Genomic DNA, 55,141 nt, shown 5'->3' on the forward strand with positions numbered 1-55,141 from the left:
ATGCTCGTTACGCGCGGCAGGACGGAAAGACCCCGGGACCTTTACTATAGCTTGACATTGGTATCCGAATTTAATTGTGTAGGATAGGTGGGAGCCGGTGAAGCTCGGACGCCAGTTCGGGTGGAGGCATTGTTGAAATACCACTCTGTTGGGTTTGGGTATCTAACTTGCGGCCCTGATCGGGTCGAGGGACAGTGTCTGGTGGGTAGTTTAACTGGGGCGGTTGCCTCCTAAAGGGTAACGGAGGCGCCCAAAGGTTCCCTCAGCCTGGTTGGCAATCAGGTGTTGAGTGTAAGTGCACAAGGGAGCTTGACTGTGAGACTGACGGGTCGAGCAGGGACGAAAGTCGGGACTAGTGATCCGGCACTTGCGTGTGGAAGCGGTGTCGCTCAACGGATAAAAGGTACCCCGGGGATAACAGGCTGATCTTCCCCAAGAGTCCATATCGACGGGATGGTTTGGCACCTCGATGTCGGCTCGTCGCATCCTGGGGCTGTAGCAGGTCCCAAGGGTTGGGCTGTTCGCCCATTAAAGCGGTACGCGAGCTGGGTTTAGAACGTCGTGAGACAGTTCGGTCCCTATCCGCCGTGCGCGTTGGATACTTGAGAAGGGCTGTCCCTAGTACGAGAGGACCGGGACGGACGAACCTCTGGTGTGCCAGTTGTTCCGCCAGGAGCATGGCTGGTTGGCTACGTTCGGAAGGGATAACCGCTGAAAGCATCTAAGCGGGAAGCCTGCTTCGAGATGAGGTATCCCACCACCTTGAGTGGGTAAGGCTCCCAGCTAGACTACTGGGTTGATAGGCCGGAGATGTAAGCACGGTAACGTGTTGAGTTGACCGGTACTAATAGGCCGAGGGCTTAACCACCCTATACATTGCGCTTGCGTCCACTGTGTGATTCACAGCAAACGAACAACCACCCTGAGGGAGAGATCCCGACGGTTGCTGGTTGGTTCTGCTGATGGCTGTTTCGGTGGTCATAGCGGAGGGGAAACGCCCGGTTACATTCCGAACCCGGTAGCTAAGCCCTTCAGCGCCGATGGTACTGCACTCGGGAGGGTGTGGGAGAGTAGGACGCCGCCGGACTCAACGTATGGAAAGGCCCACCCGGGTAACGGGTGGGCCTTTCTGCTTTCCCGGGGCATTTCGGTGCCGTGCCAGGCCGAATGCCGGCGGGCGGGTTACCTCGCTGGACGCGGAGCGGGCTGGGTGCCGGCGGGCGGGGTTTACTTTGCTGGGCGCGGGGCTGGCTGGGTGCCGGCGGTCGCGGCGCAGCCGGGAGCTGGGATCCTGCGGGTGGGGGAGGGGTGGCACGTACCCCGAAAAGAGGTTGTCCTCCTTGACAGGGATGGCTCCGGTTCGGCATAGAAGGGGGGTAACGCGGGGCCGACCGGTGCAGGATCAGTGCGAGGGAGGAAACGATGCGGATCAGCGACATTCTGCGGGTCAAGGGTGAGCAGGTGGTCACCGTGCGACCCGATACGAGTATCGAGCGGCTGTTGGCCGTCCTGGCGGAACACGGGATCGGCGCGGCTGTGGTGTCGCGCGACGGTTCCGTCGTGGACGGGATCGTCAGTGAGCGGGACGTCGTGCGGGCCCTCGCGGCGCGCGGGGCGGCGGTGCTGACCGAGCCGGTGAGCGAGATCGCGACCGCCCAGGTGCGGACGGTTCCACCGGAGGCGCAGCTCGAGGACGTCGAGCGGCTGATGACCGAGCGGAGGTTCCGGCACGTGCCGGTGGTGGTGGACGGGGCTCTGCGCGGGGTCGTCAGCATCGGTGACGTCGTGAAGAACCGGATCGGGGAACTCGAGGACGAGCGGAGCAACCTGGCCGGCTACATCACGGGCGAGCGGGTGTGACAAACGGCGCCACCACCTGAACCGGGTGGTGGCGCCGATCTCGGTCAGCGACAGGGTCAACGGTGGAGTAACGCGGCCAGGCGGTTGCGGCTGCGGGCCGTGGCCTTGGCGGAGCGGCGCCTGCTCAGGAGCACGGCGGCGGTCGCCGCGGCGGCCAAGACCAGGGTGGTCGCGGTCGCCGTCTTCCTGGGATTGCGGCGTACGGTCTCGGTCACGCGTCGGCGCCCGGTTGCGGACGTGCCGTCGATGTCGGTGGGAACCTCGCTGATCGTGGTCTGATTCGTGGTCATCGCTCACCTCTCCGGGGAGACTTGCAGGTCTTGGCGGCCGTATGCCCGTTGTGTGGCGGGATCCAACCCTGCGTCACGGTTCATTCACGCTCCAGAGCCGACGTTAATCGGACACCGCGGCAGACGGTGTCGGCGACCCGACAGGTGTGGCGGCCTCGGTGTCCGTCTCCTCCTCGGTGGCGGTGTCCTCCTCCGCCTTCGGGAGAGGGGTTCCGTAGATGACCGGGACGGCGACGGTCGCGGTACGGGCGTGGTAGTCGGCGAGCGGATCGGCCCGTACGGCGTCGATCTCCACGTAGGAGTGCGAGGTGACCGCGGGCGGGGCCACGTCGTCGGCGTCGGAGACGAGGCGGTCGCGGGTGAGCGCGGCCGTCGTGGGCGGCCGTCTGCGGCGGCGTGGGACCAGGGCGCCGGCGCTCTTCGGCACGTTCACCAGCACCGGGCGGACGTTGCCGTGCACCACCTCGGCCAGTTCGGCGAGGGCGCGGCGGACGGTCTCCCGGCGGGTGCGGGCGAAGTCGCCGACCAGCAGCACCTGGTCGCTGAGGGCGGCCAGGGCGATCGGGTCGGCGGCGCTGAGCACCGCCGGCGAGTCGAGGACGATCACGTCGGCGTGCTTCTGCACGGCCCGCAGGACCCGGGCCAGCTGTCCGCTGTCGAGCAGGTCGGCGTGTTCGCGGTCCTGGCTACCGGCCGGGATGAGCCGGTCCTGGGCGCCGGCCGGGATGAGCCGCAGGTGGGGCACGGGTGTCTCCTCCAGCACCTCGGAGACGGTGGCGTCGCCGTCGAGCAGCGTGGTGAGGCCGTGGTCGCCGTTCGTCTGGAACACGTGGTGCAGCTGCGGATTGCGGAGGTCGGCGTCGACGAGGACGACGGCGCGGCCGGTCCGGGCGAGCGTGACGGCCAGGTTGGCGGCGGTGGTGGTACGGCCCTGCCGCGGGCCGGGGCTGGTCACCAGGATCGTCGTCGTCCCGGTCGGGCGCAGCGACGGCTGGAGCCGGGACCGCAGGTAGCGGTACGCCTCGGCGGCAGGCGAGTCGGGTTCGCGCAGCACGATCGGCGCGCCGGCCCGCCGGTGCCGGGGCACGGTGGCCAGCACCGGCGCGCCGGTCAGCATCGCGAAGTCGTCCCGGTCGCGGACCGTGCGGCGGGTGCGGGAGCGCAGGTATGCCGTGCCGGCGCCGAGCAGCAGTCCCGCGGCGAGAGCGGCGGCCAGGTCGGGGACCAGCGGGCGGGCGGCCGGTTCGGTCGGCAGGTCCGGTTCGCTGAGCACCGACACCCCGGGACGATAGGCGGCGTACGACTCGACGAGCGCCCGCACCCGGGCACGGGCCGTGACCCCGTCGCCGGCGGTGTAGACGAACCGCAGCACGCCGGAGCCCGGCGCCGTCTCCACGGCCAGGCCGTCGAGGAGACGGGTGGTGTCCACGCCCACCCGGGCGGCGGCCGGAACCGAGACCACGTCGGAGAGGATGATCTGGCGTTCGGTGTCCGGGTCGGGGGCGCCGGTGGCGAACCGGGGCTCGACCAGGACGGTGGCCCGTGACTCGTAGCCGGCCGGTAGCGTCCGGTGCAGACCCCAGGTGGCGGTGACGGCCGCCGCGGTCACCGCCAGCGTCCAGAGGCCGTATCTTCGCAGCAGTCGCGCGCCCCGCCCGTAGGTGGTCATCGCTGATGGTCCTCCCCGTCGCCTGACTCTCCGGCCGGGAATTCTTCCATCGGTGGTGACTCTCCGCGTCGATCATTCCGGCGGTTCTGCGGCTCTCACCGGACCACGGTGAGCCCGCTCCGGCCGGGGGAGCGCCGCCGGCGAACCGTGTTGACGGTGAGCGGCGCGAGGACCAGCATGACCGCGTCACGGGCGACCGGCACGCCGAAGGAGGTCTCGGTGTCGATCACTCCCCAGATCACCGCCCCGGCGCCCGCGGTGAGCAGCGCGATCCCGGCCAGCGTGAGGACGGCGACGGCCGGCTGCCGGAAGCGGTCGCCGTGGGCCTGCCAGTAGCCGGGCAGCCGTCGCTCCAGCAGCACCGCGAAGAGCAGGGACGGCAGCACCGCCCACGCCGCGACGGTGAGCGACATCATCAGTCCGGCGCCCTGCACGGTGGCGCCCGCCGCGGTGGCCGTGGCCAGCATGATCACGTCGAAGCGGCGCAGCCCGTAGCGGGCCTGGGCGGTCAGCCAGACAGCGCCGACGACGAGGGGCGCGAGCGGGAGGAGCGGAATGAACGGGGCGATCAGGAACGCGGCCAGATACACCGTCACGAACACTGCCGAGCGCAGGGCGTAGCGCGGGTTGCTCACGGCGGCGACGTTCGGCAGGTCACGGCCGGGTCTGAGCGTTTCGGCAAGAGCACGGCAAAGTCCCGTTCCGGGCGGGGCGGCCGGGCGTTCGGCGTCTGCTTCCGCTTTCTTGCGGTTCGTGTCATCAGGGGTATCCGGGCGGCAGCGGTCGCATTCACGTGGCGCCTCGATCGTACGCATCATGACGCGCATCGATCGCCGCTACTTCGTGCTCGGCGGGGCCGCCGCCGCTGGATCGCTCGTCCTCGCCTCCTCGGCCTCGGCGGCTCCGCTGTATCCGTTCAAGCTCGGTGTCGCCTCCGGTGACCCGTACCCGACCAGCGTGGTTCTCTGGACACGGCTGGCGGTCCGGCCGCTCAACGGCGACGGGCACGGTGGGATGCCGCGCCGGCCGGTCGCGGTGCAGTGGCAGGTCGCCACGACCGCCCGGTTCAGCCGGATCGTCGCGTCGGGCACGGTGAACGCCCGCTGGGCCGACGGGCACTCCGTCCATGTCATCGCCCGCGGGCTGCAGCCGGGCGCGGTCTACTACTACCGGTTCCGGGCGTACGGGCAGATCTCGGCGGTCGGGCGCACCCGGACCGCCCCGGTGCCCGGCACGTTCGGCCCGGACCTGCGGATCGCCGTGGCGTCGTGCGCCAACTACGAGAACGGGTACTACACGGCGTACCGGCGGATCGCCGAGGAGAACCCGGGGCTGGTGCTGTTCCTGGGCGACTACATCTATGAGGACACCGGGGTGCCGGGGCGGGTGCGGTCACATGCCGGCGGCGAGGCCGTGACGCTTGCCGACTACCGGCGGCGGTACGCGCAGTACCGTACCGATCCGGATCTGCGAGCCGCGCACGCCGCCGCCCCGTGGCTGGTGGTGCCGGACGACCACGAGGTGGAGAACAACTACGCGAAGCTGGTACGGGGCAACACCCGCCCGTCGCTGACCACGGCGCAGTGGCGGGCCCGGCGCGCGGCGGCGTACCGGGCGTTCTACGAGAACATGCCGTTGCGTTCGGCGACGTTCTACCGGCGGGTGGGCTGGGGGCGGCTGGCCACCTTCCACATGCTCGACACCCGGCAGTTCCGCGACGACCAGCCGTGTGGTGACTACTGGAAGGTGTGCTCGGCCGCGGACGCCCCGAACCGTACGATCACCGGCGCCACGCAGGAGAAGTGGCTGCTCGACGGGCTGGCCCGGCATGACGGGACCTGGGACGTGCTCGGGCAGCAGGTGTTCTTCGCCCGGTGCGCGGACGAGTCGGGCGGGGCCAACATGGACGCTTGGGACGGGTACCGCGGCGCCCGTGACCGGCTGCAACGGGGCTGGGTGCAACGCGGGGTACGCAATCCGCTGGTGCTGACCGGGGACGTGCACGCGGCGTTCGCCAACGACCTGAAGCTCGACTACCGCGACCCCGGCTCGGCGACCATCGGCACCGAGCTCATCTGCACGTCGATCACCTCCAACGGGGATGGCACCGGATTGCGGGACGTGCCGTGGCCGGGGGTCAACCCGCACCTCAAGCACTACTCGGAGCGGCGCGGGTACACGATGGTCACGCTCGGACGCGACCAGATCCGTGCCGATTTCCGGGTGCTGCCGCGGGTGAGCCGGCCGGGCGCCGCGGTGTCCACGAACGCCTCCTTCGTGGTCGAGGCCGGTCGTCCCGGTCTGCACCGGGTGTGACTCCCCACCGGCCGGCGCCGGCCGGTGGGTCAGCGGGCGGCGCCGGCCCTGTCGGTCAGCGGGCGGCGCCGGCCCTGTCGGTCAGCGGGCGGCGCTGGTCAGGAATCGCAGGAGGGGGCGCAGTTCCGTCGGCACGCACGGCTCGGCCACGGTGCCGCGCCAGTGCCTCCCGCCGTATTCGACGGCCAGTTGGTATCGGGTCAGGTCGGCCTCGGAGGAAGCGCCGATCCCGGCGCCGACCCGGGTCAGGTCGATCTGCTCGACCAGCCGGGCCAGCTGGGCGGCCTGATCCTGGGGAAGGGTGTCGGAGTCCAGCACGATGCGCAGCGACCGGTCCCGAAATCCACCCGATCGACGCAGCTCGGCTCGTACGCGAGGGGTCACCCTTGCGACGGTGTCATCCGCCCGCCGGAAACGCTGTCAGATCACGGTCAGCACTCGGGACGACCCAGACGCCAGTAGCCCATGAACGCGACCGCGCGCCGGTCGACGCCGCACTCGGAGACCAGGTGGCGGCGCAGGGTCTTGATCACCGCGGCCTCGCCGGCCAGCCACGCGTAGAAGCCGTCCGGGGTGCCCGCGGACTCCTCCGGAACCTCCCAGAGGATGTCCCGATCGACGTCGACGTCCTCCAGGTCGGTCGCCGCCGGGCCGCGGCAGTCGCCGAGCAACTGCTGCGCGACCTCGCGGACCGCCGGGATCAGGCGGACGCCGTGTTCCGCGCCGTCGCGCGGGAGCCAGGTCACGGTGAACCCGGCCGGCTTGACGATGTCGAGGTGGTCCGCAGACTCGGGCACCTCCAGTAGCGCGTGACCGACCGCGTCCGGCGGCAGCAGCGACAGGATCGACGCGATCGCGGGCACCGCCGTCTCGTCACCGACCAGCAGGATCCGGCGGGTCGTGGCCGGCGGGTGGAAGTCGATGCCGCCGGAGACGCCGGCGAAGTCGGCATTCGGGCCCATGATGTGCATCCGGGAGCCGGGGCCGGCGGCCACCGCCCAGCGCGACGCGGGGCCGTTCACCCCGTGCAGCACCATGTCGACGTCGATCTCACGCTGCTCGGCGCGGACGTTGCGCACCGTGTACGTCCGGATCGGGTTGCGCTGCTCGGCCGGCAGTCGCTGCCATTGCCGGTACCAGTCGGCGCCGGTCGGCAGGTGGTCGTGGCCGGAGCCCTCCAGCGGGGGAATCAACTTGATCCGCTGGTCCCAGCCGTTGTCGGCGAAGCGGTCCAGGTCGTCGCCGGTGAACGTGACCCGCAGGAAGTTGGGGCTCAGCCGGACGATGCGGGCGACCTCGACCGGGAAGAACCGGAACGGGGACGTCTCGGTCGGCAGGACGGTCTGGCTCACGGTCGCCTCCTCGTTTAGGTAACCCTAACCTAACCGCTGCGCCCGCCGGTGTCATCACCGCCCCCGCCGCACCCGGATCGCAACCGTGCGGACCCTGCGGATTCGGCCGGCCGCGCCGATCAGAACGGTCCCGAACCTCGAAGGAGATGACATGCCGCAGTCCTCGTCCGCAACCACCACGGCACTGACGTTCAGCGACGCCGACGCCCTGCCGTGGCTCGCGGACGACTGGGCCGCGGCCCTGCAGCCGCCGACCGTCCTCATCGCCGACGACGACGGCGACGTCCGTGACCTGGTCGCCGTGAAGCTGCGCGCGGCCGGTTACCGCATCCTCGAGGCCGACAACGGGCGCACCGCCATGTCCCTCGCGGTGAACGAGCGGCCGTCGCTCGTGCTGTTGGACGTCTCCATGCCCGGTCTCGACGGCCTCGGCTTCTGCTACGAGCTGCATTCCTCCCCGCAGACCGCGCAGATCCCGGTGATCATCATCAGCGGCCGTGGGACCCCCGCCGACGTCACCCTCGGCGAGGTGGTCGGCGCCGAGGACTACCTGGTCAAACCCTTCAGCCCGGCGGAGCTCGTGCGCCGCGTCCAGCGCCTGGTTCCGACGCACCCCTGATCCCTGGTCACCGTTAGCCTGTCCGGCCCGCCTCCGCGGTGCTCCGGGCAGGCGATCGCCGGGGTCGTCCGCGTCAGACCCGGAAGCGCTGGACGACCTCGCGCAGCTCGCCGGCCACCTGGGTGAGCTCGCTGACCGAGGACTCGGCTTCGCCGAGGGCGGCCGTGGTGGCGTGTGCGGCGCTGGCCACGGCGTTGATGTTGCCGGCGATGACCGAGCTGCCGTTGGCCGCCTCGCCGATGCTGCGTGACATCTCGTTGGTGGTGGCGGTCTGCTCCTCGACGGCGGAGGCGATCGTCACCTGATAGTCGTTGATCTCGGAGATGATGCGGGAGATCTCCTGGATGGCGACGACGGCGCTCGACGTGTCGGCCTGGATGGCCTCGACGCGGCGGGCGATGTCCTCGGTGGCCTTCGCGGTCTCCTGCGCCAGATCCTTGACCTCGGTGGCGACCACGGCGAAGCCTTTGCCGAGCTCGCCGGCCCGTGCCGCCTCGATGGTGGCGTTGAGGGCCAGCAGGTTGGTCTGCTCGGCGATCGCGGTGATCACCTTGACCACGTTGCCGATCTCCTCCGACGACGTGCCGAGCTTGGCGACGGTGTCGTTGGTGGTCTGTGCCACGCCGACCGCGCTGGCGGCGACCTGGGCGGCGTTGTTGGCGTTCTCGGAGATCTCCCGGATCGAGGCGCCCATCTCGTCGGAGCCGGCGGCCACCGACTGGACGCTCGCCGACACCTCGCCGGCCGTGCCCGCGACCAGCCCGGCCTGCTCGGAGGCTTCGCGGGCCTCGGCGTCCAGGCGGGTGGTGATCGAGGTGAGGCGCCCGGTGACGTCGCTGAGCACCTCGGCGCCGTGGTTGAGCTGGCGGACGCTGGTGAGCAGGCCCTCCCGGGCGCGGTTGGTGGCCTCGGCCATCAGGCCCAGCTCGTCGCGGGAGCGGACCTCGGCCGGCACCGTGAGATCGCCGTCGGCGACCGCGGCCAGCGCGCGGGAGACCGTCGCCAGCTGCCGTTTGATGAGGCGCATCACGCCGATGCCGACGAACCCGGCGATCAGGAAGCCGACGGCCAGGCCGCCGAGAGTCATCCAGAGCGCACGATGGTAGGCGTCGTTGCCCTCCCTGGTCATGGCGTCGGCGTCGGCCTCTTCGGCGACCTGCAGCTCGTCCATGGCCTTGGTCATGCCGGCGTCGCTGGAGTTGAACGCGCCGAGGATCTCGGCCGGGGCGGGCACCTCGAAGCCGGCCGGCGGCGGCTGACCGAAGATGATCACCGTGCTGAGGCCGCGGTGATACTGCATGGCCTCCTCGAAGGCGTTGAGCTTCTCCAGCCGGTCGGTGGCCCCCGACGAGGTGGCGATCGCCCGGTAGACCTCGACCGCGGTGTCGATCTTCTCCTCGGCGGCGGTCTTGTCGTCCAGGCCGACCTTGGTGAGGTCGGCGTTCTTGGTGCTGACGCCGGCGTCGTACTTCAGCGCGCTACGGAAGAACTCGGTGAGCCCGTTCCGCATGTCGGCGATCTGCTCCATGCTGTCGACGTGCTGGTCCTTCATGTCCTGGAGGCTGTCGCGGAGGGTGGCGATCCGGGAGAGGGCGACGGCGGTGACGGCGACGGCGACGAGGGCCACACACCCGGCGGCGATGGTGCTCTTGAGCAGTAGGCTGCGGTCGCCGAGGACCCGTTCCAGCAGTGTGCGCCGGGTCGGCGTGGTGATGGTCTCCGGCTGCATGGCCTCACTGTAGGAGCCACTCCGGGTGAATTCCGGCAGATTACCCAGGTCGGTCACCGGCCGCCGTGTACGAGAGCGATGCTGCATCGGACCCGGTGCAACAGGTGCCGGCCGATCGACGGGCGCAACGTCAACCGCAGGGCTCGCCGCGTCCGCGCGCCCGCCACCACGAGCTGCGCACCGGCCGCGGCCTCGGCCAGCACCTCGGCAGGCGCGCCGACCAGCACCTCGGCGCTGACCGGGACCTGCGGGAACCGGGCACGCCAGCACTCCACCACGGCCTCCAGCCGGCGCCGCTCGGCCGCGACCGCGCTCAGGTTGGCGTCGCACAGCAGGTCGCCGCCGGGCGGTGGCCAGCCGTGCACCGCCCGGACCGGCACACCGCGGACGGCGGCCTGCGCGAAGGCGAACCCGAGGACCGTGGCGGCCGCCGGCGACTCGCCCACCCCGACCACCACCGGGTCGGTGTCACGGGGCTCGCCGCGCACCACCACGACGGGGCAGCGGGCGTGCGCGCTGACCGAGGCGCCGGTCGAGCCGAGCAGCGCCCGCACCGGCGAGTGCCGCGGCCCGCCGACCACCACCAGCGCGGCCTCGGCGCTGCGCTGGGCCAGGGCGACCGCGGCGGCGCCGTGCTCGACCCGGGTGCGCAACCGGACACAGGGGTGGGTCGCGCCGGCCGTCTCCAGGGCCCGGCCCAGCATCTCGCCGACCGCGTCGTCGGTGTCGGCGTCCGGGTAGACGGCGGCGGCCGGCATCATGGCGGCGGCCGGGACGTAGCTGGGCCACTCGTACGCGTACAGAAGCTCCACTGTGGCGCCCGTGCGCTCCGCCTCGTCGAGTGCCCACCGCGCGGCCTTGCGTGCGTCGGGTGACCCGTCATAACCCACGACGATCCTCTGAGTGGCCACGGCGCCTCCTCCAACGTCCTCCCCTGATCGTCGTGGGTCGGACCCACTTCTTCAATACCGCCACGACGGCTCTGGTGACATCGGTCGACGCGGCGCGGAGCCGACGAAGGTTACCGGGATCACCCATCCACGGTGCGGGATCGGAAACAAGGAGTTGATCTGCGGCGGATATGGTCCTCGCGCCGAGTCTGGGTTTACCACCTGTTTATCAGGTCTTGTTCAGGCTTGGTGGAGTACGCCCCGAGTACGCCAGTTTGAGGAGAAACGCACCATGGCTGTCAAGGCCGAGTACCTCTGGGTCGACGGAACCCAGCCCACCGCGAAGCTGCGTTCCAAGACCAAGATCCTGGCCGCCGGCGAGAAGCCGGGGATCTGGGGCTTCGACGGTTCCAGCACGAACCAGGCGCCCGGTGACAAGTCCGACTGCGTTCTCCAGCCGGTGTTCGTCTGTCCCGACCCGATCCGCGGCGGCGACAACATCATCGTGCTGTGCGAGGTCGAGCTGATCGACGGCACCCCGCACCCGACCAACACCCGCGCCCCGCTCCGCGCGGTCGCCGAGAAGTACGCCGACCAGGAGGCGATCTTCGGCATCGAGCAGGAGTACACGTTCTTCAAGGACGGTCGCCCGCTCGGCTTCCCGGTCGGCGGCGGCTACCCGGCCCCGCAGGGCGGCTACTACTGCGGCGTCGGCGCGGACGAGGTCTTCGGCCGTGAGATCGTCGAGGAGCACATGGACGCCGTGCTCGCGGCCGGCCTGCACCTGTCCGGCATCAACGCCGAGGTCATGCCCGGTCAGTGGGAGTTCCAGATCGGCCCGGTCGCCGCGCCGCAGGTCGCCGACGAGCTGTGGGTCGCCCGCTGGCTGCTCTACCGCATCGCCGAGGACCACGGCGTCTCCGCCACCCTCGACCCGAAGCCGGTCAAGGGCGACTGGAACGGCGCCGGCGCGCACACCAACTTCTCCACCAGGGCCATGCGTGAGGGCTACGACGCGATCATCGCGGCCGCCGAGGCCCTGGGCAAGAAGCGCCAGGAGCACGTGGACGGTTACGGCGCCGGCATCGACCAGCGCCTGACCGGCCTGCACGAGACCGCCCCGTGGACCGAGTACAGCTACGGCGTCTCGGACCGCGGCGCGTCGGTGCGCATCCCGTGGCAGGTCGAGAAGGACGGCAAGGGCTACATCGAGGACCGTCGCCCGAACGCCAACGTCGACCCGTACGTGGTCACCCGCCTGCTGATCGACACGATCTGCTCCGAGCTGGCCTGACCTCCGGCTCGCTGAAGGCCACCGCGCGCTATCTTCGCGCGGTGGCCTTCGACGTCCTGCCGGGCGATTCCGCGTCTCCGGTGATCCTGCACGTGCCCCACTCCTCACGGCGGATCGTAGAATCCGGGCTCTTTCCGGAGGTGGTCGACGAGGAATTGGACCACCTGACCGACGCGCACACCGATCTGATCGCGCAGGAAGCGGCCGGACTGGCCCGGAGCCGGCCGTGGATCTTCGTCAACCGGCTGTCGCGGCTCGTCGTCGACCCCGAGCGGTTCGTCTCCGACGAGATGCTCGCCGTCGGTATGGGCCCGGTCTACACCCACGGCCACGCGGGGCGACGGTTGCGCCCCGACGACCCGGCCCGCGACGCGATGCTCCTGGAGACCGTCTTCCAGCCGTACGCCGCCGCGATGACCACCCTCGTGCGGGAGCGCCTCGCCGCCACCGGGCACGCGCTGGTGCTCGACGTCCACTCCTACCCGACCGTGCGGCTGCCCTACGAACTGCACGGCGACGGGCCACGGCCGCCCGTCTGCCTCGGCGCCGACCCGTACCACTCGCCGGAGCCGTTGATCGCCGCCGCCCGCTCCGCCTTCGGTGACACCGCCCTGAACAGCCCGTTCGCCGGCTGTTACGTGCCGCTGGAGCACTATCACCGCGACCCCGCGGTCCGGGCGCTGATGATCGAGATCCGCCGCGATCAGTACATGATCGAACCGGGTGGCCCACCCACCGGCGGCCTCGGCCGCCTGGCCCGTTCGCTGGCCACACTCATCGACACCGCCGGGTGAACGCGGCTTCGCCCCGTGCCCGGTGGGCGACCGGCGATCGCACCGATTTCGTGGCAAGGATGACATGATGACCGGGGCGGGCGGGTGGCCGCCGGGAAGGGCACGGCGATCGATGGCGAACTTCGAGGCGAGGACCACCGCTGTGAGCGGGCGGATCACCGTGTCCCTCGCCGGTGAGTGCGACCTGTCGGCGCGGGATCATCTGACCGCCGTCCTGCTCGACGCCGTGCACCGGGATCGCGCCGTCTTCGTCGACCTGGCCGGGCTCACGTTCCTCGACTCCAGCGGGCTGCACAGCCTGGTCACCGCCCACCACGCGGCCAAGCAGACCGGCGGGCACGTCTACGTGGTCAACGCGGCCGGTCCGGTCGCCGCGGTCCTCGAGATCACCGGCCTCGACACCCTGCTGCGCGCCCCGGCCGAAGAGCGCCGTCATGCCTGACCTCTCCGCCGAGGCCGTCGACGGCATGTTCTACGAGGTCCCCGACGATCTGCGCCGCGTCCGGGCCTTCGTCACCGAGCGGGCGCTCGCCCTCGGGCTGCCGGAGACCCGCATCGAGATGCTCACCCTCGCGGTCAGCGAGCTCACCACCAACACGCTCCAGCACACCGGCGGCGGCGGTCACATCCGGGTCTGGGCCGAGGCCGGCCGCCTGGTCTGCGACGTCGTCGACCAGGGCCCGGCCCGCCCTTTCGGCCGCACCATGCCCGCCGCCGAGGCGATCCGTGGCCGGGGGCTCGCCATCGTCGAACGGGTCTGTGACTCCGTCTACACCACGGCGGTGCCCGGCGGCACTCTCGTGCGCATCTGCCTGAATCTATGAGGTCCCGGTGATCGCCTGTCCGCCCCCGCGACGCGGGAGGACGTGGACGGCGAGAGTGCAGGTGTCGTCGTCGGGACTGGGCGCGTACAGCATGTGGAGGATGCGCGGGAGGCGGTCCTCGCCCGGGTCGGTGGAGACCGCCGCCAGGTGGGCGCGGATCTGCGCGGAGCGGCCGTCGGTGCCGTCGTCCCGGCGCTCGATCAGGCCGTCGGTGTAGAGCAGAAGCAGGTCGTCCGGCTTCAGGTCGGTGAGCGCCGTCGGGAAGTCGGTCTCCGGGTCGGCGCCGAGCAGCAGGCCCGGAGGGCGCGTCAGCTCGGTGACATGGCCGTCGCGGGCGAGCAGCGGCGGCAGGTGGCCGGCTCGCGCCCATGGCAGCTCACCGGTTCGTGGGTCGTAGATCGCCACCAGCGCGGTCCCGGTGATGCCGAGTTGCACGCACAGGCGGTTCATGTGACGCAGCAGCTCGCCCGGCTCGCGGATGCCGATCGACAGCCACGCCACCAGCGCGAACCGCAGGTGCGCCATGCCGCTGGCCGCCTCCAGGCCGTGGCCGGCGACGTCACCGATCGCCAGGGCCACCAGACCGTCCGGCAGGGTCTGTGCGTGGTACCAGTCGCCGCCGACCTGTGCGGCGCTCTCCGCGGGCAGATAGCCGACCATCGCCTGGAGGCCGGCCAGCACGAACGGCGACCGCGGCACCGGCTGGATCATGTTCTGCAACTGCCCGGCCAGACGGTGCTCGGCGAGGGCGGTGATCTCCCGGGTCCGCAGTCGGTCGCTCAACGACTCGATCGCGGTACGGGAGTCGATCCGTGCCGTCACGTCCTGCACCACCGCGTAGATCTTCACCGGTGCGCCGGCCGCGTCACGTGCCACATCGGACAGGATCCGCAGGTGCTTCACCCGCTCGCCGGTACGGAAGCGCACCGTCACGTCGGAGGTGGCGCCGCTGTCCAGGGTCTGCCAGGCCGCCTCCGCGATACCCCGGTCCTCCGGCAGCATCGCCTGCGCCTGATCGGTCCGCGGCATCGGCCCCTGGGCCGGATCACGGTCGAAGATCGGGTACATCCCGGGGACCAGTCGGTGCGGCCGGTCGTCAAGTCGTACTCCGACCAGCCGAGACTGCCCAGCGCCTCGGTGTGCTCCAGCCGGCGCTGATACTCGTCGACCCGTTGCCACCAGACCAGCAGGCCGCCCAGAGCCCGGTGGACGCTGATCTCGAAGCGGGACTCGGCGACCACACCCGAGCGGCTCTCCTCGAACCGGAACTCGTCCATCCGGCCGGGTGTGCCGGTGGTCATCACCTCGACGTACAGACTCCACAGGGGGCCGCCGACGAGCTGCGGATACAGCTCGCCGAACAGGCTGTCGATGCGCTGCGTGCCCCGGCCGAAGACGTCCCGGATCTGGTCGCTCGTCGCGCCGATCCGGAAATCCACGATCGCGTCGTCCGGCCCGCGTACGGGCACCATCCAGGTGCAGCCCACCGGTATCGCGGCGAGCAACTCCCGCACCACGGCCTCATCCGCCATCCGGGCAGCCTATCGGTCCGATGCCCCCGACGGGCCACGCCACGGTCCGGACCGCCGACTCGGGGCGGAATGGCCGGACGGGGTGAGCGGGAGGCGGGCAACCGGCCCGGCGGTCGCGTCGGGGCCGTCCGGGCGGTGGCGCCTCGCGGTGTGGCCCCGGTTCCCCTACTGGCCGTACCGGCTGAGGGTTTGCAGGAACGCGGTGTTGGAGGTGCTGGAGCGCAGCCGGTTGAGGAAGCCGGGCATGGTGTCGCGAGGGTTTGCGCTGGTCAAAGCTCGCCGAAGCTGGGTGACCGGGAGGAGCTCGCCCGGGTGCAGCAGCGCCTCGTCGTGGCGGGTCCCGGAGGCGGCGACGTCGACGGCCGGGAAGACGCGGGACTCGGCCAGGACGCGGTCGAGCTTCAGGTCGGCGTTGCCGGTGCTCTTGAGCTCCTCGAAGATCAGGGTGTCCATCGCGGAGCCGGTCTCGACCAGAGCCGACGCGATGATCGTGACGGAGCCGGCGCCGTCGAGGGCTCGGGCCGCTCCCAGGAGGCGTTTCGGCGGGTGCAGGGCGCCGGTGTCCAGGCCGCCGGAGAGGGTGCGCCCGCGGGCCGGGGCGGCCAGGTTGTAGGCGCGGGCCAGGCGTGTCAGCGAGTCGAGCAGCAGGACCACGTCGTCGCCCTGCTCGGCCAGGCGCTTCGCGCGTTCGACGGCCAGCTCGGCCACCGCGATGTGCTCGTGGGGCGGGCGGTCGAAGGGGGAGGCGACGACCTCGCCCTTGATCGTGCGGCGCATGTCGGTCACCTCCTCGGGGCGCTCGTCCACCAGTAGCACCATCAGGTGGCACTCGGGGTGGTTGCGGGTGATCGCCCCGGCGATGTCGTGCAGGATCGTCGTCTTCCCGGCCTTCGGGGGAGCGGCGATGATGGCGCGCTGGCCCTTGCCGATCGGCACGAGCAGGTCGATCACCCGGGTGGTCAGACGATGCGGGTCGGTCTCCAGGCGCAGGCGTTCGTACGGGTGCACCGACGTCGCCTGGTAGAAGTCGGTGCGGGCGGCCGGTGGGCGGTCGTTCACCGTGGCCACCTGCAGTCGGCGGTCGGTGGTGTACAGGCCGGTGACGCGGTCGCCCCGGCGCAGGCGCAGGCGGTGGGCCTCGCCGCGGGCCAGTGGGAGATCGGTGGGGGACGGCGCGTAGCCGTGCGGGCGCAGGCAGGCGCGGTCGTCGGTGATGTCGACGAGAGCGTCGACGGGTAGGGGTTCGGACATGGGGAGGACTCCATTCGAGTGGGTGGCGCCGGCCGCTGTGAGAGCGCCGGTGAGGGCGCGCGGAGGCGCCGAGGCCGCGGGAACGACGCTGCTCGCGCCGCCGCTGAGAAGGTGCCGGGCCGGCGACGAGCCTCGGGAAGCCGAGGGAGTGTGCCGGGATCACGGGCGTTGCCCGGGTCGTCGGCGAGACGCCGAGGACCACAGCATCTCCGAGCCCGGGAAACCGTGAGCGCCGCAATCGCGGCGGGTAAGAATGATCTCCAGGGGCGGACTGGATCCGCCTGCATCCGGGATCGGAGTTGGCCCCACCTTAGCACCGCGCGACGATTACGGCGATGATGGCTGCGGACGCCACACGCGGGGAGGGAGACCGGGATGCCACTGTTGCGGCGGGTCATCGGGGCGGTTCTGCGCCGGATCAGGCTTGGTCAGGGGCGCACCCTGCGGGAGGTGGCCGCGGCGGCCGGGGTGTCGCTGCCGTACCTCTCGGAGGTCGAGCGCGGCACGAAGGAGGCATCGTCGGAGGTGCTCGCCGCGATCTGCCGGGCGCTGGGCCTGCCGATGCCGGATCTGCTCGACGAGGTGCGCAAGGAGATGCTGCGGCACACCGTTCCGGCGTCGCGGACGGTCACCACCCTGGCCGTGAACAGGGGGCGGGGCCCGCGGTGCTCGGCGTCGCGGTGGATGGTGTGCGCGAGCGCGTCGCGGGTGGCCGTCAGGCTGTGACGATGACGGGCGTGCCCGGGTCGACCTGGGCGAGCAGTCGGCGCATGCCGGCGGCCGGGGTGCGCACGCAACCGTTGGACACGTCCCGGCCGAACGCCGACCGGTTGGTCCACGCGTGGATGCCGGTGTGCGCGCCGCGCAGGCTCGCGGCGAGTCTCTCCGGCTCCTCCGGGACCGAGCCGAGCACCAGAGCGTCCAGACCGGCGTAGACGGCGCCCGAGGTGCCGGTGCGGCCGAGCACGAAGGTGCGCCCGTGTGGCGTCGGGGTGCGCTCGGTGCCGACCGCGACGGTCCACCGGCCCTGCTCGGCGCCCTCGCGCAGCCAGGTCATCCGGCGGTCGGCGAGGCTGACGACGATCTGGTCGCGCAGCGGCTCCGGGGTCCAGCCGGACTCCGGCACCCAGCCGATCGTGCGGTTGGAGGAGGGGGCCAGGACGGCGGCCCAGCCGTTCTCACGGGCGACGATCGGGACGACGACCGGCAGACCGCTGATCCGGGGCGGCAGATAGGCGCGCGGGCGGCCACCGGGCGCGTCGTACAGCGCCATGTCGGACTCGGGGCGCAGCGCCTCGGTGATCGGCACGACCGAGGTGGGCGCGGGGTCGGCGGGCAGGCCGCGCGGGCCCTTCGCGTAGGCGATGACCGGCAGGCCGGCGGGGGGTCTCGCGGCCGGCGGCGCCGTCACCGGCGGAGACGACGGCGTGGCCGAGGCGGAGACGATCGGCCCGGCCAGGTCCGACCGGTCCGGCTCGCTGCCCCGGGTCAGGCGGACCCCCACGAGCACGGCGACGATCACCACGATCCCCGTCAGCGTCAGGGCGAGGCGGGTCCGGCTGATCGGCATCCGCCAAGGGTAGCGGCGTCCTCGTCGGGGCTCCGAAGGCGAGGGGCCGCCGGTATATCCCACCGCGGGGGAGGGGATAGGGTGATCACATGCTGCGTAAGCTGGGTTTCCTGACCATCGGGCTGTTCGACGAGGCGGATCCGCGCCGCGGCCACGAGTCCACCCTCGAGATCATCGAGCTGGGCGAGCGCCTCGGCTTCGACAGTGCCTGGCTGCGCCACCGGCACCTGCAGTTCGGCATCTCCTCGCCGGTCGCCGTGCTCGCCGCGGCGAGCCAGCGCACCAGCCGCATCGAGCTGGGCACCGCCGTCATCCCGCTGGGCTGGGAGAATCCGCTGCGCCTGGCCGAGGACCTGGCCACCGTCGACCTGCTCTCCGGCGGCCGCCTCAACCCGGGCGTCAGCGTCGGCCCGCCGATGCACTACGACCGCGTCAAGGACGCGCTCCATCCGGGCACGGCCGAGGCGGAGGACTTCAGCTTCACCCGGGTCGAGAGGCTCCTTTCAGCGGTACGCGGTGAGCCCGTGACGTCCTTCGCCGGTTTCGAGGGCTTCGAGCAGTTCTCCGACCGGGTCCAGCCGCACGCGCCGGGTCTCGCGTCCCGCCTCTGGTATGGCGGTGGCAGCCTGCGCTCGGCTCAGCAGGCCGGCGAGCACGGTATGAACCTGTTGACCAGCAGCGTGGTGAAGGCGGAGGAGTCGGAGGACTTCGAGCAGATCCAGCTGTCGCACATCCGGGCGTTCCGCGCCCACCACCCGGACGGTGACAAGGCACGGGTCTCGCAGGGCCTGGTCGTGATCCCCACCGACAGCGCCACCAGCGACCAGGTGACCAGATACCGCGAGTATGCGGAGAAGCGGACGCCCCGCACCCTGACGCCACAGGGCCCGGCCCGGATGATGTTCGCCCCGGACATCGTCGGCACCTCCGCCGAGATCGCCGACCGGCTCAACGACCACGCCGCGTTCCGCGAGATCGACGAGGTGGCCTTCGCGCTGCCGTTCACCTTCGGGCACGACGACTACGTGCAGATCCTCACGGACATGGCGACCCGTCTGGGGCCGGCGCTGGGCTGGAGTCCGGCAGCCGCACGGTGACGACCAGGCCGCCACCGTCGCGGGGACGGGCCTCGACCGTGCCGCCGTGGGCCTGTGCCACCGACCGGACGATCGACAGGCCCAGGCCGGCGCCGTTCGACGAGGTCACCCGGTCGCCGGCGAGGCGGTGGAACGGCTCGAAGAGCGCCGCCACCTCGTAGGCGGGGACCACCGGCCCGGAGTTCGTGACGGTCAGCCTCGCGTTCGGGCCGCTCTCCACCCGTACCCAATCGTCCGGCTCTTTGTTGTTGTGCCTCATGCCGTTCTCCACCAGGTTGCGCACGAGCTGTTCGAGCAGCAGCCCGTCGCCGCGGGTGGGAGCCGGCCCGGCGACGACCGTGACCGCGACTCCGGCCGCCGCCGCCTCGGCCGCGGTCTGCTCGGCCACGTGTGACGCCACGTCGGCCAGATCGACCGGTATGGTGGCGGGCAGTTCCTGCTCCGAACGGGCGAGCAGCAGCAGACCGCTGATCAGGCGCTCGTGCCGGGCGTTGATCTGCAGCAGGTCCTCGCCGAGGCGGATCACGTCCGGTGACGCGGTCCGGCGGTGCATGGCCAGCTCGACGAGCGCCCGGTTGAGGGTGAGCGGGGTGCGCAGCTCGTGGGACGCGTTGGCGACGAACCGCCGCTGCCCGTCGAAGGCGTGTTCGAGGCGCGCGACCATCCCGTCGAACGTGTCGGCCAGCTCCTTCACCTCGTCGTCCGGCCCGTGCAGGTCGATGCGCTGCTGGAGGCTGCGCTCGGCGGCGATCCGGCGGGCGGTGGCGGTGACCCGGTGCAGCGGGGCCAGCATCCGGCCGGTGAGCACCCAGGCGGAGGCTCCGGAAAGGATCGCGACCAGGAGGAACGCGACCGCGCCCTGCTGGAAGAAGGACCGGCTGACCTCGGCCACCTGCGCCTCGATGAGCTGGTCGGCGGCCTCGCCGGTGAGCACCACGTCGTTGTTGACGATGACGCGTTTCAGCATCCGGCCGTCCTCGATGCCGGGCGGGGTGAGCGTCCACGGCAGCTGGTTGCGGAACAGCAGGTAGGTGACGCCGAGCAGGGCCAGGCCGGCGACCAGGAAGAACCCGAACCAGACGAGGGTGAGCCGCAGGCGCAGGGTGGGCCGGGGAGTCTCATGCGATGCGGTACCCGACGCCGGGCAGGGTGTCGATGACCTGCGGGTCGCCGAGCTTGCGGCGCAGTTTGAGGATGGCGAGCCGGACGGCGCCGGTGAACGGGTCGGCGTGCTCGTCCCACGCCTTCTCCAGCAGGTGCTCGGCGGAGACCACTGTCCCGTTGGCGCGCAGCAGCTCGAACAGCACGGCGAACTCCTTCTTCGACAGTGACACGTACCGCCCGTCGCGGGTGACCTCGCGCCGTGCCGGGTCGAGGGTGATCCCGGCGCGGCGCAGCACCGGCGGCGTGCCGGGCCGGGTGCGGCGGCCCAGTGCCAGGACCCGGGCGGCGAGCTCCGGCATGGCGAACGGCTTCGTCAGGTAGTCGTCGGCGCCGATCGACAGCCCGGCCACCCGGTCGCCGATCCCGGCGGCCGCGGTCAGCATCAGCACCCGGGCCTCGCTGCCGTCGGCGACCATCCGGCGGCACACCTCGTCGCCGTGCACGCGGGGCAGGTCGCGGTCGAGGATCACCACGTCGTAGTCGTTGACGCCGACGCGTTCGAGGGCGGCGGCGCCGTCACCGGCCACGTCGACGGCGTGCGACTCCTCGCGCAGCCATTCGGCGATCGCCTCGGCGAGCATCCGCTCGTCCTCCACCACCAGGATCCGCATCCGCCGATCGTGTCACCCGCCGTGTTTCCGCGGTGTTGGCGTTTCGGCCAACACCGCGGAAACGGCGTGCCGGGTTCGCTGTGGCCCCATGACGAACAGACTCCTCCTCGCTATGGTCCTCGCCCTGACTGTCGCCGGTTGTGCGGCCACCGGGACACCCGAGCCGGCCGCCTCGCCCGACCCGGACACCCGCAACCTCAAGTTCGCCGAGTGCCTGCGCGAGCAGGGCCTGGACGTGCCCGACCCGGAGCCGGGCAAGGGCATGACGCTCAAGTTCGGCCCCGGCAGCGACCAGCAGAAGGTGCAGGCCGCGATGGAGGCCTGCCGGGAGTGGGCGCCGCAGGGGATGGCCGGCGGCGCCGCGCCCGACCCGTCCCGGGACGCGACGATGCGGGACTACGCGCAGTGCATGCGCGACAACGGGGTCGACGCGTTCCCGACCCGGAGGGCGGCATGATCCGCCTGAACCCCGACGCCGCCGAGGACCCCGACTTCAAGGCGGCCGAGAAGGCGTGCGCGTCGCTGATGCGGGCCCCGCAGTGAGCGGCCGGACCCTGAAGATCGTCGCCGGGGTGGTGGCGGTCGCTTCGGCGGGCGCGGCGGCGGCGCTGGCGGCGCGGCCGGGCGCGGGCGGCGGCCCGGACGACACCGGCCGGCTGCCGCCGGCCACCGCCACGATCACCCGGGGTACGTTGCGGGAGTCGGTGGAGGCCGATGGCGATCTGGGGTACGGCCCGGCGCGCACCGCCGCGGCGAAGATCCCCGGCACCGTGACGTGGCTGCCGGACAGCGGCGCGCAGGTGACCCGCGGCAAGTCGCTGTACCGGCTGGACGAGCGTCCCGCGGTGCTGATGTACGGCCCGGTGCCCGCCTACCGCGACCTGTCCCCGGGCGCCGAGGGCCGTGACGTCGCCCAGCTGGAACGCAACCTGTCGGCTCTCGGCTACGACGGTTTCACGGCCGACGACGAGTACACCGGCGCCACCGCCGACGCGGTCGAGCAGTGGCAGGAGGACAACGGCCTGCCCGGGACCGGGGTCCTGCGGCTGGGGCAGGTGGTGTTCGCCTCCGGCCCGGTCCGTGTCGACTCGCTGATCGCCGAGCCGGGCCAGACCGTCGCCCCCGGCCGTGACCTGCTGACCTGGACCGGCACCGGCAAGGTGATCACGGTACGGCTGGACGTGGCCGACGGCACGGTGGCGAAGACCGGCGCGCCCGCCTCGGTGACCCTGCCGGACGGGAAGCGGGCCGACGGCACGGTCACCGAGGTGGCCACCGTGATAGAGCCGGGCGCCGGGAACGAGGACCCGACCACCGAGGTGGAGGCCCAGATCACGCTCACCGACCCGAAGGTGGCCGCGGCTCTGGGCTCGGCGGCCGTGGACGTGTCGTTCACCGCCGCCGAGCGCCGGGGCGTGCTGACCGTGCCGGTGGCGGCGCTGATGGCGGCCCCCGGCGGCGGTTTCGCGGTCGAGGTGGTCGACGGCGCCACCACCCGGCAGACGCCGGTGCGGACCGGCCTGTTCGCCGACGGACGGGTCGAGATCACCGGTGACGGCCTGGCCGAGGGTACGACGGTCGGAGTGCCGAAGTGATCGAGCTGACCGGGGTGACGAAGACCTATCCGGGTGGGGTGACCGCCCTGGACGGGGTGAGCCTGCGGATCGAGGCGGGGGAGATGGCCGCCGTCGTCGGCCCGTCCGGCTCCGGCAAGTCGACGGTCCTCCACCTGATCGGCACCCTCGACCGGCCCACCTCGGGCAGCGTGCGCATCGACGGGCACGACGTCGCGGCGATGCCCGACCGGCGGCTCGCCGCGCTGCGGGCCGCCCGGATCGGGTTCGTCTTCCAGCAGTTCCACCTCGCGGCCGGGACGAGCGCCCTGGACAACGTGGCCGACGGCCTGGTCTACCGAGGGGTACGCCGTTCGGAGCGGCGACGGCGCGCGGCCGCGGCCCTGGAACGGGTCGGGCTGGGGCACCGGCTGCGGCACGATCCGCACGAGCTGTCCGGAGGGGAGCGCCAGCGGGTGGCGATCGCCCGGGCCGTCGTGGGCCGCCCGTCGCTGCTGCTGGCCGACGAGCCGACCGGGGCCCTGGACTCCCGCTCCGGCGACGAGGTGATGGCGCTGCTGGCCGAACTCAACGCCGACGGCACCACGGTCGTGATCATCACGCACGACCGCGAGATCGCGGCGTCCGTGCCCCGCCGGATCCGGATGCGCGACGGCAGGGTCCTGACCGGGGAGGTGGTCCGGTGAGGTTCGCCGACGTGGTACGGGTCGGCGGGGTGGGCCTGCGGACCCGGCCGATGCGGGCGTTCCTGTCCGCGCTGGGCATCGCCATCGGCATCGCCGCGATGGTCGCGGTTGTCGGGATCTCCTCCTCGTCCGGCGCCGAGCTGGACCGCACCCTGTCCGCGCTCGGCACCAACCTGCTCACCGTCCAGCCCGGCGACACCATCCTCGGTGAGGAGGCGGAGCTGCCGCTGGAGGCCGAAGCGATGATCGAGCGGGTGGACGGGGTGGAGCGGGTGTCCGCGGTCGGCCGGGTCGACGGCGCCAAGGTGTACCGGTCGGAGAAGATCCCCGAGGCGCAGACCAACGGGCTGGTGGCGTACGCGGCCCGGGAGAGCCTGCCCGGCACGGTCGGCGCGACCCTGGCCGACGGCGTGTGGCTGAACGCGGCGACCGGCGCTCACCCGGCCGTGGTCCTCGGCGCGGACGCCGCCGGCCGCCTCGGCATCGGTGCGGCCGGCCCCGGCACCCAGATCCTGGTGGGCGGGGTCCGGTTCACCGTGATCGGCATCCTCGACCCGGTGCCGCTCGCCGCCGAGCTGGACAGCGCCGTCCTGCTGGGGTGGCCGGCCGCGACCCGCTGGCTGGGCTACGACCAGCACGCCACCACGGTCTGGACCCGGTCGGTGGAGAGCCGTCTCGCGGCCGTCCGGGAGTTGCTGCCGGCCACCGCGAACCCGGCGGCGCCTCATGAGGTCGAGGTGGCCCGCCCGTCCGACGCGCTCGCCGCCAAACAGGCCACCAGCCAGGCGTTCGCCGGGCTGCTCCTCGGCGTCGGGGCGGTCGCGCTGCTGGTCGGCGGGGTCGGGGTGGCCAACACGATGGTCATCTCGGTGCTGGAGCGCCGACCGGAGATCGGCCTGCGGCGGGCGCTGGGGGCCACCCGGGGGCAGATCCGCCTGCAGTTCCTCGCCGAGTCGCTGCTGCTGTCGGCGCTCGGCGGGGCCGGGGGAGTGCTGCTCGGGGTCGCGGTGACGGCCGGTTACGCCACGTACCAGCTGTGGCCGTGGGTGATCCCGCCGTGGGCGGTCGGCGGCGGCCTGGCCGCGACGCTGATCATCGGCGGGGTGGCCGGTCTCTACCCGGCGGTACGGGCCGCCCGCCTCGCCCCCACGGCAGCGCTGTCGACGCCGTGACCATACCCGCCATCTGGAGAAATAGACGAGCATAGCTGAATTTCGGGGATAATCTTGGCGTACCAGGTCAGTTCCCTGGACAGGCGGTGGCGCGCATGTCCGATCGCAGATCCGTGGTGCGGCAGCGTCAGCTCGACCCGACGCTCTGTCACCTTCTCCGGGCGATGTCGGTGTCGTACGCCCGGGTCCGGCGGCTGGCCGCGCTGCGGATCGGCATCTCGGTGGCGCTGGCCGCGACCGGGCTGATCGCCGTCCTGGCCGGATCACTCAACACCACCGCGTTCACCCGCTCGCTGAGCATCACGGTCACCGTGGCCGGGGCGCTCTGGGCGCTGGTCTACTCGCTGGGCCTGGCGTCCTGGGCGCACCGGGAGCTGCACCGGGCGGCGCTGCTCCAGGAGACGTTCGAGGTGCGGCTCTTCCACCTGACCTGGAACCACGTGCTCGCCGGTGACGAGGTGCCGGCCGAGGACGTGCACAAGCTGAGCAGCCGGTTCCGCGGCTCGGAGGACTCGCTGCGGGTGTCGTACGCGATGCCGAACCTGCCGTCGCCGTTCGACGTGCTGGCCCGCCAGCAGCAGAACCTCTCCTGGGGTGGCCGGGTCCGCCGCCGCTACGCCCGCGCGGTCCTGGCCGCCCTGCTCGCCTGGACCGCGTTCGGACTGTTCAGCGCGTTGCTGCGGGGCTCCACGCTGATCGACTTCCTGGTGCAGTGGTGCGTGCCGTCGCTCGGTTTGCTGATGCTCGGCTGGGACACGTTCCGCGAGCAGCGGGGCATCTTCACCGACCGCCGGCGGGTCGGCCGCTGGTCGCGGGCCCGCTGCCTGCACGCCGCCCCGGCGAGTCAGGATCCGGCCGTCTGCCAGGAGCTGTGGCTGATGGCCCGGCAGGTCCAGGACCAGTTGTTCCTCACCCGCCGCCGGGCGACACGCGTCCCGTCCTGGTTCTTCCGCCGCTACTACCTCCAGGACAGCAGCGACTTCACCGCCGGCCTGGCGGAGACGCGCCGCGCCCTGCTCGACGCGGGCCTCACCATCAGGCCCCGGCCCCGCTGAGGCGGGCGGCCAGCCCGTCGACGAACATCAGCAGGGCGAACTCGAAACTGTCCCGGTCGACGCTGTCGGCGTGCTCGCGCAGCCGGTGGGCGTCGGCCAGCGACGGATAGCGGTCCAGGTAGACCTGCACGTCGTCGACGAAGCCGCGGGAGAAGCTGCCCATCGCCGCGCCCAGGACCAGGTATTTCGTCGACGCGCCGATCATGGTGGCCTCACGGGGCGGCCAGCCCGCGGCGACCAGGCCGCCGTGGATGGCGTCGGCGCGGCGCAGTGAGGCGTCGCGCTGGCCGGGGCCGCGGGCCAGGAACGGCACGATGTTCGGATGCTCGGCCAGCGCCGCCCGATAGGACCGCGCCCAGGTCAGCAGCCCGTCGCGCCAGCCGGCGGTGAAGGCGGAGACGTCCACCTTCTCCATGATCTCGCTGGCCACGTCGTCGAGCAGGTGCTCCTTGGTGGGGTAGTGGAAGTACAGCGCAGGCGCCGAGACGCCCAGGGCCGCCGCGAGTTTGCGCATGCTGAGCCCGTCGAGCCCGTCCCGGTCGATGATCTCCAGCGCGGACGCGCGGATGCCGGCCCGGCTGAGCAGCGGCGTGGTCGGCCGTGGCATGCGAACCCCCTTGGTTTATCTAACGCTGTTAAGTTAGCATGGCCCGAGAAACCTGACAGCGTTCAATTACGGGAGCCGCTATGGACCTCGGCCTCACGGCGGAACAGCAGCAGTTCCAGGACCTGGCCCGCGAGTGGGTGGACCGTGAGGTCGTGCCACACGCCACCGAGTGGGACCGGGCCGAGCAGGTCGACACGAAGATCGTCGGCAAGCTCGCCGAGCTGGGCTTCCTCGGCCTCGGGATCGACGAGGAGTGGGGCGGCTCGGGCGGCGACTTCCTGACGTACTGCCTGATGATGGAGGAGCTGGGCCGCGGCGACACGTCGGTCCGCGGCATCGTCTCGGTCTCCCTGGGCCTGGTTTCCAAGAGTATCCAGAAATACGGGACGAACCAGCAGAAGTCTCGCTGGCTGCCCGGGCTCTGCGCGGGGGAGATGCTCGGCTGCTTCGGCCTGACCGAGCCGGGCACCGGTTCCGACGCCGGCTCCCTGATCACCAAGGCGGTCCGCGACGGCGACGACTGGGTCCTCGCCGGTGAGAAGATCTTCATCACCAACGGCACCTGGGCCGGCGTGGCGTTGATCTTCGCTCGCACAGGCGGCCCGGGTCCGAAGGGGATCACGGCGTTCCTGGTTCCCACCGACTCGCCGGGCATGGGGAGAACCGAGATCAAGGGCAAGCTCGGCCTCCGCGGCCAGGCCACCGCCTCCATCAGCCTCGACGAGGTCCGGGTCGGAGATGATCACCGGCTCGGCGAGCTCGGCGACGGCTTCAAGATCGCGATGGCGGCCCTCGACAAAGGCCGCATCGCGGTCGCGGCGGGCTCGGTCGGCCTGGCCCGGGGCTGTCTGGAGGCGTCCATCGCGTACGCCAGGGACCGCACCCAGTTCGGCAAGGCCATCGCCGGCTACCAGCTGGTCCAGGAGATGATCGCCGACATGGCGGTCGAGACCGACGCCGCGCGCCTGCTCGTCTGGCGCGCCGCCGACCTGGTCGACCGTGGCCTGCCCTACCGCACCGAGGCGTCGATGGCCAAGCTGTTCGCCACCGAGTCCGCGGTCAAGGCCGCCAACCAGGCCATCCAGGTCTTCGGGGGGTATGGCTACGTCGACGAGTTCCCCGTCGGCAAGGCCATGCGTGACGCCCGGGTCACCACCCTCTACGAGGGCACCAGCCAGATCCAGAAACTGCTCATCGGCCGTGCGCTGACCGGAATCAGCGCGTTCTGACCACGGAGGTTGAAATGAGTCGCGTCGCCATCGTCACCGGGGCCGCGAGAGGTATCGGCGCCGCCACCGCCATCCAGTTCGCCCGCGAGGGCGCGTCAGTCGCCGTGCTCGACCTCGACGAGCCGGCCTGCGCCGAGGTCGTCGACCGGATCAAGGCGTCCGGCGGCACCGCGGTCGCGTTCGGCTGCGACGTCTCCGACGAGGCCCAGGTCGACGCCGTGATCAACAAGGTCGCCGGCGAGCTGGGCGGGGTTGACGTGCTGGTCAACAATGCGGGCGTGCTCCGCGACAACCTGCTGCACAAGATGTCCGCCTCGGACTGGGACATCGTGATGAACGTGCACCTGCGTGGCGCGTTCCTGTGCAGCCGGGCCGCCCAGCGGCACATGGTCGCCAAGCGCTCCGGCAAGATCGTGAACACGTCGAGCGTGTCCGCGCTAGGCAACCGCGGCCAGGCCAACTACTCCGCCGCCAAGGCGGGCATCCAGGGCCTGACCAGGACCCTCGCGATGGAGCTGGGCCCGTTCAACATCAACGTCAACGCGGTGGCGCCGGGCTTCATCGTCACCGAGATGACCGACGCGACCGCCGCCCGGGTCGGTGTCTCCGCCGCCGACATGCGGGCCAAGGCCGCCGAGATCACCCCGCTGCGCCGGGTCGGCCGGCCGGAGGACGTGGCCCGGGTGGTGGCGTTCCTGGCCAGTGACGCGGCATCCTTCATCACCGGGCAGACGATCTACGTCGACGGCGGACGCCGTCTCTAGAAAGGACAAGGCGAGAGCATGCGCCGCACTGTTTTCAACGAGGACCACGAGGCGTTCCGCCAGACCCTGCGGGAGTTCATCGAGGCCGAGGTCGTGCCCCGCTACGACCAGTGGTTCACCGACGGCCAGGTCCCGCGCGACTTCTACAAGCAGCTGGCCGAGCTGGGCCTGTTCGGCATCGAGGTGCCGGAGGAGTATGGCGGCGCCGGCATCGACAGCTTCAAGTTCGCCGCCGTCCAGACCGAGGAGACCATGCGGGCCGGGGTCTCGTTCGGCGCGGCCGGGGCGCACGTCGCGCTCGGCCTGCCGTACCTGCTGGACCTCGGCACCGACGAGCAGAAGCGGCGCTGGCTGCCCGACTTCGTCTCCGGCGACACGATGTACGCGCTGGCCATGACCGAGCCGGGCACCGGCAGCGACCTGGCCGGCATGAGCACCACGGCCAAGCTGAGCGAGGACGGCACGCACTACGTGCTCAACGGCGCGAAGACCTTCATCACCGGCGGTGTCCTCGCCGACCGGGTGATCGTCTGTGCGCGGACCTCCCCGGCCAAGCCCGACGACCGTCGCTTCGGCATCACCCTGCTCAACGTCGACACCACGCTGCCCGGCTACTCGGTCGGCCGCAAGCTCGACAAGCTGGGCCTGCGCACCTCCGACACCGGCGAGCTGGCGTTCGTCGACGTGCACGTGCCGGTGGAGGACCGGCTCGGCGAGGAGGACAAGGGCTTCTACTACCTCGGCAAGAACCTGCCGAAGGAGCGGCTCAGCATCGCCTACGGCGCGTACGCCCAGGCCGCGGCCGCGGTCCGGTTCGCCAAGCAGTACGTGCAGGACCGCAAGGTCTTCGGCCAGACGGTCGCCAGCTTCCAGAACACGAAGTTCGAGCTGGCCGCCTGCCAGGCCGAGGTGGACGCCGCGCAGGCGGTCGCCGACCGGGCTCTGGAGGCCCTCGACGCGGGCGAGCTGACCGCCGCCGAGGCCGCGTCGGCCAAGCTCTTCTGCACCGAGGTCGCGCACCGGGTGATCGACCGCTGCCTGCAGCTGCACGGCGGTTACGGCTTCATCAACGAGTACCCGATCGCCCGCCTCTACGCTGACAACCGCGTCAACCGGATCTACGGCGGCACGTCCGAGGTCATGAAGATGATCATCGCCAAGGACATGGGACTGTAAAACCACCATATGGTACGGACGTCCCCGTGCCGCCGGAGCCGACGCAGTCCCCGGGCCACCGCGCGACATCCGCGGTGGCCCGGACCGCGACGCGACCACCGGGCTGATGCGGCGGTCACCGGACACGGCGTGACGGGCTACGCCGGTGGGTGCGGCTCCGGCCGTACCGCCGCACTGTCCTGACGTCGGACGCCGGCCGCCCGATGGCCACCGCGGTCCAGGCCGCCAGGCCGATGACCAGGGCGCTCGACGCCGTGTCCCCCCAGTCGCCGACGAAGGCCGGGCTGTTCTCCCCGCCGCCGAGCGACAGCGACGCCATGCCGATCGCGGTGGCCGCGGCCAGCGGCGGGATCACCCACAGCAGTACGCCCGGGAAATCGATCCGGCCGACCTGCATCAGCCCGGCGACGCTCACCACCGACCAGCCGATCGTCAGGACCACCACCGCGACCGTGCGGGCCCGCCGCGACCCGAGCCGGTCCGCGAGGAGCACACCGAGTCCGACGCCCAGAAGCGCATGGAGCGGGAACGCCGCGAGCAGGGGTCCGTGCTGGACCCCGCCGACGACGGCCGGCTCCCACAGCACCTGCCCGTCGCCGCCCACCCGCAGCCGTTCACCGCCGAGCGCGTGCGCCGTCAGGTACGCCGCCGCGGCCATCGCCGTCCCGATGCCCGCCGCGATCGCGAGCGCCACCGGATACCGGTGCCGGTGTGCCAGCCACGCCCCGGTGACCAGGGCGAGCAGATGCCCGTACAGGTATCCGGAGGTGTTGCGCATGACCTCCCGGTTGTACCGCCACTCCCATTGCTGGCCCTCGCCCTGCGGATCGAAGTTGATCCAGGTCAGGTAGAAGCCGTCGTTGAGCGGCAGCAGAACCACGGCCAGCAGCGCGGTGACCGGAATCGCCCAGAGGACCCTCATCCGCCCAGACTGCCCTGGCGTGCCGGCGCTGTCGAGGCGAGGCCCTAGGCTGCCGGGCATGGCGATTCTGCACAAGGCGACGATCGTTCCCGGCAAGCTCGAGCTGCTCGCGACCTGGCTGCCCGGCCGGAGCTGGTTTGACGGGCCGGCCGTGGAGCCGGAGCGGGTGGCGGCGGCCCGCTTCGACGACCCGGCCGGTGAGGTCGGCATCGAGGCGCTGATCGTGCGCGCCGGCGACGGCCCGCTGCTGCACGTGCCGCTCACCTACCGGGGCGCCCCGCTGGCCGGCGCCGAGGAGTGGCTGGTCGGCACCACCGAGCACTCGGTGCTGGGCACCCGCTGGGTCTACGACGCCGAGGGCGATCCGGTCTACCGGGCGGTCGTCGAGGAGACGATCCGGTCCGGCGGGCACGAGGCGGCCGAGGAGTTCGAGGTCGACGGCGAGACGGTCCGCCGCGAGCCGTCGATGCGCCTGCGTGGCAGCACCGCCGACCCGGGCGACGTGTCCGGTGACCTGACCGTGGTGCGCACGGTCGGCCCGGTGATGGCGATGGGCGCCACCCTGACCGGCACGTGGGAGGGCGAGTCGGCGGTGCTGGTGATCCTGAGCTAGCGCGTCAGAGGGCGTCGCTCGCCTTGCGTGCGGCGATCAGGACCGGGTCCCAGACCGGGGCGAACGGCGGGGCGTAACCGAGGTCGAGGGCGGTCATCTCGGTGACCGTCATCCGGTTCCACACGGCGACCGCGAACGCGTCGATCCGCTTGGCCGCCTCGGCCCGGCCGACGATCTGGGCGCCGAGCAGCAGCCCGGTGTCCTTCTCGGCGATCACCTTGACGGTCATCGGCACCGCCCCGGGGAAGTATCCGGCGCGGTTGGTGGACTCGACGGTCGCGGTCACGAACCGGAATCCGGCCGCCTCCGCCTCCTTCGACGACAGTCCGGTCCGCGCCACCTCCAGGTCGCAGATCTTGGTGATGCCCGTGCCGATCACGCCGGGGAACGTGGCGTAGCCTCCGCCGATGTTGATCCCGGCGACCCGGCCCTGCTTGTTGGCGTGGGTGCCGAGCGGGATGTGCATGGCCCGCCCGCTGACCAGGTGGGTGACCTGGGTGCAGTCACCGGCCGCCCACACCCCCTCGACGATGCCGTCCGGGCCGGTGACGCGCTGCCGCAGGTCGGTGGCGAGCGCCCCGGTGACGCCGAGCGGCAGCCCGGCCGCGTCGGCGAGCGCCGTGGCGGGCCGCACCCCGAGCCCGAGGACGACGACGTCGGCGGGCAGCACCCCGTCGTCGGTGACGACCGCGCTGACCCGGCCGCCGTCGGTCTCCAGCCCCTGCACGGTCACCCCGGTACGCAACTCGATGCCGAGTCCCCGGATGGAGTCCGCGACGAGTGACCCCATGTCCGGATCGACCGTGGTCATCGGCTGGCCGGACCGCTCGACGAGGGTGACACGCAGCCCCCGGCGCTGCAGGGCCTCGGCCATCTCGACCCCGATGTAGCCGGCTCCGATCACGACAGCGGTGTCCCGCCCCGGCTCCAGCCACTCCTGCAGGGCGGCGGCGTCGCCGAGCGTCTGCACGCCGAAGATCCCCTTCGCGGGGGTGTCGGCCCACGCCGGCCGGACCGGGGTGGCGCCGGTCGCGTACACCAGATGGTCGAAGCTCTCGGTCCGGTCGCGGACGGTGACCGTCCGCGCTTTCAGATCGATGCCGGTGACCTCGTGTCCGGTGTGGACGGCGATCCCCTTCTCCCGGTGGGCGGCCGGGTCGCGGGCGATGAGCCCGTCCGGCCCGTCCACCAGCCCGCCCACCCAGTACGGGATCCCGCACGCCGAGTAGGACGTGTACTCACCCCGCTCGAACGCCGTGATCCCGAGCTCGCCGGGCCCTAGTAGACGGCGCGCCTGGGATGCGGCGGACATTCCGGCCGCGTCTCCGCCGATGACGATCAATCGCATGCGGTCATTCTGCCCGTGTTACCGGGCGATTTCGCGAAAGCTCCGCCGAGTGGTTGCCCGACGCATCGGCCTCGCTCTATGGTGACCTCACCGCACCCCGTCTTGCCGAGCGTTTCCGGAACCAATCGTCGAAGCGCTTCGACCGCTTTCTTCGCGCCTTATTCAAAGAGGAGACTGCCATGCGTCTCAGACGCGGTATCACCGCGCTTGCGGTCGCCGTCCTGGTCCTCCCACTGGCGCCGGGATCGGCACACGCCGAGCCGGCCCTCCCGTTCCGCGACCCCGATCTTCCGCTGGCCACGAGGCTGGACGACCTGCTCGACCGGCTCACACTGGACGAGAAGATCTCACTGCTGCACCAATATCAGCCCGCTATTCCGCGTCTCGGGATCGAAGTGTTCAAATCCGGCACCGAGGCTCTGCACGGCGTCGCCTGGTCCAATGACTACTACGACAACTCGGCCAAGATCGACGCGACGGCGACCGTTTTCCCGCAGGCGGTCGGACTCGCCAGCACCTGGGATCCGGCGCTCATCGAGGAGGTCGGGTCGGCGGTCGGCGACGAGTTGCGCGGCTTCCACGCGCAGAACCCGACGGTGTGGGGGCTCAACGCCTGGGCGCCCGTGGTCAACCTGCTGCGCGACCCGCGCTGGGGCCGCAACGAGGAGGGCTACTCCGAGGATCCGCTGCTCAGTGGAGCGATCGCCACCGCCTACGGCCACGGGCTGCAGGGCGACGACCCGGAGCACCTCAAGGTCGCGCCGACGCTCAAGCACTACGCCGCCTACAACAACGAGACCCTGCGTGACCGGACCTCGTCGAACGTGCCGCAGCGGGTGCTCAACGAGTACGACCGCAAGCCGTTCGAGATCGCGCTGCGCAACAACGCCGCGACCGGGGTGATGGCCTCCTACAACCTGATCAACGGGCGGCCCGCGACCGTCGACCCGGACCTCGGCACGCTGGTCCGCGGCTGGAGCGACCGGCGGCTGTTCAACGTCAGCGACGCGTGGGCGCCGACCAACCTGACCGGCTCGCAGGCCTACTTCGCCACCCAGGCCGAGGCGAACGCGGCGACCCTCAAAGCCGGGCTGGACAGCTTCACGGTCAACGACACCAACGCCGTGCCGACGGTCACCGCGATCAAGGACGCCCTGGCGCGGGGGCTGCTCACCGAGGCCGACGTCGACGAGTCGGCCGGCAACGCGCTGAGCATCCGCTTCCGCCTCGGTGAATTCGATCCGGACGGTGGCCCGTACGCCGGGATCTCGCCCTCGGTGATCGACAGCCCGGCGCATCGCGCGCTGGCCCGCGAGACCGCCGCGAAGGCCGCGGTCCTGCTCGAGAACAACGGCATCCTTCCGCTTCCGGCGGGCGGGTCGGTCGCGGTCGTCGGTCCCACCGCCGACAAGCTCTACAGCGACTGGTACGGCGGACAGCTCCCGTATCGGGTGAGCATCCTCGACGGGATCGCCGAGCGGGCGTCCACCGTGTCCACCGCGGACGGCGCCGACCGGATCGCCCTCAAGGACATCGCCACCGGCCGTTACGTGACCGCCGGTACGGGCAGCGTCAGCCTTGCCGAGACCAGCCCGACGACGGCCGCGCAGTTCGACACGGTCGACTGGGGCGACGGCGTCTCCACCCTGCGCAGTGTCGCCAACGGCAGGCTCCTCGGCTACGGCTGGGGCCCGTTCGTCACCCGGGCCGCTGACCCGGCCGGCTGGTTCGTGCAGGAGCAGTTCAGGATCGAGGACCGCGGCGACGGTACGGTCGTCCTGCGCTACGCCGGCTACGAGACCCAGGAGTCGTGGTTCCCGGACACCGACTACGTGACCGTGGGCGCCGACGGTGATCTGACCCTCGGTGACGCCGCGGCCGCCACCCGGTTCACCAGGGAGCTGCTGGTCGACGGCGTGGCCGAGGCAGCCGCCCGGGCGAAGAAGGCGCGGACCGCCGTGGTCGTCGTCGGCACCGACCCGTTCGTGGCCGCCCGCGAGGTCCACGACCGCGCCGGCCTCGGCCTCGGCGCCCGCCAGGAGGCCCTGATCAAGGCGGTCAAGGCGGCCAACCCGAGGACCGTCGTGGTGCTCCAGAGCAGCTACCCGCAGACGATCGACTGGGCGAAGCAGCACGTGCCCGGCATCCTCTGGACCACCCACGCCGGCGCCGAGACCGGGCACGCCGTGGCCGACGTGCTCTACGGCGACGTCAACCCCTCCGGCCGGCTCACCCAGACCTGGCCGCGATCGGTCGATCAACTGCCGGCCGACCTGCTCCGGTACGACATCGCCAAGACCGGCCAGACCTACCTGTACGACTCCTCCAGGCCGCTCTACGCGTTCGGCCACGGGCTGTCGTACACCACGTTCCGTTACGGTGTGCCGGCGGTGAGGGACGGCAGGGTCAGCGTCACGATCACCAATGCCGGCAAGCGGGCCGGTGACGAGGTGGTCCAGCTCTACACCCACCAGCGCTCCTCCCGCGACGCCACCGCGCTCAAGCAGCTCCGAGCCTTCCGGAAGGTGCACCTGAGCCCCGGCCGGTCGACGACCGTCACATTCGACCTCCAGCCGTCCGACCTGGCCCGATGGGACCAGACCAGGCAGCGATGGATCGTCGAGACCTCGGTCTACGACATCCTGCTCGGTTCGTCGTCGAGTGACATCCGGCAGCGGGCGGCCTGGGCGGTGAGGGGCGAGACCGTCCCCGCACGGGACCTCGGGAGGGAGACCAGGGCGGAGACGTTCGACGACTACGCCGGTGTCAGGTTGCTCGACGAGACCAAGGCGTCCGGCACCGTCGTCGGCGCCACCGCGGCGGGAGACTGGCTGGCGTTCAAGGACGTCACGCTGCGCGGCGGCACCACGTTCACGGCGCGCGCCTCGGGTAGCGGAACCATCCAGGTCCGTCTCGGCTCCCCGTCCGGCCGGCTGCTCGGCACCGCGACCGTGGCCGGCACGGGCGGCGTCTACGACTACTCGACGGTGACCGCCACTCTGGCCCGCTTCTCCGGCCGCCGGACGGTCTATCTGCTCCCCGGCCCGGGCGTGCGCCTGGCCACGTTCTCGATCAGGTGACCACGTGCCCGGAGCGTGGTGACGGGTGGTGCGGGCCGGGCCCCACGTCACCACGCTCCGGGTGTGAAAGCGCTGATCAGTAGGATCGGCGGAGGGAGAGGCTGTGGCGACTTGGGGAGGCGCAATGCCGACGATCAACGATGTCGCCAAGGCGGCGGGGGTTTCGCCCAGCACGGTGTCGTACGTGTTGAGTGGCCGCCGCCCGATCTCGGCGGAGACCCGGGCGCGGGTCCAGGCCGCGATCGCCGAGCTCGGCTTCCACCCGCACGCCGGCGCCCGCGCCCTGGCGAGCAGCAAGACGAATGTGATCGCCCTGGTCGCGCCGCTGCGCGTCGACGTCAACGTCCCGGTGATCATGCAGTTCGCGACCGCCGTGGTGACCGCCGCCCGGTCGTACAACCATGACGTCCTGCTCCTGACGAAGGACGAGGGGACCGCCGGGCTGGAACGGGTCGCGCACAGCACCATGGTCGACGCGTTGATACTGATGGACCTGGAGCGCGACGACCTGCGCATCCCGGCGTTGCGCCGGCTGAAGCAGCCGTCGGTGCTGATCGGGCTGCCGCAGGACCACACCGGCATCGCCTGCGTCGACCTCGACTTCGCGGCCGCCGCCCGGGAGGCGCTCACCCATCTGGCCGGGCACGGGCACCGCAAGATCGGCCTGGTCGGCCCGTCCCCGGCGGTGTATAAGAGGCAGACCACCTACGCCGACCGGTTCCTCACCGGTTTCCTGGAGGCGTCGGCGGAGCTTTCGCTGCGCACGATGGCGCACCCGTGCGAGCCGGGCACCGAGGGCGTGCGGAGCTGCATGGCCGACCTCGACGCCGAACTGGACGGGATCACCGCCCTGGTGGTGCACAATGAGGAGGCGCTGCGGCCGCTGCTCGACCTGCTGCACGCCACCGGCCGCCGGGTGCCCGACGACGTCTCCATCGTCGCCGTCTGCCCGCGTGACGTGGCGACGGCGATGCCGATCCAGCTGACCTCGATCGACATCCCGGCGCACGACGTCGGGACTCTCGCGGTGGAGACGGCGATGCGGCTGCTGGACGGGCGTCGCGTCGAGTACACCAGGCTGCTGGCGCCCAGCCTGGTCGAGCGCGACTCCTGCCGCGAAATCTCGACGTCACACCGTTGACATGAAGCGGGCTCGTTCCTTAGCGTCTCGACAAGGCCGATTGTCGAAGCGCTTCGACGACGACGACTTCCCGCTTTCATTCCCCTCGGGAGGAACGGCAATGCTCCGATCACGATCCGGTCTCGCGGCCGGTGCTCTTTTGCTGGCAGCGACCCTCGGTCTCACCGCCTGCGGCAGTGACGACTCCTCGACCGAGGGCGCCGATGCCAAGACCCTGACCCTCTGGCACTACGAGGGCCCGAACAGCGCCATGGGCATCGCCTGGAACAAGGCGATCGAGCTGTTCAAGGCCGGCCACCCCGGCGTCGAGGTGAAGTTCGAGGAGAAGGGCTTCGAGCAGATCCAGCAGAACGCCCAGATGATCCTCAACTCCGACAGCGCGCCCGACATCATGGAGTACAACAAGGGCAACGCGACCGCCGGGCTGCTCTCCAAACAGGGTCTGCTCACCGACATCTCGGGCGAGTTCACCAAGCGCGGCTGGGACACGAAGCTGAGCTCCAGCCTGCAGACGACGGCGAAGTACGACGAAGACGGCATCATGGGCAACGGCAAGGTCTTCGGCGTGCCCAACTACGGCGAGTTCGTGACCGTCTACTACAACAAGAAGATGTTCGACCAGTACAAGCTGGCCGTCCCGACCTCGCTCGACGAGTTCACCAAGGTGATGGACACCTTCGTGCAGAACAAGGTGACCCCGCTCGCCGTCGGCGGTGCCGAGTACCCGGCGCAGCAGATCTTCTACGAGCTGGCACTGTCGAAGTCGGACCGTGCGTTCGTCAACGACTATCAGCTCTACACGAACAAGGTCGACTTCAAGGGGCCGCAGTTCACCTACGGCGCGCAGACCTTCGCCGACTGGGTCTCCAAGGGCTACATCAGCAAGGACTCGGCGGGCATCAAGGCCGAGGACATGGGCGTCTCCTTCACCCAGGGTAAGTTCCCGATCCTGATCTCCGGCTCCTGGTGGTACGGCCGGTTCGCCGACGAGATCAAGGACTTCGAGTGGGGCACCTTCCTCTTCCCGGGCAACACCCTGCACCCGGGCTCCAGCGGCAACCTCTGGGTGGTTCCGGAGAAGAGCAAGGCCAAGGCGCTGGCGTACGACTTCATCGACATCACCATGCAGCCCGAGGTGCAGGCGCTGCTCGGTAACAGCGGCGGTGTCCCGGTCGCGGCCGACCCGTCGGCGATCACCGACCCGAAGAACAGGGAACTGGTCGAGACCTTCAACAAGATCTCGACCTCGGACGGCCTGGCCTTCTACCCGGACTGGCCGGCGCCCGGTTACTACGACGTCCTCGTGGCCGGCACCCAGGGCCTGATCAACGGCTCGAAGACGCCCGCCGCCTTCCTCGACGAGATCGCGAAGCCGTACAACGAGAACCTGTCCGACCTCGGCAAGTGATCTCTTGTTAGCCGCGGTGTGGGCGGTGATGACCGCCCACACCGCGAAGGGAAGGGGCCCCCGGCATGGCCGGACGTTCGTCGCGCGAACGCGGTTACGCGCTGTATCTGATTCCCGGTGTGCTCGCCTCGCTCGCGGTGATCGTGGTGCCGCTGGTGATGACCGTGTACGTCAGCTTCACCAAGTGGACCGGCGTCGGCGACCCGCGCTGGGTCGGTCTCGAGAACTACACCCGGCTGTTCGGCGACACCCTGTTCTGGCAGTCGTTCGGCAACATCGGGCTGCTCGTGTTCGCGATGGCGATCATCCCCACGCTGCTCGGCCTCGTGCTGGCCGCGGTGCTGTTCGACTACGTGGGCAAGAAGTTCGGCGACCGCTGGGCCGGCCTGTTCCGCTCCGGCTACTACCTGCCGCAGGTCATCCCGGTCGCGGTCACCGGCATCATCTGGAGCTGGATCCTGCACCCGAGTTACGGCGCGCTCAACCGGATCCTCGAAACGGTCGGGCTGGGCGGGCTGGCGAAGAACTGGCTCGGCGATCCCGACTACGCGCTGTACAGCGTGATGCTGGTGATGATCTGGTTCCAGATCGGCTATCCGGTCGTCATGTTCATGTCCGGACTGTCCAGGATCGACCCGTCGCTGTACGAGGCGGCGGACCTCGACGGGGCGTCCTGGTGGCAGCGGTTCCGCAAGATCACCGTGCACATGATCAAGCCGGAGCTCTACGTCGTGCTGATCACCACCACGATCGCCGCGCTGAAGATCTTCGGCCAGGTCTTCGTGCTCACCAAGGGCGGCCCGAGCAACTCCACCCTGGTGCCGTCCTACTTCGCCTACAAGAACTTCTTCGAGAAGGCCCAGGTCGGGTACGGCTCGGCGATCTCCACCGTGCTCACCGTGCTGATCGTGATCCTCGCCTTCCTGTTCCTCCGTCTCCAGCACCGCTCGGAGGAGCTCCGGTGACCGATCTCGCTGTCAAGCACCGCAATCCCGTCCGCTGGCTCGTCCTGGCCGCGCTGCTCGTGCTGCTCCTGCTCCTGGTCGGGCCGCTGCTGGTGATCGCCGTCAACGCGGTCAAGAGCCCACCCGACTACGCCGCCAACGGGCCGCTGTCGATCCCCACCAGCCTCTACTGGGACGGCATCGTCGACTTCTGGAACCGGGTGAGCTTCGGCCAGAAACTCTGGAACAGCTTCATCACCAGCCTGGTCGTGGCCGTCCTCGGCGTCGTGCTGTCGATCCTCAACGCGTACGCCCTCGGCATCGGCCGGGTCAAGGGCCGCGTCTGGTTCCTGGTGTTCTTCCTGGTCGCCAACCTGCTCCCGCAGGAGGTGCTGGTCTACCCGCTCTACTACATCTCCAAGGAGGCGGGGCTCTACGACAGCCTGCTCGCGATCATCATCATCTTCACGGTCATCCAGAGCGCGTTCGGCACGTACCTTCTGACCTCGGTCTACACCGAGTTCCCCCGGGAGCTGCTGGACGCCGCCTCCGTCGACGGCGCCGGAAAGTGGCGGACCCTGTGGCGGGTCGTCGTGCCGGTCAGCGGCCCCACCCTCGCGGTGCTGTTCACGTTCTTCTTCATCTGGACGTGGAACGAGTTCTTCCTGCCCCTGGTCTTCCTAGTCTCCAACGACAACCAGACCGTTCCCGTCGCCCTCGGCGTCCTGCAGGGCGACCGGATGATGGACGCCACCACGACCAGCGCCTCCGCCCTGATCGGCATCCTCCCCGCGATCCTCTTCTTCCTGATCTTCCAGCGGACCCTCACGCGCGGCATCGCCGCCGGCGCCATCAAGTAAAGGACTTTGGATGAAGTTCACCGACGGCTATTGGCGAAAGCGCGCAGGCGTCACCGTGCTGCACCCCGCCCACCTGCAGGACACGGCGACCGGCCCCGACTCGCTGACCGCCTGGGCCGCCACCCGCCCGATCACGCACCGCGGGGACACCCTCAACTCCGCCCTGATCACCGTCGAGTGCACGGCCCCCGCCCCCGACGTCATCCGGGTCACCGTCTCGCACTTCCAGGGAGAGCGCTCCAAACACCCGAACTTCGCGATCTCTGGCGAACCCGGCGAGGTGCACGTCGACACCCGCTCGATCACCTCGGGCGCGCTGACCGCACGGTTCTCCGACGGCGACGACTGGGCGCTCGACTTCCTCGACGCCGACGGCCGGCGACTCACCGGCAGTGGCTGGAAGGGCATGGGCGTCGTCACCGGCCCCGACGGCGACTACATCCACGAGCAGCTCGACCTCGGTGTCGGGCACGTCGTCTACGGCCTGGGCGAGCGGTTCGGGCCGCTGATCAAGAACGGCCAGACCGTCGACGTCTGGCAGGAGGACGGCGGCACCAGCTCCGAGCAGGCGTACAAGAACGTCCCGTTCTACATCACCAACGGCGGGTACGGGGTGCTCGTCGACCACCCCGGCAAGGTGTCCTTCGAGGTCGCCTCCGAGATGGTCACCCGCACCCAGTTCAGCGTCGCCGGCCAGCAACTGTCCTACCTGGTCGTCTACGGCCCCACCCCGGCCGACATCATCCGCAAGTACACCGCGCTCACCGGGCGGCCCGCGCTCCCGCCGGCCTGGTCGTTCGGCCTGTGGCTGACCACGTCGTTCACCACCGACTACGACGAGGAGACGGTCAACAAGTTCGTCGGCGGGATGGCCGACCGCGATCTGCCGCTGTCGGTGTTCCACTTCGACTGCTTCTGGATGCGCGAGTTCAACTGGTGCGACTTCGAGTGGGACCCGCGCGTCTTCCCCGACCCGCCGGGCATGCTCAAGCGGCTCGCCGACCGAGGGCTGCGCACCTGTCTGTGGATCAATCCGTACATCGCCCAGCGGTCTCCGCTGTTCGCTGAGGGCGCCGCTTCCGGGTTTCTTCTGAAGCGTCCCAATGGCGACGTCTTCCAGTGGGACCTGTGGCAGGCCGGTATGGCGCTCGTCGACTTCACGAACCCCGCCGCTCGCGAATGGTATGCGGGGAAACTGCGGGCGCTCGTCGAGATGGGTGTCGACGCGTTCAAGTCGGACTTCGGCGAACGCGTCCCCACCGACGTGGTGTGGCACGACGGCTCCGACCCGGAACGCATGCACAACTACTACACGCAGCTCTACAACGAGGTCGTCTTCGAGGTGCTGCGCGAGACCAAGGGCGAGGGCGAGGCCGTCCTGTTCGCCCGCTCGGCGACCGTCGGCGGCCAGCAGTTCCCGGTCCACTGGGGCGGCGACAACTCCAGCACGTTCGAGTCGATGGCGGAGAGCCTGCGCGGCGGCCTGTCGCTGATGTCGTCCGGGTTCGGCTTCTGGAGCCACGACATCGGCGGTTTCGAGGGCATGCCCGACCCGGCGGTGTTCAAGCGCTGGGTGGCCTTCGGGCTGCTGTCGTCACACAGCCGGCTGCACGGCAGCTCCTCCTACCGGGTGCCGTGGCTGTTCGACGAGGAAGCCGTGGACGTGCTGCGGTCGTTCACCCACCTGAAGTACCGCCTCATGCCGTACATCTTCGGCGCCGCCCGCGAAGCACACCTGACCGGCCTCCCCGTGATGCGCCCGATGCCCGTCGCGTTCCCGCACGACCCGGCCGTCACCTACCTGGACCGGCAGTACATGCTCGGCCCCGACCTGCTGGTCGCCCCGGTCTTCACCGCCGGCGGCGAGGTCTCCTACTACGTCCCCTCGGGTAGATGGACCCGCTACCTGCCGGCTGACGGAACCGCTTCGACGGTCGAGGGCCCCCGCTGGGTGACCGAGACCCACGGCTTCGCCACGGCCCCGCTGCTGGTCCGCCCGGGAACCGTCCTCCCGGTCGGATCCCGCCACGACCGCCCCGACTACGACTACCGCGACGGTGTGACCCTGCACCTGTTCGAGCCGGCCGAAGGCCGAACCGCGGTCGTCGTCCCCGGCCCCACCGGCGCCGACACGGTCTTCACGGTCTCCCGCTCCGGCGCGAACGTCGTGGTGGGCCGGATGGGCGACGCGCTGCCCTGGCAGGTCCAGGTCGGCGACCAGGTCACCTCCCTCCCCGCCGACGAGGACAGCTGCACCCTCACCCTGGGTTAGCAGAACCGGACGCCCGGCCCGCCCACCGGCGGCGCCGGGCGTCTCCAGCTCCCTCAGCCCGGCGGCAGGCTGAGCGGGGCGGCAGGCTGAGCGCGGCGGCAGGCTGAGCGCGGCGGCAGGCTGAGTCCGGCGGCACGCTGAGCTCGACGGCCGCTTTCACCTGATCGGCGCGACCAGCCGGCAGGGCGTGGCGCGCGGTATCCGCGGTGATTCGGCCTGGTCGGGTTCCGGGTGCGCCCGCTGCCGAGTCAAGCCGCGCGGTCCCGGACGATGCTTCAAAGACCCAGCTCTGCAGCGCGTCCGGTCGAGGCGGTCGCTGTGCCGGTGCCGGTTGCCTTCGCCGCCCCTCTACAGGTGGCAATCGAATCCGCACCCGGCGCTGGGTAAACTGGCCGCCCTTCTACAGGCGGCAATCGAACCCGGACCGGCTCGGGCGCCCGATCAAGGGCGGTGATCGGATCCGGACGTCGATCCGGTGCCGTCGGGGCCGACCATCAACCCAGAACAGCTCGCTCGCCGGCCGGATCCCCAGTCCTGGGGCATGCCCCGGATTTCGGTTTCCAAGCTCACGAGCCGGCGCAAAGGCTGGTCCTCGCCGCTGCCACGATCTGCTGGGCGACGGTCTCATCGACCTTGAAGCGTGCGGCAGCGTTCCGGAGCACCTCGGCTTCCGTCTTCGACCGCAGGATGTCGTGACAGATGCTCATGCCGTGGGCGAGAGCGTCACCGTCCGTCGCGAGCCGGCTGTCCAGTTTTGCCAGTTCCTCGCGGAACGCTTTCAGCCCATCCTCGGAGAATCGTAGACCCGGCTCCAGAAACGCCGACCCTCGCGATGATGCCGCCGTCGATACCGCCGTCGATACCGCCGTCGATGCTGTCGCTGTCGCAGTCGCTGGCTCACGGCCTGCACAACCGACCAGCGTACTGATCGCGGCCACCACACCGACCGCCCAGATTCGACTCGCTCGCATCGGCGCTCCCGTCCCCTGTGGAGTGTGCTCTCGAGAGCACGTTACGGCCTCCGGGCACGACCTTTGGACCGGACCGCGACCGCGCTACTGTCGGGCCGCCGGTTCGGCCAGGGAGCGAACGGGCGACCCGCGCATCACGGGTGCGGAGGTCGGGTCGCGGGCTGTGGTGCCGTGGGTCGGGGGCGGCCGTAGGTGATGCGACGGGTCAGGGCCTCGAACGGGCCCCGGTGGTCGGCGGCTCGCATCCGGTCGGCTATCAGGACGGTGACCGCCCAGGTGGCGATGGCGAGTGTTGCCGTGCCGGTGATGGTCAGCGTGCCGGACAGGTTCAGCAGGAACGGTGTGAACACCACTGCCCACGTCACCGACTGCATCAGGTAGCAGGTCATCGAGCGCCGGCCGGCCGCTGCGATTGCCCGGGTGACCGCCCCCGGCCTGTCCTCGGCGGGCTGAGGGCACGCCTCCTGACCCGCGGTCTGCGGGCCGGCCGTCGGTGGTGCCGGGACGGCCGGCCTGCCGTCGCGGGCTAGCGACAGTAGGGCGAACAGGGCGGCGTAGCCGAAGCCGCCCAGAACGCCCGTGGTGCTGTGCAGGGCGGCCAGCCACTCCAGGGCGGGCTGAGGTGGGGGAGTGGTCACGCCGGACAGGAGCAGGGCTATCGGTTGAGCGCCCAGGACTGCTGTGAGCACTCCTGTTGCGGCTGTCCGGCGCAGGAGGCGGCGGTGCCGGGCCGGGTGCTCCAGGATGCGGCGGCGGCCTGCCCACAGGCCCAGGGCGAAGGGGCACAGGAAGCCGAGTGGGCCCAGTGCCGCGATGACCAGTGCTGTCGGGAACCGCTCCGGGAACAGGGCGGTCAGCGTGGGTGGGAGCATCGCGGTGTCGGGACCGGATGGGCTGATCGTGGACGGGTCGGCGCTCGGTAGGGCGTTCAGCATCAGGAAGGCGCCGGCCGTCACCAGCAGCCATCGGTCTCGCCAGAAGACCATCAGAGCGCCGAACAGCAGCAGGACTCCGTAGGCGGCGAGGATGTCGCCGACATAGAAGAGCACGGCGTCGGTCAGGCCGATGACGACCAGTGCGGCGGCGCGGCGCCAGAGCAGGCGGCGGGTCGCCCAGCGGGTCGGCTGCTGGGCGTGGTGGGTCTGGTGGCGGCTGACCATGCGGGCTGTGCCGTAGCCGAAGAGCAGGCCGAACAGGGGGAACGCCCGGCCGTCGGCGAACGTGGTCAGCAGCCAGATCACGGTGCGGTCCGGGGCGGAGCCGTCCTGCGGGTAGCCGCCGATGACGATGGGGGACCGCAGGAAGTAGTGCGTGTTGGCGAGCGCGATGAACAGCAGCATGAAGCCGCGGGCCAGGTCCGGGCCCAGGGCCCGGGCCCCCGGCGTCACGGGGCCTGACGAGGCCTCTTGCGCACTCACGAGCATGCGTCGACCGTACGAGCGCAGGGGTCTGATCTGCAGTTGCCTTAAGTCTATGAATCGTGACTTCGGTATCGTTCCCGCGTTCGGCCGGGAGGCGCGCGGCGGGCGGGGGAGGCGCGCGGCGGGCGCGTCGCTCAGTGACCGGTGTGTCGGTTCGTCATGGTGGGGCGTCGAACCGGCGGGCCAGGTCGCGATGGGCGGCGGCCGCTCGGGTGGCGTCCAGGTCGCTGAGCGGCGACGACGGCGCCGGGCCCAGCTCGGCGACCTGGTCGGCGAAGCGGCGGTGCTGTTCGGCGGCGTGCTTGCGGCAGGGCAGGCAGGTGACGGCGTTCGGTTCGGCGGAGGTCATGACGAACGGCACCCGCACGCCGCAGGCGGTGGTCACCTCGGCTGGCAGCTCGCTGATCAGGCCGAATGTGGAGGCCAGAAGGTTCCGCTGGGCGGCCCGGTAGCGCAGCCCGCCGCTCTCGACGTGGATGTGCGGGTCGTTCACTGATCGTCCTCCCGTTGGTAGACGTCGGGAATGCCGTCGGCGTCGCGATCCTCCTGTTCGGCGTCGTACAGCCGACGGTAGTGGCGATTGCGGATGCGCAGCACCACCGCCGCGAGCAGCGCGGCGATCAGGGAGCCGCTGAGCACGCCGAGTTTGGCCTGGTCGTCGAGGGCGTTGCCGGCGCCGAAGGCGAGTTCGCCGATCAGCAGTGACACGGTGAAGCCGATGCCGCCGAGCAGGCCGAGCCCGAGGACGTCCCACCAGTTCAGGCCGTCGGCGAGGCGGGCCCGGGTGAACCGCTGGACCAGCCAGGTGGCGGTGGTGATGCCGAGCGGTTTGCCGACGACCAGGGCGAGGACGACGGCCACGGTGACCGCGCCGGTGCTGCCCCCGACGGCGACCCCGGAGGCGAAGAACGCGAAGACCGGTACCGCGAAACCGGCGGACACCGGGCGCCACAGGTGCTCGAATCGTTCGGCCGGGGTGATGCCGCCGGGGCCGTGAACGGGCACGGTGAAGGCGAGGGCCACCCCGGCGACGGTGGCGTGGATGCCGGAGGCGTGCGTCAGGGACCACGTGACCGCGGCCAACGGCACCAGCAGCCACCAGCGTGTCCGTCCGCGCTGCACCAGCAGGCCGAACGCGGCGACACCCAGGGCGGCACCGAGGAGGGGGAGCGCGTGAAGGGCCGACGTGTAGAAGATCGCGATCACCAGGATGGCGAGCAGGTCGTCGACCACGGCCAGGGTGAGCAGGAACGTGCGCATGGCGGCCGGCAGATGGGTGCTGATCACCGCCAGCACGGCGAGCGCGAACGCGATGTCGGTGGCGGTCGGGATCGCCCATCCCCGCGGATCGCCACCGGCGGCGAGGTAGATCAGGGCGGGGGCGATCATGCCGCCGACCGCGGCCGCGACCGGCAGTGCGGCGCGACGTGGATCGCGGAGGTCCCCGGCGACGAACTCGCGCTTGAGCTCCAGACCGGCGACGAAGAAGAAGATCGCCAGGAGGCCGTCGGCGGCCCACGTCGCCAGGGACAGGTTCAGGTGCCATCCGGCCGGGCCGACCCGGAGGTCCGACACCTCCTGGTAGAGGTCTCCCCATGGGGAGTTCGCCCAGCCCAGTGCGACGATCGTGGCGCCCAGCAGGAGCAGGCCGCCGACGGTCTCGGCGCGCAGCACATCGGCGATCCGGCGGGCCTCGGGCCAGGATCCGCGGGAGAACAGTGTCATGGTCGACCTCCGGGCAGGGTTCGGCAAACGCCGACCAGGCTTCCCGGCACACCAGCGGCCAGTTTACGTGGCCTTCATTTCGCGGTCCGCGTGTGCCGTACATCGGCGGGGGTAACGTCCCGAACGGAGGGGCCGAAAGACCCGTGCCGGTGTTCCCCACCGCCGATACGTTGATCGTGACCAGTCAGGAACTCGAGAAGACCATCCGAGAGGAATGACCGTGACCGCCGTTTCGGACAACCGGGCCGCCATCCGCGACCAGGAGCTCGTGCGGAAGCTTGCCGCTCCGGACGATGCCGAGGTCGCGAGCCTCGACGCCTGGTGGCGGGCCAACAACTACCTCACCATCGGGCAGATCTATCTCCAGGGCAACCCGCTGCTGCGCGAGACGCTGACCTCGGAGCACATCAAGCCGCGCCTGCTCGGTCACTGGGGTACGAGCCCGGGGCTGTCGTTCGTCTACGCCCACGTGTCGCGCCTCATCAAGCAGACCGGGCAGCAGGCCATCTACCTGGCCGGGCCCGGTCACGGCGGCCCGGCGCTGGTCGCCGCCGGCTACCTGGAGGGCACCTACTCCGAGGTGTATCCGAAGGTCGGCCTGGACGAGGGCGGCCTGCTGCGGCTGTTCCGGCAGTTCTCCAGCCCCGGCGGCATCCCCAGCCACGTCAGCGTGACCACGCCCGGCAGCATCCACGAGGGCGGCGAGCTCGGCTACGTGCTGGTGCACGCGTTCGGTGCGGTCATGGACAACCCGGATCTGCTGGCCATCGCCGTGGTCGGTGACGGCGAGGCCGAGACCGGCCCCCTGGAGGGCTCCTGGAAGGGCATCTCCTTCATCAACCCGAAGCACGACGGCGCGGTCCTGCCGATCCTGCATCTCAACGGCGCGAAGATCGCCGGCCCGACGGTGCTGGCCCGCAAGGACCCGGCGGAGGTGCGCAAACTCCTCGAGGGCCACGGCTACGACGTCATCGAGATCGAGGGCGAGGACCTGCCGGGCATGCACCACCGGTTCGCCGCGGTGCTCGCCGAGGCCTGGGGCAAGATCAAGACCATTCAGAGCGAGGCCCGCGGCGGTACGTGGGACGGCAGCCGCCCGCGCTGGCCACTGATCGTGATGCGCACGCCGAAGGGCTGGACCGGGCCGGACAAGATCGACGGCATCACCGTGACCGGCACCTGGCGTTCACACCAGGTTCCGCTGTCCGGCGTCAAGGGCAACGACGAGCACCTGGCCGAGCTGGAGAAGTGGCTGCGGTCGTACAGGCCGGAGGAGCTCTTCGACGCGTCCGGCGCGCCCGTGCAGATCATCCGCGACCTGGCCCCGCCCGGAGACCTGCGGATGAGCGCCACCCCACACGCCAACGGCGGCCTGCTCACCTCCGACCTGGACCTTCCCGACTTCCGGGACTACGCGGTCGACGTGAAGCGCCCGGCCGAGGGGCGCGCCGAGTCGACCCGCAAGCTGGGCGAGATGATGCGCGACATCTACTCGCGCAACCCGGACAGCTTCCGGCTCTTCTGCCCCGACGAGACGAACAGCAACCGTCTCGGCGCCGTCTTCGAGGTCTCCGACCGGGCGTTCATGGAGGGCGTCACCGGCGACGACGTGAAGCTGAGCAACTCCGGCCGGGTGATGGAGGTGCTGTCCGAGCACAACTGCCACGGCTGGCTGGAGGGCTACAACCTCACCGGGCGGCACGGCATGTTCGCCACCTACGAGGCGTTCGCCATGGTCAGCGCGTCGCAGACGGTCCAGCACGGCAAGTGGCTGCAGGAGGCGTCGCACCTGCCGTGGCGGGCCAAGGTGCCGAGCCTCAACATCCTGCTCACCTCGACCGCGTGGCGCAACGACCACAACGGCTTCTCGCACCAGGGCCCCGGCCTGATCCAGGTGGTGCTCAACCAGCGCGGGAACGTGGCCCGCGTCTACCTGCCGCCGGACGCCAACACGCTGCTCTCGGTGGCCGACCACTGCTTCCGCTCCCGGTCGTACGTCAACCTGATCGTCATCGACAAGCAGCCACAACTCCAGTGGCTCGACATGGACCAGGCGATCGAGCACTGCCGCAACGGTGCCGGCATCTGGGAGTGGGCGGGCACCGACGACGGCGACCGTGACCCGGACATCGTGCTGGCGTGCGCCGGCGACGTGGTGACCATGGAGACCGTGGCGGCCGCGCAGATCCTGATGAAGAAGCTGCCGCAGCTCAAGGTCCGCGTGGTCAACGTGGTCGATCTGATGACCCTGCCGCGGCCGAAGGACCACCCGCACGGCATGGGCGAGACCATGTTCCGTGAGCTGTTCACCGACCACGTCGACGTGGTGTTCAGCTTCCACGGCTACCCGGGCGCCATCCACCAGCTCGTCCACGGCCGGCCGGACGCCGACCGGTTCCGGGTGCGCGGATTCATCGAGCAGGGCACCACGACCACCCCGTTCGACATGACCGTGCGCAACAAGGCTTCGCGCTACCACCTGGTGATCGACGCGATCAACAACGCCCGGCGGCTGCCGGCCGGCGCGACCGAGGTCAAGGCCTGGTGCGAGGCGCAGCTGGAGAGGCACGAGAAGTACGTGGTCGAGCACCTGGAGGACATGCCGGAGGTGCGGGACTGGTCGCTGGAGGACTGGGCCGAGAGCTGAGCCGTCCGGTGGGAAATCCCACTGCCCACTGCACGTAGGTGAGCGATACCGCGCGCGAATTCACAGATTCGCGCGCGGTTTGCCTATTGGAGTTCGCGAATCAGACAGCAAGTAGTCATCAATTCTTGCGAAAGTGCGCCCGAGACCTGTCTCACCCTTTTATTCATCGGCGCGGGAAGCGAAAGTGAGGGGAGCAACTACCCGTCGCTCGACGATGAGGAAGGGGACCCCCGTATGACCGCCACCCTGAACCCCTGGCCGACGACCCGGCAGGGATCCACTGACCACCCGGTGCAGACGCTGCAATACCTGCTGCTCGCCCATGGTCACACGGTCACCGTTGACGGCGTCTTCGGCTCCGAGACCGGCGACGCGGTCCGCGCCGTCCAGCGGGCAAAGAACCTTCCCGACCACGGGGTGGTGGACGCTGAGACGTGGCGGGCGCTGCTCGTATCGGTCCGGCCCGGGATGCGCGGCAGTGCGGTGCGCGGCCTGCAGGAGGAGTTCGCCCTCGACGGCGCCGACGGGATCTACGGGCCCAAGACCGAAGCGGCCATCCGCGACCTCCAGCGCACCATCCGCTCCGGTGGCGGCGCCGTCGAGGTGGACGGCATCGTCGGTCCGCAGACATGGCAGGCGCTGGTCAGCGGCCTGCGCGAGGCGGCCCCGCTCTCCAAGGCGGCCTGAGCCCCGCAGCGTGGTGACGTGCGGCCCTGTCCGCGCCGCACGTCACGACGCTGCGCTGTCCGCCTAGCTCACCGGGCCGCGGCCGGGTCGAAGCCGAACGGCAGCTCCAGGCGGTGGGCGGCCATCAGAGAGCGGTCGGCCAACAGGCCGGCCGTCGGGGCGTCGGCGACGATGCGGCCGGCGTCCAGGATCACCGAGCGGGGGCAGAGCTCCAGGGCGTACGGCAGGTCGTGCGTCACCATCAGCACGGTCACCGGCAACGAGCGGATGATCTCGGCCAGCTCACGTCGGCTCGCCGGATCGAGGTTGGACGACGGCTCGTCGAGCACCAGCAGCGAGGGGCGCATGGCCAGCACCGTGGCCACGGCCACCCGGCGCCGCTGACCGAACGACAGGTGCTGCGGGATCTGGTCGCGGTGCTCCAGCATCCCCACGGCGGAGAGGGCCTCGGTCACTCGATCGTCGAGCTCGGTGCCGCGTACCCCCAGATTGGCCGGACCGAAGGCGACGTCCTCGGCCACCGTCGGCATGAACAGCTGGTCGTCGGGGTCCTGGAAGACGACGCCGACCCGGCGGCGGATCTCGGTGATCGCCCGGCGATCGCCGGGGGTGACCGGCAGCCCGGAGATCTCCACCCGGCCCTCGCCGCCGTGCAGGATGCCGTTGAGATGCAGCACCAGGGTGGTCTTGCCGGCGCCGTTGGGGCCGAGCAGCGCGACCCGCTCGCCCTCGGCGAGGGTGAGATCGACGCCGTGCAGCGCCTGCCGCCCGTCGGGGTAGGCGAAGGTGAGGCCGGTGATGCTGAGCGCCGCGGTCATCCGATCATGCTAGGACGGCGGCCTTTTCCAGCCGGGTCGAGGCCCGTACGGTTCCCGGCCGGACCGGGGGTCATGCCTGGACGGCGGCCTTCCCCGGCCGGGTCGAGGCCCGTGCGGTTTCCGGCCGGGCCGGTCATGCCAGGACGGCGGCGGCGACCGCGATTCCGGCGGCTGCCACCGGCAGGGCCGAGGACAGCGCCCACTCGCGTGCGGGAGCCGGGTCGTTCTCCGGGTGTGGCATCCGGCCGGAGTAGCCGCGGGACAGCATGGCCAGGTAGACGCGCTCGCCGCGCTCGTAGGAGCGCAGGAACAGCGCGCCGACACCGACCGCGAACGCCTTCGCCTGCCAGAGGAACCGCGGGTCGTAGCCGCGGGACAGCCGGGCGATCCGCATCCGGCGGGCGTCGTCGATCAGCACGTCGACGTAGCGCAGCATGAACGTCATGATCTGGGTGATCACGGTGGGGCAGCGCAGCCTGTCCAAGCCGAGGATCAGGTCACGCATCGTGGTGGTGGCGGCGAGCAGCAGCGACGCCAGGACGCCGAGGGTGCCCTTGGCGAAGATGTTCCACGCGCCGTAGAGACCGTCGATCGACAGCGACAGGCCGAGCCAGTCGACCCGCTCGCCGTGGCCGGCGAACGGCAGCACCACGGCCAGCAGCACGAACGGCAGCTCGATCGTGGACCGTTTGAGCAGCCAGCCGGCCGGCACCCGGGCCAGGGCGGCGACCAGTGCGATCAGCACGGTGTAACCGGCGAAGGCGGCGAGCTCCTCCCGCGGCGTGACCACGACGACGATCGTGAAGAGCAGCGTCGACACGATCTTCACCTCGGGGGAGAGCCGGTGCACCCGGCTGTCCCGGTCGAGGTGAAGCGGGTGGGCGTGCCCGGCTCCCACGCTCAGGAGACCTTGTCGTCGGCGGTCGGCCTGCGTCGGAGCAGCCAGAACAGGCCGCCGCCGATGGCGAAGGTGAGCAGGACCCCGGTGACGCCGGCGAGCGCGGTGGAGAGGAACTCGTTGTCGACGCCCTTGATGCCGTAGTCGGCCAGGGGACTGTCGGCGAGCTGGTGGTCGCCCTCCTGCTGGGCCATGCAGGTGCCGCCGGTGATCTCGTCGTCGGCGTTGAAGGTGCAGCCCTCGCGGGCGGCGTAGTCGAGGCCGTCCGGGCTGCCGGAGGCGAAGCTGGACGCGACACCGGCCAGCAGCAGCGCGACGAACAGGCCGGCGATCAGGAACTTCCTCATGCGGTGACTCCCGTCTTGGCGACGGTCGGCTGCTTGCGGAAGGCGCGCAGGGCGTAGACCAGGTCGGGGCGTACGCGGGCGACGGTGACGACGGTGGTGGCGGCGATCAGGCCCTCGCCGATGCCGATCAGGGTGTGCACGCCGGCCATCGTGGCGGCGATCCCGCCGAGGGACAGCTGGGTGGTGCCGCCCAGTGCGTACTCGACGACGAAGCCGAGCGACGCGACCACGACACCGATGATCGAGGCGATCAGGGCGGTCGCGCCGAGCGAGGCGATGGTCCGGGGCAGGATCCGCAGGAGCAGAGCGACCAGGAGGTACGCCGCTGCAGTGCCGATCAGTGCCATGTTGGTGATGTTGAGCCCGATCGCGGTGAGCCCGCCGTCGGCGAAGACCAGTGCCTGCACCAGCAGGACGGTCGCGACGCAGAGGGCGCCGACCCACGGGCCGACCAGGATGACCGCCAGGGTGCCGCCGAGCAGGTGGCCGGAGACGCCCGGCAGCACCTGGAAGTTGAGCATCTGCACGGCGAAGATGAACGCCGCGACCAGGCCGGCCATCGGGGCGAGCCGGTCGTCGAGGTCGACCTTGGCGCGGCTGACGCACACGGCGAGGCCGGCCACCGCGATCACTATGAAGATCAGCGAGACGGGACCGTTGATGATCCCGTTGGCGATGTGCATCGCCTGTACGTCGTCCATGGCGCCAGCATATTCAGCGACCCTGGTTGTTGCATATAGTTGGCAACTGGGCCAGTGACGATCTTCACCCGACCAGGACGTCGGTCACATCCCTCCGTGGCGACGGGTGACCCGGCCGGCCGTACCCGATCCGGAAGGCGATCTGCGGGAACCCGGACCGTCCCAGTGACCGCCGCAGCTGGTCGCGGGCGGTCGAGACCTCGATCGGCTGGGAGATCAGCGAGCTGGACAGCCCGGCGTCGGTGGCGGTCAACAGCACGTGCTGCAGCGCCTGGCCGGCCACCAGCTGGTCGAGCCTGCGGTCACCGGCCGTGCCGAGGATGCCGACGAGCGGCTCCGGCTCGTAGTCGCGGCCCGGCGCCCGCCGGCGCCCGCCGAAGTTGCGCTGCGGGACCAGGTCCTGCGCCTCGGCCACCGACGCGGCCGCCTCCACCGGGATGCCGTCCCGGGACGCCCCGGTGTCCGTCCAGGTGATCATCTCGGCCTGGTAGCGCTGGTCACGCCGCAGCACCCGGTCGGCGCTGTGCGCGATCTCCGAGAACCCGGTCAACGCCGTCATCCCGACCAGCAGGTCCAGCCAGGCGCCCTCGACGCGGGCCGCCTCGATCAGCCGCACCCGCACGTCGGCCGGCACCGGGTCCGGCCAGAACGGTTGCCGGTTGCTGTAACGGCGCTCGACCGCGGCGTACAGGTCGCGCTCGGTGTAGGTGGGCGGCCGGTGCGGCGCCGGGGTCAGACGGGCGACCACGTCCGGATCGTCGATGTCCGGCAGCAGCTTGACCTCGGCCGGGGTGCCACCCCAGGCGAGCGCCAGCCGGGCGTTGAAGGTGGCCGCGCCCAGCGCCAGCCGCAGCGCCCAGCCGCCGTGGTCGGCGATGGTGATCTGCCGTCCCGGATCCGCGAGCACCTCGATGGCGCCGTCGCGCAGGCGGAACGCCCACGGCTGGCTGTTGTACATGGAGGGGGCCTGGAGCCCGGCCGCAGCGGCGCGCCGCAGGTCGGACGAGTCGTAGCGGGTCATGGCTTCACGGTGCCGCCTGCCTCGCCCGACGATAAGGGCCGAAGGTCCTCTACAGCGGCACCCGCCATCGCAGCAGCGTGCCGGGCCCGTCCGTCCGCGGCCCGATCTCGAACTCGCCGCCCAGGTCACCGGCCCTCTCACCCATGTTGACCAGGCCGCCCCGGGCCAGGCCGGGATCGATGCCGACACCGTCGTCCTCGACCTGCAGGATCGCCTGCCGGTCGGCGACCCGGACCGAGACCCGCACACTCCGGGCCCGCGCGTGCCGGGCGACGTTGGACAGGGCCTCGCGCAGCACGGCGATCAGCTCCGGCACGATGTCGTCCGGTACGGCGCTCTCCACCGGCCCGGACGTCTCCAGCGTGGGCCGGAACCCGAGGGTCTCCAGCGCGGCGTCGCAGGTGTCGCGCAGCTCGGTACGCAGGGTCGCGCCCACCGGCGCCCGCAGCTCGAAGATCGACCGGCGGATGTCCTTGATCGTGGCGTCCAGGTCGTCGACGGCCGTGTTTATCCGCTGCACCACCTCGGGGCGCACGCCCGGGGCCATCGCGCCCTGCAGCTGCATGCCGGTCGCGAACAGCCGCTGGATCACCACGTCGTGCAGGTCCCGGGCGATCCGCTCCCGGTCCTCGAGGACGGCCAGCAGCTCCCGCTCCTCCTGGGCGCGGGCGCGCTCCAGCGCCAGCGCCGCCTGCCCGGCGAACGTCGACAGCAGGGCCGCGTCGTCGGGGCTGGCCGGCCCGCTCACGATCAGCACACCCTGCGGACTGCTCTTCAGTGGCGCGACCAGAGCCGGTCCGTCCGGGATCGGGCCGGGCCACTCCGCGGCGTCGCGCAGGTTCTCCACCAGCCGGTAGGAGTCGTCGAACGCCGGCAGCGCCTGGCCGGTCAGCCCGGAGTCGCCGCCCTCGACCACCTCGATCCGGTAGCGGTCGCCGTCCGGCTCGAAGAGCAGCACCAGGACCAGCTCGGCGTCGGCCACCTCGCGGGCCCGGCGGGCGATCAGCCGCAGCGCCTCGGTGCGCCGGACGGTGCCGAGCAGCACGCTGGTGATCTCGGCGGCCGCGGACAGCCACCGCTGCCGGCGCTGGGCCAGCTCGTACAGCCGGGCGTTGTCGATCGCCACACCGGCCGCGGCGGCCAGCGCCACCACCAGCTCCTCGTCGTCGTCGGTGAACTGCTCGGCGGAGCGTTTCTCGGCCAGGTAGAGGTTGCCGAATATCTGGTCCCTGGTCCGGACCGGAACCCCCAGGAAGCTGTGCATCGGCGGGTGATGCGGCGGGAACCCGAACGAGTTCGGATGCCTCGTGATGTCCGGCAGGCGCACCGGCCTCGGCTCGGTGATCAGCAGGCCCAGCACACCCCGGCCGTGCGGCAGGTCCCCGATCCTCGCGTGCGCCGCCGGGTCGATGCCGTGCGTGACGAAGTCCGACAGGCTGTTCCGGTCGGGCGCGAGCACGCCCAGCGCCCCGTAGCGGGCGTCGGCGAGCGCACACGCCGCCTCCACGATCCGCTGCAGCGTGCTGTTGAGGTCGAGGTCGGTGCCGATGCCGACGACCGCGTCGAGCAGGGCACGCAGTCGTTCCCGGCTGGTCACGATGTCGCCGACCCGGTTCTGCATCTCCTGCAGGAGCTCGTCGAGGCGCACCCGGGAGAGCGGGCTCAACCCGAGTGAGGGCGTTGTTCCTTCGGCCACGCGAACAGGCTATCGGGTGGCCCCGATCGACCCGCCCGGGACCTTAGGCCCTAGGTGGCCGGGTCTCCGGGCGGTAGGAAGGACACATGATCCGAGTCTTTCTCCTCGACGACCACGAGGTCGTCCGCCGCGGCCTCGTCGACCTGCTCCAGGCGGGCGGCGACATCGAGGTGGTCGGCGAGTCCGGGTCCGCCCAGGAGGCGGCCCGGCGCATCCCCGCCCTGCGTCCCGACGTCGCGGTCCTCGACGCCCGGCTGCCGGACGGCAACGGCATCGACGTCTGCCGTGACGTCCGGGCCGTCGACTCGTCGATCAAGGGACTGATCCTCACCTCCTATGAGGACGACGAGGCGCTCTTCGCCGCGATCATGGCCGGCGCCTCGGGTTACGTTCTCAAGCAGATCCGCGGCACCGATCTCGTCGACGCGGTCCGCCGGGTCGCCTCCGGTCAGTCGCTGCTCGACCCGGCCGTCACCCAGCGTGTCCTGGAGCGCAT

General features: G+C 70.9%; 52 protein-coding genes, 2 rRNA genes and 1 pseudogene (2 of these 55 cut by a window edge). 29 read left to right on the forward strand and 26 right to left on the reverse strand.

The window, feature by feature from the left end; genetic code table 11:
- From ACQPZW_RS14140 to ACQPZW_RS14150, 3 genes are all read left to right on the forward strand, one after another.
- Positions 1-868, forward strand: a 23S ribosomal RNA gene (locus ACQPZW_RS14140); it begins 2,242 nt to the left of the window's first position.
- 102 nt (positions 869-970) lie between these two features.
- Positions 971-1,087, forward strand: a 5S ribosomal RNA gene (gene rrf / locus ACQPZW_RS14145).
- Between the two features lie 335 nt (positions 1,088-1,422).
- On the forward strand, positions 1,423-1,860 hold the full coding sequence (locus ACQPZW_RS14150) for a CBS domain-containing protein (protein ID WP_433795320.1): 438 nt from the start codon (positions 1,423-1,425) through the stop codon (positions 1,858-1,860).
- A gap of 56 nt (positions 1,861-1,916) precedes the next feature.
- On the opposite strand, the gene ACQPZW_RS14155 is transcribed toward ACQPZW_RS14150, so the two are convergent.
- The 3 genes from ACQPZW_RS14155 to ACQPZW_RS14165 all read right to left on the reverse strand — a co-directional run bounded on the left by ACQPZW_RS14155 (position 1,917) and on the right by ACQPZW_RS14165 (position 4,454).
- On the reverse strand, positions 1,917-2,150 hold the full coding sequence (locus ACQPZW_RS14155; RefSeq protein WP_433795321.1) for a hypothetical protein: 234 nt from the start codon (positions 2,148-2,150) through the stop codon (positions 1,917-1,919).
- A 103-nt stretch (positions 2,151-2,253) separates the two neighbouring features.
- Positions 2,254-3,819, reverse strand: coding sequence for an AAA family ATPase (locus tag ACQPZW_RS14160; protein WP_433795322.1), 1,566 nt, complete (start codon positions 3,817-3,819; stop codon positions 2,254-2,256).
- 95 nt (positions 3,820-3,914) lie between these two features.
- Positions 3,915-4,454 carry a hypothetical protein gene (locus ACQPZW_RS14165; protein WP_433795323.1) on the reverse strand — a complete coding sequence of 180 codons (540 nt, stop codon included), beginning with the start codon at positions 4,452-4,454 and terminating at the stop codon, positions 3,915-3,917.
- Positions 4,455-4,635: 181 nt separating this feature from the next.
- Here ACQPZW_RS14165 and ACQPZW_RS14170 point away from each other — a divergent pair, with 181 nt between their 5' ends.
- Entirely contained in the window at positions 4,636-6,135 is a 1,500-nt protein-coding gene (locus tag ACQPZW_RS14170; protein WP_433795324.1) for an alkaline phosphatase D family protein, read from the forward strand.
- A gap of 81 nt (positions 6,136-6,216) precedes the next feature.
- On the opposite strand, the gene ACQPZW_RS14175 is transcribed toward ACQPZW_RS14170, so the two are convergent.
- Both ACQPZW_RS14175 and ACQPZW_RS14180 read right to left on the reverse strand, forming a co-directional pair.
- Positions 6,217-6,519 (reverse strand): protealysin inhibitor emfourin, encoded by a 303-nt coding sequence (locus ACQPZW_RS14175; RefSeq protein ID WP_433795325.1) that lies wholly within the window; start codon positions 6,517-6,519, stop codon positions 6,217-6,219.
- Between the two features lie 47 nt (positions 6,520-6,566).
- Entirely contained in the window at positions 6,567-7,487 is a 921-nt protein-coding gene (locus tag ACQPZW_RS14180) for a siderophore-interacting protein (RefSeq protein ID WP_433795326.1), read from the reverse strand.
- Positions 7,488-7,638: 151 nt separating this feature from the next.
- On the opposite strand from ACQPZW_RS14180, the gene ACQPZW_RS14185 reads away from it, so the two are divergent.
- Positions 7,639-8,106 (forward strand): response regulator, encoded by a 468-nt coding sequence (locus ACQPZW_RS14185; RefSeq protein ID WP_433795327.1) that lies wholly within the window; start codon positions 7,639-7,641, stop codon positions 8,104-8,106.
- A gap of 73 nt (positions 8,107-8,179) precedes the next feature.
- Here ACQPZW_RS14185 and ACQPZW_RS14190 read toward each other — a convergent pair whose 3' ends face one another.
- Both ACQPZW_RS14190 and ACQPZW_RS14195 read right to left on the reverse strand, forming a co-directional pair.
- Entirely contained in the window at positions 8,180-9,835 is a 1,656-nt protein-coding gene (locus tag ACQPZW_RS14190; RefSeq protein ID WP_433795328.1) for a methyl-accepting chemotaxis protein, read from the reverse strand.
- Positions 9,836-9,888: 53 nt separating this feature from the next.
- Complete coding sequence (locus tag ACQPZW_RS14195; RefSeq protein ID WP_433795329.1) at positions 9,889-10,746, reverse strand: universal stress protein; 858 nt, start codon at positions 10,744-10,746, stop codon at positions 9,889-9,891.
- Positions 10,747-11,017: 271 nt separating this feature from the next.
- On the opposite strand from ACQPZW_RS14195, the gene glnII reads away from it, so the two are divergent.
- The 4 genes from glnII (at position 11,018) to ACQPZW_RS14215 (ending at position 13,637) form a co-directional block, all read left to right on the forward strand.
- On the forward strand, positions 11,018-12,019 hold the full coding sequence (glnII, locus tag ACQPZW_RS14200) for a glutamine synthetase (protein ID WP_433795330.1): 1,002 nt from the start codon (positions 11,018-11,020) through the stop codon (positions 12,017-12,019).
- A gap of 41 nt (positions 12,020-12,060) precedes the next feature.
- Positions 12,061-12,813: an N-formylglutamate amidohydrolase gene (locus ACQPZW_RS14205; RefSeq protein WP_433795331.1), complete on the forward strand. Its 753-nt coding sequence runs from the start codon at positions 12,061-12,063 to the stop codon at positions 12,811-12,813.
- 142 nt (positions 12,814-12,955) lie between these two features.
- Positions 12,956-13,255: an STAS domain-containing protein gene (locus tag ACQPZW_RS14210; protein WP_433795332.1), complete on the forward strand. Its 300-nt coding sequence runs from the start codon at positions 12,956-12,958 to the stop codon at positions 13,253-13,255.
- On the forward strand, positions 13,248-13,637 hold the full coding sequence (locus tag ACQPZW_RS14215) for an ATP-binding protein (protein WP_433795334.1): 390 nt from the start codon (positions 13,248-13,250) through the stop codon (positions 13,635-13,637). Before ACQPZW_RS14210 ends, ACQPZW_RS14215 begins: the two co-directional genes overlap by 8 nt.
- Here the strand turns inward: ACQPZW_RS14215 and ACQPZW_RS14220 are convergent.
- The 3 genes from ACQPZW_RS14220 to rho all read right to left on the reverse strand — a co-directional run bounded on the left by ACQPZW_RS14220 (position 13,632) and on the right by rho (position 16,420).
- Positions 13,632-14,666 (reverse strand): PP2C family protein-serine/threonine phosphatase, encoded by a 1,035-nt coding sequence (locus tag ACQPZW_RS14220; RefSeq protein WP_433795335.1) that lies wholly within the window; start codon positions 14,664-14,666, stop codon positions 13,632-13,634. The genes ACQPZW_RS14215 and ACQPZW_RS14220 overlap by 6 nt on opposite strands.
- The gene (locus ACQPZW_RS14225; protein ID WP_433795336.1) at positions 14,567-15,169 is read right to left on the reverse strand and encodes a hypothetical protein; all 603 of its coding nucleotides are present in this window, start codon (positions 15,167-15,169) and stop codon (positions 14,567-14,569) included. Before ACQPZW_RS14225 ends, ACQPZW_RS14220 begins: the two co-directional genes overlap by 100 nt.
- A gap of 165 nt (positions 15,170-15,334) precedes the next feature.
- Positions 15,335-16,420 carry a transcription termination factor Rho gene (gene rho / locus ACQPZW_RS14230; RefSeq protein WP_433795337.1) on the reverse strand — a complete coding sequence of 362 codons (1,086 nt, stop codon included), beginning with the start codon at positions 16,418-16,420 and terminating at the stop codon, positions 15,335-15,337.
- Between the two features lie 375 nt (positions 16,421-16,795).
- Here rho and ACQPZW_RS14235 point away from each other — a divergent pair.
- Positions 16,796-17,009 (forward strand): annotated as a pseudogene (locus tag ACQPZW_RS14235) (helix-turn-helix domain-containing protein); the annotation flags it as partial.
- Positions 17,010-17,135: 126 nt separating this feature from the next.
- On the opposite strand, the gene ACQPZW_RS14240 reads toward ACQPZW_RS14235, so the two are convergent.
- Positions 17,136-17,990: a L,D-transpeptidase gene (locus ACQPZW_RS14240; protein WP_433795338.1), complete on the reverse strand. Its 855-nt coding sequence runs from the start codon at positions 17,988-17,990 to the stop codon at positions 17,136-17,138.
- Positions 17,991-18,079: 89 nt separating this feature from the next.
- On the opposite strand from ACQPZW_RS14240, the gene ACQPZW_RS14245 reads away from it, so the two are divergent.
- The gene (locus ACQPZW_RS14245; protein WP_433795339.1) at positions 18,080-19,087 is read left to right on the forward strand and encodes an LLM class flavin-dependent oxidoreductase; all 1,008 of its coding nucleotides are present in this window, start codon (positions 18,080-18,082) and stop codon (positions 19,085-19,087) included.
- Here the strand turns inward: ACQPZW_RS14245 and ACQPZW_RS14250 are convergent.
- Both ACQPZW_RS14250 and ACQPZW_RS14255 read right to left on the reverse strand, forming a co-directional pair.
- Positions 19,026-20,054, reverse strand: coding sequence for a sensor histidine kinase (locus ACQPZW_RS14250; RefSeq protein WP_433795340.1), 1,029 nt, complete (start codon positions 20,052-20,054; stop codon positions 19,026-19,028). The two genes, ACQPZW_RS14245 and ACQPZW_RS14250, sit on opposite strands and share 62 nt — an antisense overlap.
- Positions 20,055-20,205: 151 nt before the next feature.
- Complete coding sequence (locus tag ACQPZW_RS14255) at positions 20,206-20,862, reverse strand: response regulator transcription factor (protein ID WP_433795341.1); 657 nt, start codon at positions 20,860-20,862, stop codon at positions 20,206-20,208.
- Between the two features lie 88 nt (positions 20,863-20,950).
- Between ACQPZW_RS14255 and ACQPZW_RS14260 the strand changes: the two genes are divergently transcribed.
- The 5 genes from ACQPZW_RS14260 (at position 20,951) to ACQPZW_RS14280 (ending at position 25,349) form a co-directional block, all read left to right on the forward strand.
- The gene (locus ACQPZW_RS14260) at positions 20,951-21,319 is read left to right on the forward strand and encodes a hypothetical protein (RefSeq protein WP_433795342.1); all 369 of its coding nucleotides are present in this window, start codon (positions 20,951-20,953) and stop codon (positions 21,317-21,319) included.
- 82 nt (positions 21,320-21,401) lie between these two features.
- The gene (locus ACQPZW_RS14265; protein WP_433795343.1) at positions 21,402-22,457 is read left to right on the forward strand and encodes an efflux RND transporter periplasmic adaptor subunit; all 1,056 of its coding nucleotides are present in this window, start codon (positions 21,402-21,404) and stop codon (positions 22,455-22,457) included.
- A complete protein-coding gene (locus tag ACQPZW_RS14270) occupies positions 22,454-23,122 on the forward strand; it encodes an ABC transporter ATP-binding protein (RefSeq protein WP_433795344.1) in 669 nt (222 codons plus the stop codon). Before ACQPZW_RS14265 ends, ACQPZW_RS14270 begins: the two co-directional genes overlap by 4 nt.
- 50 nt (positions 23,123-23,172) lie before the next feature.
- The gene (locus ACQPZW_RS14275) at positions 23,173-24,294 is read left to right on the forward strand and encodes an ABC transporter permease (protein WP_433797534.1); all 1,122 of its coding nucleotides are present in this window, start codon (positions 23,173-23,175) and stop codon (positions 24,292-24,294) included.
- Positions 24,295-24,389: 95 nt separating this feature from the next.
- On the forward strand, positions 24,390-25,349 hold the full coding sequence (locus ACQPZW_RS14280; protein WP_433795345.1) for an S-4TM family putative pore-forming effector: 960 nt from the start codon (positions 24,390-24,392) through the stop codon (positions 25,347-25,349).
- On the opposite strand, the gene ACQPZW_RS14285 is transcribed toward ACQPZW_RS14280, so the two are convergent.
- Positions 25,330-25,956 carry a TetR/AcrR family transcriptional regulator gene (locus ACQPZW_RS14285; RefSeq protein ID WP_433795346.1) on the reverse strand — a complete coding sequence of 209 codons (627 nt, stop codon included), beginning with the start codon at positions 25,954-25,956 and terminating at the stop codon, positions 25,330-25,332. The genes ACQPZW_RS14280 and ACQPZW_RS14285 overlap by 20 nt on opposite strands.
- 80 nt (positions 25,957-26,036) lie before the next feature.
- Between ACQPZW_RS14285 and ACQPZW_RS14290 the strand changes: the two genes are divergently transcribed.
- Genes ACQPZW_RS14290 through ACQPZW_RS14300 form a run of 3 tightly spaced genes read left to right on the forward strand, consistent with a single transcriptional unit; the run spans position 26,037 to position 29,125 of the window.
- Positions 26,037-27,185, forward strand: coding sequence for an acyl-CoA dehydrogenase family protein (locus tag ACQPZW_RS14290; protein ID WP_433795347.1), 1,149 nt, complete (start codon positions 26,037-26,039; stop codon positions 27,183-27,185).
- Between the two features lie 14 nt (positions 27,186-27,199).
- Complete coding sequence (fabG, locus tag ACQPZW_RS14295; protein WP_433795348.1) at positions 27,200-27,949, forward strand: 3-oxoacyl-ACP reductase FabG; 750 nt, start codon at positions 27,200-27,202, stop codon at positions 27,947-27,949.
- A gap of 18 nt (positions 27,950-27,967) precedes the next feature.
- Positions 27,968-29,125 carry an acyl-CoA dehydrogenase family protein gene (locus ACQPZW_RS14300; RefSeq protein ID WP_433795349.1) on the forward strand — a complete coding sequence of 386 codons (1,158 nt, stop codon included), beginning with the start codon at positions 27,968-27,970 and terminating at the stop codon, positions 29,123-29,125.
- 115 nt (positions 29,126-29,240) lie between these two features.
- Here the strand turns inward: ACQPZW_RS14300 and ACQPZW_RS14305 are convergent, their stop codons facing one another.
- A complete protein-coding gene (locus ACQPZW_RS14305; RefSeq protein WP_433795350.1) occupies positions 29,241-30,047 on the reverse strand; it encodes a hypothetical protein in 807 nt (268 codons plus the stop codon).
- A 58-nt stretch (positions 30,048-30,105) separates the two neighbouring features.
- On the opposite strand from ACQPZW_RS14305, the gene ACQPZW_RS14310 reads away from it, so the two are divergent.
- The gene (locus ACQPZW_RS14310; RefSeq protein ID WP_433795351.1) at positions 30,106-30,660 is read left to right on the forward strand and encodes a CG0192-related protein; all 555 of its coding nucleotides are present in this window, start codon (positions 30,106-30,108) and stop codon (positions 30,658-30,660) included.
- 4 nt (positions 30,661-30,664) lie between these two features.
- Here ACQPZW_RS14310 and ACQPZW_RS14315 read toward each other — a convergent pair whose 3' ends face one another.
- Positions 30,665-32,008, reverse strand: coding sequence for an FAD-dependent oxidoreductase (locus ACQPZW_RS14315; protein ID WP_433795352.1), 1,344 nt, complete (start codon positions 32,006-32,008; stop codon positions 30,665-30,667).
- A 179-nt stretch (positions 32,009-32,187) separates the two neighbouring features.
- Here ACQPZW_RS14315 and ACQPZW_RS14320 point away from each other — a divergent pair, with 179 nt between their 5' ends.
- The 6 genes from ACQPZW_RS14320 to yicI all read left to right on the forward strand — a co-directional run bounded on the left by ACQPZW_RS14320 (position 32,188) and on the right by yicI (position 41,713).
- Complete coding sequence (locus tag ACQPZW_RS14320; protein WP_433795353.1) at positions 32,188-35,088, forward strand: glycoside hydrolase family 3 C-terminal domain-containing protein; 2,901 nt, start codon at positions 32,188-32,190, stop codon at positions 35,086-35,088.
- 124 nt (positions 35,089-35,212) lie between these two features.
- Complete coding sequence (locus ACQPZW_RS14325; RefSeq protein WP_433795354.1) at positions 35,213-36,229, forward strand: LacI family DNA-binding transcriptional regulator; 1,017 nt, start codon at positions 35,213-35,215, stop codon at positions 36,227-36,229.
- A gap of 100 nt (positions 36,230-36,329) precedes the next feature.
- A complete protein-coding gene (locus ACQPZW_RS14330) occupies positions 36,330-37,637 on the forward strand; it encodes an extracellular solute-binding protein (protein ID WP_433795355.1) in 1,308 nt (435 codons plus the stop codon).
- Positions 37,638-37,702: 65 nt separating this feature from the next.
- Positions 37,703-38,602 carry a carbohydrate ABC transporter permease gene (locus ACQPZW_RS14335; protein WP_433795356.1) on the forward strand — a complete coding sequence of 300 codons (900 nt, stop codon included), beginning with the start codon at positions 37,703-37,705 and terminating at the stop codon, positions 38,600-38,602.
- Positions 38,599-39,441: a carbohydrate ABC transporter permease gene (locus ACQPZW_RS14340; RefSeq protein ID WP_433795357.1), complete on the forward strand. Its 843-nt coding sequence runs from the start codon at positions 38,599-38,601 to the stop codon at positions 39,439-39,441. Before ACQPZW_RS14335 ends, ACQPZW_RS14340 begins: the two co-directional genes overlap by 4 nt.
- Positions 39,442-39,451: 10 nt before the next feature.
- Positions 39,452-41,713 carry an alpha-xylosidase gene (gene yicI, locus ACQPZW_RS14345; protein ID WP_433795358.1) on the forward strand — a complete coding sequence of 754 codons (2,262 nt, stop codon included), beginning with the start codon at positions 39,452-39,454 and terminating at the stop codon, positions 41,711-41,713.
- A 566-nt stretch (positions 41,714-42,279) separates the two neighbouring features.
- Here yicI and ACQPZW_RS14350 read toward each other — a convergent pair.
- The 4 genes from ACQPZW_RS14350 to nhaA form a co-directional block, all read right to left on the reverse strand.
- A complete protein-coding gene (locus ACQPZW_RS14350; protein ID WP_433795359.1) occupies positions 42,280-42,684 on the reverse strand; it encodes a DUF732 domain-containing protein in 405 nt (134 codons plus the stop codon).
- 134 nt (positions 42,685-42,818) lie between these two features.
- On the reverse strand, positions 42,819-44,108 hold the full coding sequence (locus ACQPZW_RS14355) for a DUF418 domain-containing protein (RefSeq protein ID WP_433795360.1): 1,290 nt from the start codon (positions 44,106-44,108) through the stop codon (positions 42,819-42,821).
- Between the two features lie 154 nt (positions 44,109-44,262).
- Positions 44,263-44,598: a hypothetical protein gene (locus ACQPZW_RS14360; protein WP_433795361.1), complete on the reverse strand. Its 336-nt coding sequence runs from the start codon at positions 44,596-44,598 to the stop codon at positions 44,263-44,265.
- The gene (gene nhaA / locus ACQPZW_RS14365) at positions 44,595-45,830 is read right to left on the reverse strand and encodes a Na+/H+ antiporter NhaA (protein WP_433795362.1); all 1,236 of its coding nucleotides are present in this window, start codon (positions 45,828-45,830) and stop codon (positions 44,595-44,597) included. Before nhaA ends, ACQPZW_RS14360 begins: the two co-directional genes overlap by 4 nt.
- A 214-nt stretch (positions 45,831-46,044) precedes the next feature.
- Here nhaA and ACQPZW_RS14370 point away from each other — a divergent pair, with 214 nt between their 5' ends.
- Together ACQPZW_RS14370 and ACQPZW_RS14375 are read left to right on the forward strand one after the other, a co-directional pair.
- On the forward strand, positions 46,045-48,477 hold the full coding sequence (locus ACQPZW_RS14370; protein WP_433795363.1) for a phosphoketolase family protein: 2,433 nt from the start codon (positions 46,045-46,047) through the stop codon (positions 48,475-48,477).
- A 234-nt stretch (positions 48,478-48,711) separates the two neighbouring features.
- Positions 48,712-49,164 carry a peptidoglycan-binding domain-containing protein gene (locus tag ACQPZW_RS14375; protein ID WP_433795364.1) on the forward strand — a complete coding sequence of 151 codons (453 nt, stop codon included), beginning with the start codon at positions 48,712-48,714 and terminating at the stop codon, positions 49,162-49,164.
- Between the two features lie 68 nt (positions 49,165-49,232).
- Here ACQPZW_RS14375 and ACQPZW_RS14380 read toward each other — a convergent pair whose 3' ends face one another.
- From ACQPZW_RS14380 to ACQPZW_RS14405, 6 genes are all read right to left on the reverse strand, one after another.
- Positions 49,233-49,982: an energy-coupling factor ABC transporter ATP-binding protein gene (locus ACQPZW_RS14380; RefSeq protein ID WP_433795365.1), complete on the reverse strand. Its 750-nt coding sequence runs from the start codon at positions 49,980-49,982 to the stop codon at positions 49,233-49,235.
- Positions 49,983-50,115: 133 nt separating this feature from the next.
- Positions 50,116-50,880: a cobalt ECF transporter T component CbiQ gene (cbiQ, locus tag ACQPZW_RS14385; protein ID WP_433795366.1), complete on the reverse strand. Its 765-nt coding sequence runs from the start codon at positions 50,878-50,880 to the stop codon at positions 50,116-50,118.
- Positions 50,881-50,882: 2 nt separating this feature from the next.
- Positions 50,883-51,227, reverse strand: a complete 345-nt coding sequence (locus ACQPZW_RS14390) for a PDGLE domain-containing protein (RefSeq protein ID WP_433795367.1) — start codon at positions 51,225-51,227, stop codon at positions 50,883-50,885.
- Positions 51,224-51,928, reverse strand: a complete 705-nt coding sequence (locus ACQPZW_RS14395; protein WP_433795368.1) for an energy-coupling factor ABC transporter permease — start codon at positions 51,926-51,928, stop codon at positions 51,224-51,226. The genes ACQPZW_RS14390 and ACQPZW_RS14395 overlap by 4 nt, the downstream gene beginning before the upstream one ends.
- A gap of 64 nt (positions 51,929-51,992) precedes the next feature.
- Entirely contained in the window at positions 51,993-52,949 is a 957-nt protein-coding gene (locus ACQPZW_RS14400; protein ID WP_433795369.1) for an Acg family FMN-binding oxidoreductase, read from the reverse strand.
- A 49-nt stretch (positions 52,950-52,998) separates the two neighbouring features.
- The gene (locus tag ACQPZW_RS14405; protein ID WP_433797535.1) at positions 52,999-54,570 is read right to left on the reverse strand and encodes a GAF domain-containing protein; all 1,572 of its coding nucleotides are present in this window, start codon (positions 54,568-54,570) and stop codon (positions 52,999-53,001) included.
- A 161-nt stretch (positions 54,571-54,731) separates the two neighbouring features.
- Here ACQPZW_RS14405 and ACQPZW_RS14410 point away from each other — a divergent pair, with 161 nt between their 5' ends.
- A protein-coding gene (locus ACQPZW_RS14410) for a response regulator (protein WP_433795370.1) crosses the window boundary here: on the forward strand, positions 54,732-55,141 show its 5' portion. 247 nt of this gene lie beyond the right edge of the window; only the first 410 of its 657 coding nucleotides appear in the window; its start codon is at positions 54,732-54,734; its stop codon lies off the right edge, out of view.

It is taken from the genome of Actinoplanes sp. CA-252034 (assembly GCF_050956125.1).
Lineage (GTDB): Bacteria > Actinomycetota > Actinomycetes > Mycobacteriales > Micromonosporaceae > Actinoplanes.

Excerpts from the sequence above, each read along its gene's own strand:
- ACQPZW_RS14155 (WP_433795321.1), bottom strand. The coding sequence starts at position 2,150 with ATGACCACGAATCAGACCACGATCAGCGAGGTTCCCACCGACATCGAC.
- ACQPZW_RS14300 (WP_433795349.1), top strand. The coding sequence starts at position 27,968 with ATGCGCCGCACTGTTTTCAACGAGGACCACGAGGCGTTCCGCCAGACC.
- ACQPZW_RS14405 (WP_433797535.1), bottom strand. The coding sequence starts at position 54,570 with ATGCAGAACCGGGTCGGCGACATCGTGACCAGCCGGGAACGACTGCGT.
- fabG (WP_433795348.1), top strand. The coding sequence starts at position 27,200 with ATGAGTCGCGTCGCCATCGTCACCGGGGCCGCGAGAGGTATCGGCGCC.
- ACQPZW_RS14390 (WP_433795367.1), bottom strand. The coding sequence starts at position 51,227 with ATGAGGAAGTTCCTGATCGCCGGCCTGTTCGTCGCGCTGCTGCTGGCC.
- rho (WP_433795337.1), bottom strand. The coding sequence starts at position 16,420 with ATGTCCGAACCCCTACCCGTCGACGCTCTCGTCGACATCACCGACGAC.
- ACQPZW_RS14255 (WP_433795341.1), bottom strand. The coding sequence starts at position 20,862 with ATGCGGATCCTGGTGGTGGAGGACGAGCGGATGCTCGCCGAGGCGATC.
- ACQPZW_RS14190 (WP_433795328.1), bottom strand. The coding sequence starts at position 9,835 with ATGCAGCCGGAGACCATCACCACGCCGACCCGGCGCACACTGCTGGAA.
- ACQPZW_RS14370 (WP_433795363.1), top strand. The coding sequence starts at position 46,045 with ATGACCGTGACCGCCGTTTCGGACAACCGGGCCGCCATCCGCGACCAG.
- ACQPZW_RS14185 (WP_433795327.1), top strand. The coding sequence starts at position 7,639 with ATGCCGCAGTCCTCGTCCGCAACCACCACGGCACTGACGTTCAGCGAC.
- yicI (WP_433795358.1), top strand. The coding sequence starts at position 39,452 with ATGAAGTTCACCGACGGCTATTGGCGAAAGCGCGCAGGCGTCACCGTG.
- ACQPZW_RS14240 (WP_433795338.1), bottom strand. The coding sequence starts at position 17,990 with ATGCCGATCAGCCGGACCCGCCTCGCCCTGACGCTGACGGGGATCGTG.
- ACQPZW_RS14330 (WP_433795355.1), top strand. The coding sequence starts at position 36,330 with ATGCTCCGATCACGATCCGGTCTCGCGGCCGGTGCTCTTTTGCTGGCA.
- ACQPZW_RS14305 (WP_433795350.1), bottom strand. The coding sequence starts at position 30,047 with ATGAGGGTCCTCTGGGCGATTCCGGTCACCGCGCTGCTGGCCGTGGTT.
- ACQPZW_RS14170 (WP_433795324.1), top strand. The coding sequence starts at position 4,636 with ATGACGCGCATCGATCGCCGCTACTTCGTGCTCGGCGGGGCCGCCGCC.
- ACQPZW_RS14290 (WP_433795347.1), top strand. The coding sequence starts at position 26,037 with ATGGACCTCGGCCTCACGGCGGAACAGCAGCAGTTCCAGGACCTGGCC.
- ACQPZW_RS14250 (WP_433795340.1), bottom strand. The coding sequence starts at position 20,054 with ATGCTGAAACGCGTCATCGTCAACAACGACGTGGTGCTCACCGGCGAG.
- ACQPZW_RS14355 (WP_433795360.1), bottom strand. The coding sequence starts at position 44,108 with ATGCTCGTGAGTGCGCAAGAGGCCTCGTCAGGCCCCGTGACGCCGGGG.
- ACQPZW_RS14315 (WP_433795352.1), bottom strand. The coding sequence starts at position 32,008 with ATGCGATTGATCGTCATCGGCGGAGACGCGGCCGGAATGTCCGCCGCA.
- ACQPZW_RS14225 (WP_433795336.1), bottom strand. The coding sequence starts at position 15,169 with ATGGCGGATGAGGCCGTGGTGCGGGAGTTGCTCGCCGCGATACCGGTG.
- ACQPZW_RS14160 (WP_433795322.1), bottom strand. The coding sequence starts at position 3,819 with ATGACCACCTACGGGCGGGGCGCGCGACTGCTGCGAAGATACGGCCTC.
- ACQPZW_RS14400 (WP_433795369.1), bottom strand. The coding sequence starts at position 52,949 with ATGACCCGCTACGACTCGTCCGACCTGCGGCGCGCCGCTGCGGCCGGG.
- ACQPZW_RS14350 (WP_433795359.1), bottom strand. The coding sequence starts at position 42,684 with ATGCGAGCGAGTCGAATCTGGGCGGTCGGTGTGGTGGCCGCGATCAGT.
- ACQPZW_RS14325 (WP_433795354.1), top strand. The coding sequence starts at position 35,213 with ATGCCGACGATCAACGATGTCGCCAAGGCGGCGGGGGTTTCGCCCAGC.
- ACQPZW_RS14285 (WP_433795346.1), bottom strand. The coding sequence starts at position 25,956 with ATGCCACGGCCGACCACGCCGCTGCTCAGCCGGGCCGGCATCCGCGCG.
- ACQPZW_RS14320 (WP_433795353.1), top strand. The coding sequence starts at position 32,188 with ATGCGTCTCAGACGCGGTATCACCGCGCTTGCGGTCGCCGTCCTGGTC.
- ACQPZW_RS14260 (WP_433795342.1), top strand. The coding sequence starts at position 20,951 with ATGACGAACAGACTCCTCCTCGCTATGGTCCTCGCCCTGACTGTCGCC.
- ACQPZW_RS14310 (WP_433795351.1), top strand. The coding sequence starts at position 30,106 with ATGGCGATTCTGCACAAGGCGACGATCGTTCCCGGCAAGCTCGAGCTG.
- nhaA (WP_433795362.1), bottom strand. The coding sequence starts at position 45,830 with ATGACACTGTTCTCCCGCGGATCCTGGCCCGAGGCCCGCCGGATCGCC.
- ACQPZW_RS14215 (WP_433795334.1), top strand. The coding sequence starts at position 13,248 with ATGCCTGACCTCTCCGCCGAGGCCGTCGACGGCATGTTCTACGAGGTC.
- ACQPZW_RS14275 (WP_433797534.1), top strand. The coding sequence starts at position 23,173 with ATGCGGGCGTTCCTGTCCGCGCTGGGCATCGCCATCGGCATCGCCGCG.
- ACQPZW_RS14280 (WP_433795345.1), top strand. The coding sequence starts at position 24,390 with ATGTCCGATCGCAGATCCGTGGTGCGGCAGCGTCAGCTCGACCCGACG.
- ACQPZW_RS14150 (WP_433795320.1), top strand. The coding sequence starts at position 1,423 with ATGCGGATCAGCGACATTCTGCGGGTCAAGGGTGAGCAGGTGGTCACC.
- ACQPZW_RS14335 (WP_433795356.1), top strand. The coding sequence starts at position 37,703 with ATGGCCGGACGTTCGTCGCGCGAACGCGGTTACGCGCTGTATCTGATT.
- ACQPZW_RS14375 (WP_433795364.1), top strand. The coding sequence starts at position 48,712 with ATGACCGCCACCCTGAACCCCTGGCCGACGACCCGGCAGGGATCCACT.
- glnII (WP_433795330.1), top strand. The coding sequence starts at position 11,018 with ATGGCTGTCAAGGCCGAGTACCTCTGGGTCGACGGAACCCAGCCCACC.
- ACQPZW_RS14220 (WP_433795335.1), bottom strand. The coding sequence starts at position 14,666 with ATGCCGCGGACCGATCAGGCGCAGGCGATGCTGCCGGAGGACCGGGGT.
- ACQPZW_RS14245 (WP_433795339.1), top strand. The coding sequence starts at position 18,080 with ATGCTGCGTAAGCTGGGTTTCCTGACCATCGGGCTGTTCGACGAGGCG.
- ACQPZW_RS14380 (WP_433795365.1), bottom strand. The coding sequence starts at position 49,982 with ATGACCGCGGCGCTCAGCATCACCGGCCTCACCTTCGCCTACCCCGAC.
- ACQPZW_RS14395 (WP_433795368.1), bottom strand. The coding sequence starts at position 51,928 with ATGGACGACGTACAGGCGATGCACATCGCCAACGGGATCATCAACGGT.